A 57,671-nucleotide genomic window follows, 5' to 3' on the forward strand; every position below is an offset into this window, starting at 1 on the left:
GTGCAGAATGCACACACTAGCACGGGGAACGCCACAATGAAGTAACCCATGTCATGCGGAGCTAGAATGGTGTTCGCCTCACCATTGTACTAAAACCTTGAGCGGGGACAACCCCGCCTAACCACCAAGTATAGCGCACTTTCCTCTGCTTAAAAACACATGTGCTAGAATGTATCTAAAAATATGAGGGAGTTAGATGTATGCTTTGGCCTTTGATCTCAAAATTGAAAATCTGAAACAAGAGTATGGGACACCTTATAATAAGGCCTATGATGATGTGCGTCAGGAATTGGAGTCTTTGGGGTTTAAATGGACGCAGGGTAGCTTATATATTAGCCCTGAAGTGAATGCCTTAGCAGCGGTCTATAAGGCCATTGCCAAACTCTCTAGCATTGAGTGGTTTAAGAAAAGTGTGCGTGATATTCGAGCGTTCAAAGTGGAGGATTTTAGCGATTTTACCCCCATTGTAACACAACCCTAAACCCTCCATGTCGGCCTAGGTTTAAAGGGATTTCTGCCCTGTGTGATCTCTTGCTTAGGGGCAAAAGGGGCTTTGACCTCGGAGTGGTTCAGACAACTAGCTAAAGCATCGATACAATCATCTTGCTTGTAAGGTCTATCAGGATTGAAGCTAAGAAGCTCTTTTTTGAGTTGTTCTTGATTTTGGCAGGCATGGCTAAAAACTAGAAAGCCCGTGTTGTAGTAGGGGCGCATGGCTTTGATTTTCTCTACCTTGCTCACCTTACGGCTGGGGGTGTAGCAATAGACATAGTCGTTTAATGGGGGCTTGTTGTGCTCTTTGGCCTGTTGGTTGAATTTGACCAACTCTACCATGAGTAGGCGGTGTAACACGAGCCCCCCTGCCTCACTCTCAATATAGGTCTTGGCTTGGGGGTATTGCTGCTTGGCTTGTAGAATGTGATTAATCGTGTCTTCCTCACTCCAAATCCCACAGAAACAATCTAAGACACAATAGCGCGCACTCTGCTTGTAATTCTCTACTCCCACCACCACAATGGCACGATTATCCGCACTCTGTTTGAGGCTCAAAGCATTGTCTACAAAGAGGAAGGTATTGAGTGTGCCTAATTGGTGTAAATAGACATTGTGGTAGTGCTCTTCTTCAAAGTAGCCCCCACTTAAGGCGATGGGTTCTTGTTGGTATTGCGCGCTGAATTCGTCATTGCCCATTTGCAGGCGCAAAGCTTCTAATTGTTCTGCATTGTGGCGGGCTGCAAAGAGGGGTTCTTGGGCTTCTCTGGTGTAGCTAAAGTCTCCTATTGCATAGGTTTGGCTTTGTGTGTTGAGGGCTTGGAGTTTGAGCACCTTCCAAGCCTCAATGCTCTCCCTCTCAAACTCTTTCTCACTCAATAAAAAGCCACATAGGTCATTATCCCCCAGTCTCTGCATCAATAGGGTGATATTGCTCTGATTGTCCTGCAAGCGGCTTAGCACACTCTCCTTAAAATTGCTATGCACGGCTTTGATCGCACTCTTGCTAGACATTTCGCTCACTTTGATGGGATCATCAATGAGAATTTGGTGGGCATGAAAGCCTGTGAGCGCACTCTTAAGCGTGGTCACAAACAAGCCCCCTCCTTCTCTGAGCACAAACTCTTGGGCATTGTCCTGCAAGAACTCTAGAGGTTCAGGGAAGATTTGGGCATAGTATTTGGACTTCATCAAGTCTCTAACCTGGTTGGCAATTTTGCGACACAAATCATCAGAGTAGCTGATGTAAAAGAATTTTCTGCTCCTATCTAAGCCTAAAGCCCAGGCGATGAAACATCTAGCGATGATCTCGGTCTTGCCATAGCTGGGGGGCATGTTGATCATCAGGCGCGTGATTAAGTGTTCCTGCGCGCTGGGAAGAGTGTGCTCTAGCACCTTGCACAAATAGGCGATATGCCAGCTATCTAAAAAGGGGGCCAGGTTATAGCGTGCCCATTTGAGCTTGACAAAGGTATACAAGTCTTTCTTGGCCAAAGCTCTTAAGATAAGCTCTTGCGTAATGGCTTGCTTGTCCATCATTCTCTATTCATGGGGAAAGGGGCTGGTGTGCTGTTCACTGGGGGCTTTTTCTTGTAGGCGGGGTCTAGGCCCTCTAGGGTGCACACGCGCAAACGCCCCAGCGTGCCTGCCTCTTTTTTGCCTTTTTTAAAGACCTCTTTACTGGTGTGTTCACGCTGCAAAATGGCACAGAATTTGACTGCTTTCATACAGACCTTTCTTTAAGAAAATTAGGGCGCTTATCTTAACCAAAAGCCTAAGAGGAAAAAAGGGTTAAAAGCTTTTAGAAAGAAAATGTGGGGGAGGGTTTGATGAGGGTGTGGCACAGCCCATCCCCTAAAAGTTTAAAATTTTCAAGTTGCCATGCAAGCAAAAATGCAAACGAAATACCATGCGTTTACTTTGCCTAAACCTCCTATAATCCCTGCTACTAGTTTTGGGGGTTTGAGGGGGTGGGGTGTTTAATACTGCTGGTTTCATGTTGACTGAATTTTAAAAGTCAACCCTTCCAATTTGAGTCAAGCTCTCCCCTAAACTCTCTTCTAGTAGCGCGGTAATGTCCACATATTCTATTTTGGCTTGGGTGAGGGCAATTAGTGCATCCATATGGGAATTTTGGTAGCTCAAATATTCGAACAATCCAATTTTGCCCGCTTCGTAGGCGGCACGCCCTTTTTCCATTAGGAGTCTTTTATTGCTTATCGCCTGAGTTTGGACACGCATGAAGCGTTCTTTAGTTTTGAGTTGTTGTAGATAAGCTTTAGCGTTGATGCGGATATTGCGCTTGATGACTTCATTTTGGGAGCGCGCGCCATTTTCCAGTGCAAGGAATTTACGTTTGAGATGGATGTTCTTAGGCGTAACAGGTAAGGGAATGCGAAATTTCATGGAAATATTGGTAGCAGAGTTATAACTTTCAGCCCCCAAGCCAAATTCAAAATCATGGAAAATGTCACGATTGGCTAGGTTGGCGTTGACACGGTAATCCTTGGCACTTAAATCCAAAACTTCCACATAGAGTGAATGACTCAAAACACGCTCAAGCATGTGGGGACCCAGATGCACATAGTCAAACTTAAGCGCAGGGATTTTGACAACATTCAGGGGGTCTAAAAATTCGCTAAAAGGGGCATCTCCCTTTACTTGATCTGTAATCGCCAAAAGAGTATGGAGAATCCTTTCTTGGTTGATAATCACATTTTCAAGATTGATCTTGGCAAGTTTGGATTCCAAATAGGAATTTTTGAAATTAATATAGTCCTTTTCAGGCATGCTACCCGTGCTCACTTTGTGCTGCGCTGCGTTGAGTTCCTGCAAAAAGAGGTGTTCGCGCCGTGCATAAATTTTATGCTTCTCAATATTGAGAGTGTAATTCAGATAAAGGCGTTTAGCCCCAATAAAAGCCAAATTACGACTCAGCTCATAACTCTTGCGGTATTGCACATTCTTAATGGAAAGAGAGCGCGTGAGCAAGCGACTAACCCATGGAAGCTTGGGTCTGATCATTAAAATAGTGCGCGGTTGGGGTTCGTCAATTCCCTGATAATTACGCACTAGAGAAGTGACTTGGGAGATGAAGGGGAAATCCCACGCATTGTTAGACTTTTGTTCTTCTAACAAGCTCATGAAATTGGCTTTTTTGGCAATGAGCTCCAAAGAATTATGCTCGACGCGTTTAAAAAATTCGTCCAAAGAAAAAGTACGTGCTCCCAAAGGAACTAGTAGGATAGCGCATAAAAGGGCAATGTTCGCCCACATTCTACAGCTCTTTAATGTCTGCTATACCCAAAAATTCGTGATAAATGGCGTTGAGCAAACCTTGTCGGTTATGCCGCGTTTGCAAACAAGGATCAAGCACTAAAACCCGCTCAAAGAAGAGTTCTAAGGGTTCTTTTAGTGTGCATAGGGCATTGAGCTTGTCTAAAAAATCTTCAAACTCCAGGCGTGTTACTTGTAAATAAGCCTCATGCAAGGCATGTTCACTCGAGTCTTGAAATAGTGCGGGATTGACCTGAGAAGAGGTATTATCTGAGGTGATATTGGCAACGCGTTTAAAGATTGCCACCAATTCTTGGGAATACTCCTCTTGGAAGAAGGTATGCAAAGCCCGCACCTTATGGGCAATTTGGCAAATACCATAAGCATTGCTATGCGAGGTTTTAAGACCCTTGAGCACAGCTTTATAGAGGGTAGTATCAAAATTAGGGATTTGAGAGGCCAACACATGGGTGAAACGCTCTAGGATAAAATCCCTTAATAAGTCTACATTAAAGGTGGCATAAGGATGCGCGAGGGTCTGCAAATGGGTGTGCAGATTGAAATCCAGGTCATATTGCAGACAGATGCGCAAAATTCCATTGGCAGCACGGCGCAGTGCAAAGGGGTCTTTGGAGCCAGTGGGGATTTTCCCCACACTAAAGAGGGCAAGCAGGGTGTCTAGCTTGATTGCCAGCGCACCTAATGCACTTAGCAAACTAGAAGGTAGAGGAGTGTGCTCGCCTAGGGGGAGGTACTGCTCTTTAATCGCCATGCACACCTCGGGGTGTTTTTGGTGGTGTTTGGCGTAATAAAACCCCATCGTCGCCTGCAGTTCAGGAAACTCATAGACCACCTCACTACATAGATCTGCTTTGGCTAGAGCCAAGACTTCTTGCAATGTAGCGTGCATGTTGGAGTCGTACTGGGTAGCTAACCATGCCCCGATATGTTGCTCACGTCGCACCTTCTCCTTTAAGCTGCCCAATCCCTGCACAAAGGCGATTGTCTCTAGGTTCTGGGCGATATAATCCCATTCTAGGGGTTTATGGAGATCATTTTGGTAGAAAAATACAGCATCACTCAAGCGCGCGCGCAAGACCTTTTCATTTCCCGCCACAATCTGACTAAAGTCTCCATGTTCTAGGGGAACATTACTCACCACGATGAAGGCATTGTGCAGGGATTCGTCCTTAAAAACGGCAAAATAGCGCTGGTGGGCTTGCATAGATGTGGTGATGACTTCAGGGGGTAGGGTTAGGAATGTAGAGTCAAATTGCCCATAAAGTGCAGTGGGGTAAGAGGTGATCGCCACAATCTCTTCGAGTAAATGGGTATCTAGGGCAACGCGCACTCCATGAGCCTGTTCCAAGGCATGGATTTCTTGTAATATTTTTGTGCGTCGTGCGTTGGAGTCTAAAATCATTCCCCCTTCTTGTAAGACTTCAAAATAACGAGCAATGCTGGGGGTTGTGATATAGTCAAAACCCCGTGTAAAGTGCAATTTTGTGGCTGCATAGGCGCTGCAGCCATAAACCCGTGTACAAGCGGGCAGCTCTAGGGGCGTTGTTCCGAAAATGACACAGATATTGTGAATGGGGCGGATAAAGCGTTCTTGCACAGACCCCCATGCCATGCTCTTGCCAAAATCTAGGGCTTTTAAAAAATCCAGAACCATGCTGTCTAAAAGGGTGATTGTGGGGATGGGGGGTGTGGTAGTGGTGGCATAGAGCACCTCTTTTTGATTTTTAAGAGCTGTGGCTAAAGTGGGAGGAAGTCCTAATTTGGTGTAAAATTTTTCTCCAATAGGGTTGAGTACGCCCTCTTGTGTGCCAATGCCAAGGGGTGGGCCAAAGTGTTCACAGGTTTTAGAAGGGGTATGAGTGGGAAAGTGGGGTGTGTGTAGCACCAAGCGCGTGGGGGTGTAGTGCAGTTCAAACACTGCGCTTAGATCGTGCTTTTCTAAAATGCGATACCACTTGTCTAGCATGCGGGGCAGTTCCTGCAACAAGGGACCAGCAGGCATTTCTTCAGTTAGAATCTCTATGAGTAGGGCTTGGCTCAAACGCGCTCCTATGGGGTAGTGCTTAATGGAATTCTAGGATGACTTATAGTATCATAGCAGGCCTTAGATAAAAAATGCTTGATGAGGTTGGGTATGGAAAGAGCACGCGGCAAGTTGCAGCGGGCCTTAATGGCAGGTGTGTTGGGAGTGTTGGGTTTGCTCAATGCAGAGAAGGCCCATTTGGCTGAGTGTAATGATCCGCTCAAGTTCAACGATCAGCAAAAACAGATCATTGTCTATGCCTATCGTTATGGTTTCAAACAAGATTTGGGTTATGAATTGGCTGCTATTGCGTGGAAGGAATCTTGTGCAGGGATGTACCGGGTGAATTTTGGCGATCCAAGTGCGGGTATTTATCATGCCTATATTCCCAGCGTACTCAAGCTTTACAATGAGCGCGATACGCGTTTCATGCAAAATGTGTATGGAGATTTACTTATACGCGATAAGGCCTTCGCCTCTAAGGTGGCGTTAGACATGTTGGTGAGTTGGCGGCGTACCCATAATGGCGATCTCAAGAACATGATCAAATCCTACCATAAGGGTTTGCGTTGGCAGAAAAATGATTACCTTAACCAAACTGCTGATGAATATTATCAAGATATTTTGGCAAAAATCAGGACACTCAAGAGCGTGATGCCCACCCTACAGCAGAGTGTGGACAACAATCAAGCCCCCCAAGCGCACACCACTTACGCTCAGAGCGAGGTGCGCCCTGTGGAAGTTCGCCCTAAACCCAAGCCCAAGCCTAAAGCCGCCCCTAAAAAACGCCATAGCACCTCTAAAACCCAATCTAAGAAAACCACAGCGCACACCCAAAAACCTAAATCTCAACCCAAATCCAATACCCATACCACGCACAAGAAGCGTCAGGACGATAATTCGATCTTCTTGATGCAAGAAGCTCCGGTGTTCTGATGCAAAAGACCTTACTCATCATCACGGATGGCATCGGGCACAACCCCTCCTCGCATGCGAATGCTTTTTACCATGCCAAAAAACCCACTTACGATTGGATGTTCGCCCACCTTCCCCATACCTTACTCAAAACCCATGGCTTGAGTGTGGGCTTACCCGAAGGACAGATGGGTAATTCTGAGGTGGGGCACATGTGTATAGGTGCTGGGCGTGTGCTCGATCAGGATTTGGTCAGGATTTCTAAGGCATTTGAACAAGAACTCATCGAAGATAACCCCGCTTTCCAGAGTGTTGCAGAGCATACGAACATCGTGCATGTTTTGGGATTGATGAGCGATGGAGGGGTACATGCCCATATCGATCACCTCATGGGCATGGCTTTGCTCCTGGAGAGAATGGGCAAACAGGTGTGGTTACATTTAGTGAGCGATGGGCGTGATGTCTTGCCTCGAAGTGCGTTGGGCTACCTAGCCTTGGTAGAGGGTATCTGTGATGAACGCATTCAGATCGCCACCCTCTCGGGGCGTTTTTTTGCCATGGATCGCGATAAGCGTTTTGAACGCACTTTGAAAGCTTATGAGAGCATTGCCCATGGCAGAAATAAAAGCGATCTGAGTCCCAAAGCCTATATTGAGCACATGTATGCGCAGGGCATTAGTGATGAGTTTTTAGAACCCGCCAGTTTTGGAAGCTATGCAGGCATGTTTGATGGAGAGGGCTTGATTACGATCAATTTCCGCAGCGATCGCGCCCGTCAAATTGTACAAGTCTTAGGGGGAGATTTGAGTGTCTTTGAAGGATTGTCAGAGTGCGGGGCGGGTGCACCAGAATTGCTCATAGCCACCATGACCGCTTACAGCGCATCTTTCACCCACCCTGTGCTCTTCCCCAAAGAGGAGGTTCGCACCACTCTGGCTAAAGTGGTTTCTCAGGCTGGGCTTAGCCAAGCCCACATTGCTGAAACCGAGAAATACGCCCATGTGAGTTTTTTTATCAATGGAGGGCTAGAGGCCCCTTTTGAGCAGGAAGAGCGTATCCTTATTCCCAGCCCTAAAGTGAGCACTTATGACCTATGTCCACAGATGAGTGCTCACGAAGTGGGCGAGGCAGTGCGTGCATGTATGCGCAAGGGCACAGACCTCATCATCGTCAATTTCGCTAATGGGGATATGGTCGGGCATACAGGCAATTTCAAGGCAGCAGTGCAGGCCGTAGAGGTGGTGGATCAAGAATTAGGTTTGATTTTAGAATTAGCCCAGGAGTTGCGCTATGCCATGCTTCTTACCAGCGATCATGGTAATTGCGAGGAAATGCGCGACTCTAGCGATGGTATGCTCACCAACCACACCACGTATGAGGTCTACTGCTTCGTATTGGGAGAGGGTGTTACACATTTACAAAGCGGGGGGCTGAATAATGTGGCGGCCAGTGTGCTCAAACTATTAGGTTTGCGTGTCCCAGAGAGTATGGACGCGCCGTTGCTGTGAATTTCTGCACCCTGACTTCTGCGGGTCTTAGTTAAGTGGATGGTTGGCTGCAGGTGGCGGTTTGTGCCATAAACGCAGAAAACACGCGGGCCCTGATAATACCACGATCTCTATGGGGTGTGTCAAACTACTTCTAAAATCTCTTGCAAGTCTAGCGAATGCACGACAATCTTTGCATGCTGTTGGACGATCGCTTTAGCGTTGAAGGCAATGCTCACATCAGCCAAGCTAAACATGCATATATCATTAGCTCCATCGCCCACTACGATGGTGTGTTGCACTTCTAAAAGTTGCTGCAAGCTTTGAAGCATTTCAAACTTAGAATTCCCACGCATCATCGGTCCACTTACTAGGCCCTCCAAACGCTCCTCATGTACATGCAGGGTGTTGCTAAAATCTGCATCTAGGCCTAGTTCCTCCTTAAAAAAGCTTGTAGCTAACTTAAATCCTCCACTAAAACACACCACTTTATACCCACGCGCTTGCAAACCCTGCACAACCTCGTGCGCCCCTTGGTGTAAGGGTAAACTCTCGCACACCTTCTTAGCTACCTCAAAGTCCATACCCTTTAGTAGAGCTACCCGACTCACAAGACTTGTATAGAAATCGGCCTTACCCTCCATTGCCTGTGCTGTAGAAGAGCGCACCTCGTCCCCAACCCCATAAACATCGCCTAAAATCTCTAAAGTTTCGGCATTAACTAACGTTGAATCAAAATCAAAGACTGCTAATTTCACGTATTCTACTCCACTGAATGGCCGCCTGCATGCCAAGACTTGCAGGCAACTAAGTTACGGAAAACCAAGAGTAGCTTAACATGCCACGCTTAAAAGTCAAATTTAGTGTATTGTCATGCAGGTAAAATCGCATTGATGTTTTGAATACAATGAAAAAGTTTAGCAACAAGCACGGCTTAAGCCTTTTAAAGGGCTTAAAGGGTTTTTTAGGCATACTAGGGTCTCTTTCTTACACTCACCCCGATATTTTAAGGATATAGATGGAAAAGATTTTAGACATTGTAGAGCTGATTGCCTATGAAAAAGGCCTAAGTTTAGAACTGGTTAAGGAAGTTGTAAAGAATAGTATTCTCAAAGTTGCCAAAAGCACTTTAGATTCTCAGGCAAATTTTATCATCGATGATAGCAATAAAGATTTTACCTTATTGCACGTGGTAGAAGTGTGCGCCGATGACGACCCTAAATTGGAATCCGATCCTACTAATACTCTAGCTCTGAGTAAAGCACTACAAGATGACCCTTCCTTAAAACCCAATGATCTAGTGCATTATGAGATCAGCTTGAAAGACATGAAACGAGGTGCGGTAAACGCACTTTTTAGGGACTTAGAATTCAATATTCAAAGAAGTTTAGAGGACCAGTATTTTCAAAAGTATAAGGGCATGCTCAATAGTATTGTGCGGGGGGTGGTTTTAGATGTAGATAAGGATCAAAATACCTTTGTGGAGATCGAAGGCGTGCAGGCAGTATTGGCATTGCGCAACCGCATTAAGGGCGAGAGTTTCAAAGTGGGCGACACTCTACGCGCGATTTTAAAGAATGTGCGCTTTAGCAAACAGGGCTTGATTTTAGAACTCTCCAGGACTACTCCCAAATTCCTAGAAGCCCTCCTGCACCTAGAGGTGCCAGAGATCGCTGATAAAGAGATTGAAATTATGGGAATTGCGCGCATCCCAGGTGATCGCGCCAAGCTTGCCCTGCGCTCGCATAACGCCCACATAGACCCCATTGGCGCAACCGTAGGAGTCAAAGGGACGCGCATTAACGCCATTAGTAAAGAACTCTGTAATGAGAGCATTGATTGCGTGCATTACAATGAAGTGCCAGAGATTTACATTGCCAACGCGCTCTCACCGGCCAATATCATCAAGATCGAGTTGAGTCAAACCCCCTTAGAGGATAGGGTGCAAAAAAGTGCTATAGTAACCTTGCATGGTGATCAAAAGAGTAAGGCGATTGGCAAAAGTGGTGTGAATGTGCGTTTAGCGTGTATGCTCACTGGTTATGACATTGATTTTGATGTGTTGCAAGCTCCCCAACCCTCCGAACAGGTTACTCCAAGTAAAAGCGGGCTAAGTATGCTCGAATCCCTCTTTAAACCCACTCCCAAACAACCCTAAATGAGTAATGGCGCAAGCCCAAAACCCAATACTACTGCAAATACAATGACTGATAAACCGGGCAAAAAGAAAGAGTGATCAAAGATGTATTTGCCAATGCGCGTGCTACCCGTATCGTCCATTTGTACTGCCCCTAGTAAGGTGGGATAGGTGGGTAGCACAAAAAGTGCTGATACTGCCGCGAAAGAGGCAACCACAATATGAACATGCTCGGTGTGTTCGGGGGTGATCCCTAGAGCGACAATGACGCTAGGAATGAGGGCTTTGGTCGTAGCAGCTTGGGAATAAAGGAGCATGCTAGTAAAGAATAGACCCGCAGCTAGTAAAAAGGGATAGTGCGTCAGCCATGTAGAAGCGATGTCCTTAATGGGTTCAATATAACCTCGCACAAAGGTATCGCCCAGCCACGCTACGCCCAATACGCATACGCACGCACTCAAACCCGCTTTAAAGGTACTGGTTTGCACAAGATGGTTAGCGTTGAGCTTGCACATCATAACAATGAGCGCAGCGATGGTGAGCATAAAAGCAATGATCGCATCGTTGCGGGGCAAAACCACGGGCTTGATCCAACCCACATTTTTCGAGATAGCTGTGGCATAGAGCACCACCGCTACAATGCCCAAGATAAAAATCAATACAGAAAGTTTTGCGCTTTTGCCAATCTCTTTATGGGTGCGCGAGATAGTGGTTTGGGCGGAGATGATATCATTATTTAGTTGGTTAGGCAAAAAGGTGTTCACTAAAAATGCGGTGATCAAGCATGCTATGAGTGTGGTAGGAATGCAGATAGCTAATAAAATCGGGTAAGAGACTCCAAAGGGTTCTAAAAACGCGCTCATTGCAATCACGGCGGCAGAAACCGGGCTAGCAGTGATGCCCACTTGACTCGCCACCACAGCTAAAGAGAGAGGACGAGAGGGGCGGATATTTTGCCCCTTTGCCACTTCTACAATAACAGGCAAGACAGAAAAAGTAGTATGCCCCGTGCCCGCCAGTAAGGTTAGCGTATATGTTACCAAAGGGGCTAAGTAATTGATATGTTTGGGATTGCGTCGCAAGGCCTTTTCGGCAATACTCACCAAATAATCTAAGCCACCGGCTAGTTGCATGCTTGAAATCGCCCCAATTACAGACATGATGATCAAAATTACATCCCAAGGGATATTACCCGGGCGCATGCCTAAAAATAGGCTTAGCCCCGCCACCCCCAGCCCTCCAGCAAAGCCAATACCCATGCCTCCTAAGCGTACACCTAAATAAATCGCCCCCAAGAGCACGGCAATTTGCAAGCCCAATACCATCAAAACTCCTCACTAAGTTGGATTGACCAGCACCTCACGCCAGGTGTGGGGATGGGTGCGCATGAGCTTTACCAAGTGCTGGGCATGGGTGGCATTCGAGCTAAAAATTTGCAAATAAGGCCCCAGCGCATGCAAGCTAACGTCCACAATATTAGAACTGCCATCATTCATGTTCTTGATAAGCACCTGGTGGGCATGGAGGGGGGTGTTCTCTAAAAAATGTTGTTCCATGTGGCTAAGCTGAATGCCTAATTGCTGACTAAGCAGCGTACTATCCATGTGCTTTTGGGGGTAAAAAATCAAAGTGCCCATGTTATTGACAAAGCTTTTGGCATGGTTGAGATCGTAGAGTTGGTGGACATCTTGCAGGGCTAAGACCACCACCCCATTGGCCTTGCGGGCTTGGGTAATGAGAGTATTGATGTGATGATTGAGCATGGGGTTTTGCGCGTAGCTTTTAAACTCGTCCACAAAGAGCAAAAACCCCTGCTGGGTTTGCAGGGCGCGCTGAAAAATCTTGTAAAAAATATAGTAGGCTAAAAGCCCTAAATCCTTAGAGTTGAGGGTGATTGCGTCCATGTTAATGGTGGTCAAGGGGGTTTGAAACTCTAAACTATCCTCTAGGGAGTTAAACAAGGGGTGATTGAGGTAAGGTTCTAAGTTCAAGCTTAGTTTGGAGCTATAGAGGAGCGCATCTTTGAAATCTTGCAAACAAAAGGTTTGGGGAGGAAGGGCTGCATAGAGACTTTCTAAGGCTTTGTGAATCGCGTTGCTTGCCTCGATGTCCTGCGCGCTCACCTCAAGCATCGCTGCGTAAAAAGAGTATAAAAAGTCATGATTTTCTTGGGAGGATTCCAAAGAAAGGGGGTTGATTTTAAAATGCACTCCGCTATTGTAAGTGCCCCCTAAATAGTGTGTGCAAGAAAAGAGCCCATGGGCGCGATCTAGAGCTAAGATATTGAGATGATCGTATTTGAGCGCACTCATCATCAAAAAACCCATCAAGGTAGTTTTGCCCGCGCCCGTTGCTCCGATAATCATGGTATGTCCATTGACCTTGGCGATATTGTGTTGGGGCACTCCCTGGTGACGCACTTCTTGGTTATGAAAATTGAAAAGGTAGGGAGAATGATCCAAATTTTTAAATACGCTCAAGGGCATATCCCCCCAAGAATTGCTCTTAAACCCCCGGTTAGCTCGCTCAAAAACCACCAAACACGCCAGTGCTTGCGCGCTTTGGCAACGCAGGCGGGGATTGAGCTGGACACGCCCTGGGAAGAGTGAAAAGTAAGCGGGTTTGAGCCCTAGAGTTTCCACCACGCCCACTAAGTGCTCATTAGCTAATAGGCTTAATACCTCTTGGGTGTGCTGGTTGAGTTCCTCTAGGGTAGAGTTTCTCAGCAAAATGTTTAGCGCGCATTGTTGCAGACAGAGTCGCTTAGATTTGATGAGTTCATGGTAGCGTTCCAACTCGGTGCGCACCAATCGCGTCAAACTCAAGCGGATTTTTTCTTGGATAAAGGCGAGCGCTTCTTGGGTGCTAAGAGGTTTGATGGAAAAGATAATGTCAAGTTCTTTGGGCTGGTGGAGCAAAGAAGAGAGCGCAATGGAGGTGATGTTTTTCCCCTCATAGGCTTTGATGCCAAGAATGCGGTTATAGATGCGTGTATCATAGTGTTCTTGGAGAAAATAGTCCTTCTCAAAATGTACATTCGTCGCAATGTAGCTATCACTTAAAAAACCCATCTTGGGTTTTAAAGGGATAGAGATGCCATTGATTAATCCGGCGTAAAACTCTAAAACTTGGGTAGAATCGAGCAATGAAGGCTGAAAATCTTGAAGTGCATGGGTAATTTGAGCGATGGCATGGCGCAAAGAGGCGATTTTGTGTGCATAGGGGTCGCTTGGGGTGTTTGTAGCGGTGATTTCTAGCTTTTTCTTTTCAAAGAAACCCTTGAGGGGGTGCGTGGCGGTTTCTAAAATGAGGTAGTAAGTGTTTTCGTAAATAGATTTGCTCTCAAAGCGATGGATGAGGTGGCGGGCATGGGGGTTTTGCACGTGAGGGTTTTGTTTGAGCGCAACCTGGCGACGCTGGGTGTAGATACGCAAGACAATATTGCTAAGTTGACTCAAAGCGTTGTGCTTGCTTTCAAAATACCCTTCTAAGTCTTTGTCTGACATTGCGTTCAAACTCAAGCCTTCTATACGCACCATACCTACTAGTTGTTCTTGTTTAGTGAGTAAGAAATGCGTGTCGTAGAGACCTAGAATATTATTCTCTTCGACCATAGAGTAAACTTTTGGCAGGACACCAGTCAAGAAATCCCAAGCCTTATCGCGTAAAAAACTCCCTACCCTAAGCCACATCGTCGATCCATTGTGAAAATTATAATGAGCGGTGTATTAAGTCAGGATTAATTATAATAGGCGCTATGGATAAGTTCTCTAAAGACCCCTTGCAAGCGCAGCTCTTTCAAGAACTCTTGGCGCGCATGGAGCACCAACAAGCCCTATTCGAACAGGAAATGCAACACAAGATCGAGAACTTGGCGATCCAAAAATTAGACCTCAATAGCGTTTTTAGATTGGAGCGCAAACGCACCGCCATCGCTTACAAACTTGTGGCTTTGCTCAGTGTGATCAGCGTGGGCTTAACCATCGCGCTCATCGCGCTCTTGCCTCTCAAAGAAACACAGCCCTATTTTGTGGATTTTGCCAACCAAGATAAGCACTATGCCATTATCCAGCGCGCTGATGCAAGCATTTCCAGCAATGAAGCACTGGTGCGCTCACTCATAGGCACTTACATCCTCAATCGCGAGTCGATCAACCACATTGACGATCAACAACGCTATGAGGCAGTGCGCCTACAAAGTAGCCACAAGGTGTGGGAGATCTTTGAGAGTCTAGTCGCTTCTAAAAACAGCATTTACACCGACACCAACATGGCGCGCGACATTAAAATTATTGACATTGCCCTCCTCAAGCACGCCCAAGCGACCAATGTCGGGAGTGCACACATCAGCGCAAAACTCTTTCACAACGGACAGCTTGTCTACGAAAAGCGCTACCATGTGACTCTAAGCTACGCCTTTTTGCGACCTCCCAAATTTGATTACGCTCCCATGCCCCAAAACCCCACAGGTTTTCAGGTTACCCAGTACAGCGTCGCAGAAACGAGTAACCTTAAGTAACCCGCACGCAAAACCCCAACCTCTTTGAGGTCTTGGGGCCCTAATACCCTAGCGTTTTAAGCTATTGACTGTCTGGAGCATGTTATCGGCCGTTTGAATCGTCTTAGAATTGGCTTCATAAGCCCTTTGAGCGGTGATAAGATCAGTCATCTCTTCGACTAGACGCACATTACTCAGTTCCAAAAAGCCCTGCCGTAATTGCCCATAACCATCGCCATTAGGATTACCCACGATAGCTGGACCACTCGCAGAGGTAACAGCCAAGAGGTTATCGCCCAAAGCGTGCAAACCAGCGGGGTTGATAAAATTAGCTAAGGTGATTTGTCCAATGACATTAGAAGTGCTCGCATTGCCCTGCGTAACACTCACCGTGCCATCTACCCCGATACTAATTTGGGTGGTGTCTTGGGGAAATGTAATCTGGGGAATAAGCAAATACCCTTCCGTAGTAACCATATTGCCCTGATCGTCGATCTTAAAATTGCCTGCACGGGTGTAGGCAGTCGAACCATCGGGAAGCTGGATTTGAAAAAAGCCCTTGCCCGTAATGGCGATGTCTAAATTGTTTTCAGTTTCTTTAGGGCTGCCTTGGGAGAACATTTTGGTTACACTGGAAGTGCGCACCCCTAAGCCCACTTCGATTCCATTGGGCGATTTAGTGGTGTCTGAGGTAGAAGTGCCTGCGTACTGGAGGGCTTGGTAAAAGAGATCGTTGAAATCGGCTCTTTGTTTCTTGAAGCCAACGGTGTTGACATTAGCAATGTTGTTAGAGGTGGTATCGATGTGGGTTTGTTGCCCCAGCATTCCAGTTGTCGCACTATAAAGGGATCGCAACATAGTCAGCCTTTTTTGTTGAGTTGGTCTATTCTAGCCTAATTTCCCCCTTACAGCCTTAAAGATGATGCGTGTTTTGACATGCTCCCCATACCTAAGGCTAGGACTTTGGAGCGCAGTTGTAAGAATGCAGTAAAAAAACCCATCTCCGTAGAATTTTGTAGAAACAGCTAAAAGGAAGCAATGAGTTGGGTGTAGAGAGCGCTACGGTCTTGATAGCCACCCCCGCAGTATGTAATTTGGGGGTTACAATAGGCATTCAAGCCTGCTTGATATCCCTTGTTAGTATGAATTCCATAATAGGTTAAATCCATTAGGCCTTTTAAATTAGGGGTGAATTGGTAGCTCAAAGAAAGAGCCACACGGCCTTCATAAGAGACAGGTGCACTGCTCCACTGCCATGTCATGCGCCATGCCAACTTCTTTTTAAAATGCGTACCTCCATAGACAAGGGCTCCTGTTATGGCATTAGCTTTTAGGGCGGTGCCTGCATAACCTGCCCAAAGACTATTGCCATAAAACTCCACACCCGCTGGATTACCTGTGTTGCCTATCCACGCATTACTATTGCGGAAGTTTTTATAAAAAGTCCCCAAGATGTAGAACTGGTTAATATCAAAGCGTTGGCGGATTGTCAGGCTCTGTCCATTGGCTGTAGCAGGATTGTCATAGCGGTAAATGACACCTCCATGCTCGTTGTATACCATCCAAGGATAGTAGAAGGGTAAAAAGAGGGTGATTTGGGTATTAGAACGCCAGCCTTTGCCATTAAAATTGGGATCGCTATCCCAACCCATTCGCAGACCCGGGGCGTTGAACATCTTGGGAGAAAAATAAAAAAATCCCTCGATGACCAAGTGGTGTTGTTCATAGGTGAGTTGCATAGCATGGGTGCCATAAGCGATTTTATGTCCACTGGGTGTGTAGCCTCCTTGCGCATTCTTGTGGTAACCACCACTGTAAACGACCCTGGAAGCATACCAATCTCTTAAAAGAGCCCCTGTCGCATACGCACGACCCCAAGAACTAAACCACCAAAGGCGCACATGTTGTATTTGGCCATATACCTCAAATCCTTGGGTTTGTCCGCTTTTATAATAAGCTCGAGAAAGATAACGCCCAATCTTGATTCCAAACTGATCCTGATAATTGTACTCCAAATGCGCGTCGCTAAAAACATAAAAATGGCTAAAATTCCTAAGCTTACGATTTTTAACCCATACATCATCGCTTTGCACAACATCGGCTGCCCCACCTAAATACCCATCATAGTAGGCGAAGTTTTGGTAGACTACCGACCCTCCGTAGAATTTTCTTGTGCCATCGTAGAGTATACCTCCAACCATGCCCCCAACTCTACCCTTTAGACTGTGTTTACCCAGGTTTTTGGATAATAAATTAAACTTAAGGGCTAAATAACCCGCAATAGTCGCGTATTGCTGCATCGGATAAATGCCCTTATTCTTCTCTATGGCATGTTGGTTAAAGCCAAGGGTGGCAGCCTGATTAGCAAAGCCGCTTAACTTATAATCAGCGGCTTTTACACAGGGAGTGCATAGGATCAGAGCAATGCCTGAAATTACTCTTAAAAGAGTGCGTTCAGGTATCAACACTGCCCTACTAATCTTACCTATCAATCTTGCAAATCCTTTGAGCTGAAGGCTAGGGAACGGCTCCCCTCAGAAATCTGGTCCCATCAAAACCCACTCTGCAAGGGGTTTTACGGTCTCTATTCCAAAGAGTTGATGCCCTAACTCTTTGGGCTTTATAGCACAAGTTTGCCGCATGCGATCAACCACCCCCATAGCTTTAGACTTATGGGCTTTAGAGCGTGAGTGGCAAAATTCCACCTAAGACCTCTCCTGTATGCTGGTTTCACTTAGTCTTATCAAAATGCCTAAGTAGAATCAACCTATCTAGCGCATTTTGGGGCGAAAATAACCCTATAAAAATTCGAGAAACTTATTGGACTTCAAAGGACTTTTTTATATCAATGACATAGCGAAAAGAAGCGTTGGAGTGTGTCAGATTGTAGTAAACCTGATCAATATCCCTAGCGGTTACTAGCTCGATTTCAGGGTAAATATTGTGCAAAATGGAAAAATCTAACATTTCTTGGGTTTCTTTGATCCCCCCAATCAAGGAACCATAGACCTTTTTATTGCCATGTCTAATTAACTGGGCAACATTCACGCTGGGTAACACATCTCTGGGCGGGTTACCCACAATGGCTAACTCGCCTCCGTAGGCGAGCACCTCCAAATAGTCAGCGATGTTGTAGGGGGTGGGAATGGTGGAGAGGATTAAATCCAAACCTGCCCCTCTTGCTTCTTTGACAGAACTATAATAGTGTCTAGCTCCCATTGTCAAAGCCTGATCTCTCTTGGCTTCACTGCGCCCGATTACGCTCACTTCAGCACCCATCGCCAAGGCGTATTTTAAGGCCATGTGCCCTAGCCCGCCAAAACCGGCCACTCCCACCTTAGAGCCTGCCTGGATATTTGAGAATTTTAAAGGAGAGTAGGTGGTGATGCCCGCACAAAGCAGAGGGGCAATCTTTTCTAGGGGCGCGTCATTGGGGATACGAATCATGTAATCTTCATCTACCACGATGCAATCAGAATAGCCCCCCATGTGGGGTTCGTTGTTGTGGAAGTAATCGGGGCAATCGTAGGTAAAGACCACTTTTGGACAGAATTGTTCGCGCTCAAGTGCGCACGGCTCGCATGCACGACAGGAGTTGACAAAACAACCCACGCCTACTTGGTCGCCTACCTTGAATTTGCGCGCATGCGCGCCGACTTCTTTAACTACGCCCGCAATCTCATGCCCGGGAATCATCGGATAAGTGCCCTCATGCCATTCGCTATAGGCTGAATGCACATCGCTATGGCAAATCCCACAATAGTGGATGTCTATCAACACATCCTTTTCGCCTAAAGCATGGCGGGTGAAATGGTGTTCTTGAAATTTCCCCTCTTTAGAATGGATGGCAAAACCCCTAGCAGGAATGCGGGCCGACATAACAATCCCCTGCTAAAAATTAAAACGATAGCCCACATACAGGCTATATTGTCTGCGGTAAGTAAAAGTCAAAGGACCATTGTGGAAATAATAATCGTTGATGGTGGGAATTTTAACCCCAAAGTCAAACTCTTGGTGTTTGGCAATGGTGGTTCGCAAACCGGCATTGAATAGAAACTGGAAAATAGCAGGATCAATATCTCCCTTACTCTTCAAGAACCCTCCCGTAGTGTTACCCCAAGAGTTGCCCGCGATGGCCACCCCAAAGAAAAATCCAAAGGTAGCGGTGTCCCTGTTGATCACATCATACAAAGTATCAATACCCCCCCCATAGGTGAACATATCAGTGAGATTAGCAACAGTGCCCTGTCCGGGCACAAGCTCATTAGCCCCAAAAACCGCATGCCCATAGTCCATAAAGCCATAATAGCGCAACCCAAACCACTTTTTATGCCCCAAGAAATGTTTATAGCCTACACTAATTCCAAGCCCCTGCATGACAGCCGCATAAGTGTAGTGGCCGCTGGGGAATTTAGGGTAATTAAGTGGGTCACCAAGAGGGGGGTTCTTGATCATCTGTCCCACCTGCCCCACTTGATAGCTCGCTCCCACATACCACGCATTCCTCTCTGCACACAGGGGAAGGGAAAGCGCACCAAAAACAGCCACGCCCTTGATGAAGTTAGAAAATAGTTTATCCATGCGTCCTCTCTGTCCTAAATGTTGCTGTATTGTCCTATTCTAGCATATTTTTTTTAAATCTAGGTCTTGGGCGCTTGCAAAACCCGAGCGATGAGCTCTAGGGGGTGTAAGAACTGCGTGGGCGCGTCTATTTGGTGTAAAGCGTTGTTAAGCTGGACACGGCAAGCCGAACATTCCGCGCTCACTACTTGGGCGTGGGTGTTGGCGATGTCTTGAGCTTTGGGCAAACCTGCCTGCACGCTTAAAGCGTAGTGATCGCTCTGCATACTCACCCCCCCAAAACCACAGCAACGATCGCTCTCTTGCATTTCACTTAAGTGAAAATTTGCCCCTAAAAGCGCGCGCGGCTCTTTATAAACCCCCAAGACTTTTTTAGCATGGCAGGGGTCATGATAGGTCAAGCTAAGGGGATTTTTAGGATAGGTTTTGAGCACCTCTAAAAGCGCGCTATTATGGGTTAAAAAGCTAGAGGCAAATTGTAATTTGTCTGCCACCTTGCGCCATTTTTCTAACCACTCTTGGCGCGTTTTAGGATCGGGGATGCTCTCAAAGACATGTTGATAATCTTTTTTGAGCATGCTAATGCAGGTCGCCTCAGGAACTAAGATCGCCTCTGTGTGTGTGGCTACATCTATAAGTAAGTCCACATTTTTTTGGGCTAGATAAAGGGCGGTGTCTATATCCCCAGTGAAGAAGGCGGGCGCGCCACAACAAAATTGCTTGGGGATATGCGCGCTGATATTGAGCTTGTCTAAAATGGTGAGTAAACTCTTGCCTACGCTGGGGTAATTGTAATTACCCAAACAACCAATGAAAATCCCCACACTCTTAGCGGGCATGTTCTCTAAGGGGGCTTTGGGGGAAATTATGCCCTGATGAGTGCACAAAAAGCTTTGGCGCGCGAAGGGAAAAAACGCGCGTTTGGCTAAGATTTTGGGCGCGAGAGATTGAAAACGCCAATGGATTTTGTCTTTCACTTGTTTAAAAGCACAGGGTGCACTCACGGCACAGAGGGAAAAGACAAAATCCATGAGTTTGGGGTGTTTAAGCAGAAAAAAATAAAGCCTTTTATGCCACGCAATCCCATGTTTGTGCGCACTTAAAACGCGCACTTTTTCAATCATGCTATCTATGGGCAGATGAAAGGGGCAGACCTGCACACAGGTAGTGCAGAGAAAACAACTCTCAAAAATGTGTTTTAGGGGGGTATTGAGCTCTAAACTCTCCTGCTTGACTAAAGCGATGAGGTCTAAAAACCCGCGCGGGGAAGTGGTTTCATCTTTGTGGATACGATAAATAGTGCAACTGGGGACGCATTTGCCGCATTTGACGCAGGCCTGCGTGGTGCGCTCAATATCTGCATCTAACCATACCTCTAATTTAGAGGGTTTTACTGAATTTTTGATCCCCATGGTGTTTGTCCAAATACGCATCAAATACCATCGCGATGTTGCGCACCAACATCGCTCCCGTGGGGCTTGTCTTTAAGCCCTGTGCATCCACATGCACCAACCCCTCTTGCTCGTAGGGCTTTAGTGCCTCCAGGGCTTGCTTGAAATGGGTTTTGAAGTCAATATTAAAGGCGTGCTCAATGGTGCTAAAATCCAGTTCTAAATTGTTCATCAGGTGCATGATCACCTCTTTGCGCAAGCGATCCTCTGCACTTAAAACGATACCCCGCTCTACAGGTAAATGCCCGTCATCGAGCGCGTTCTCATACGCCTTTAAATCCTTAAAGTTTTGGGTGTAATAGTCTAGCCCCTCCCCAATGCTAGTAACCCCTACCCCAATGGTTTGGGAGAATTTTTTGGTGGTGTAGCCCTGAAAATTGCGTCTGAGTTGTTTGTTTTGCAAGGCTAGATAGAGCTCATTATCCCTTTTAGCAAAGTGATCCATGCCAATCATTTCGTAGTCGCGCTGGGTGAGAAAGGTGATCAAAAACTGCAAAATTTCTAGTTTCTGGCTGGGAGTGGGTAGGGTGGTAGGGTCTATTTTCATGGTGTGCTTGATCCAAGGTACATGGGCGTAATTAAACACAGCTAGGCGATCGGGTTCTAGGCGCAGAGCCTGCTCTAAGGTGCTTTGGAAACTGCCTACACTCTGAAAGGGTAAACCATAGATGAGATCGAAATTCAGTGAATTGATCCCAAACTCACGGGCTAGCTCCACCTTTTCACGCACAAGATCAAAGCTTTGCAAGCGATTGACTGCTTTTTGCACCACAGGCTCAAAATCTTGCACCCCAAAACTCAGACGGTTAAAGCCGTGCTTTTTAAGGACGCGCATTTGATCGCGATTAAAGTGGCGTGGATCGACTTCACAAGCCAATTCGGCATCGGGCGCAAAATTAGAGAAAGTCGCTCGAATGCTCTCAATAATGCGTTCCAGTTGCTCTGCGCTAAAAAAAGTGGGTGTGCCCCCGCCAAAATGCAATTGCACCACTTCTCTTTGTGTGTCCAAATATTGTTTTAATAACTCCAGCTCCTTTTGCAAATAGAGAATGTAGCGTTCTTTCTTACGCTCACTGCTGCTATAAATGACATTGCAGGCGCAAAAATAGCAAGGGCTCTTGCAAAAGGGGAGATGGAAATATAAGGAAAGAGGGGTTTGCTTTGGAGTGCGTGCGAGAGCTTGGAGCAAATCGCTCTCTTGGAAGTTGGCGTGAAATTCCACCGCTGTAGGATAGCTGGTGTATCTAGGACCGGGTTTAGAATGGTGGGCGAATTGCTGGAAGTCTAGAGGTTTCACGGCTAAAAAGGGATATTCTCCAAGTTTTCAAGTTTCAAATAATCCTCTTTCTTGGCTTCCAAAAACTCAGCCAAGTTAAAGAATAGATTAGGATACTGCTTTTTAAGGTCGCGCACAAAATCCAGCGAGGAAATCTTAGGCAAATTTCCATCACTCCCACGCATACCCTCTAATTTTTTCAAGGCAACCGCCATGGCATCCTTGAAATCTACAGGTGTAAGCGTGGCCATGTCGCGTTCCAACTCCACTACCATCTTTTCTTCATACGCCTGCTGGATCACCTGCACAATGTATTGCAGTAAGATTTCAGGCACGACTACAAAGCGTTGATCTTGTTCGTCCTGCACCAGCCAAGCCTCCTTGGTATTGAGCGTGCCCTCCTGAGATTCCAGGAGCATTTGGTTGGGGGCAATACGCTTAGCGCACACCTTGTTCTTCCCTGACTCTAAACTCTGGTAAATTTCTTGCATGTCGCTAGGACTCAATCTAGCTTGAGAAGCATCGTTCATATTTGCCACCTTTCCGTGCCATTTTAGCACAAAATCCCTAATAGCCATAACTTGCCTTAATTTGATCTAGGCGTGCATGGGTGTTGCTTAAAGCAAAATCCCCCAAGATCAGGGCTAATAAACTCGCACACACCACACTCCCTCGAATTGCAATGCAAGGATCATGCCTGCCCTTGAGTGTGATTTGGGTGCTTTGCTTTTGGGTGTTAATACTTTCTTGGGGCAGGGCAATGCTAGAAGTGGGCTTGAAATGCACCCACACCACTAAATCCGCTCCATTTCCAAAACCCCCCAACACTCCCCCGCAATGATTGCTCTTGAACCCATGAAAACCTAGTGCGTCATTATACATGCTACCTTGCATGCTAGCAGCTTGGGGATCGCCCATAAATACCCCCTTAACCCCATTAAGCCCCATCATTGCATAGGCAATACGCGCGTCTAAGCGATCGCTAAATTCGCCCAAGCCTAGTAGAGCGCGTCCGTGTGCGTGCACCAACACCACACCTCCCAAACTATCGCCTGCTTTCTTTGCTTGCAAGATCACCTCTTGTTGGGCTTCTTGGGCATGTTTGTCTAGGCTAAAAATGGGGCTGGTTTGGGCATGCTCAAAGTCTAATTTTTGGGCTTGCACTCCTCCCACACTAAACACTCCGCTAGCTATTTCTATACCCATCTCTTTCAAAAGCAATTTAGCAATCGCTCCTGCACCCACTTTGATCACGCTTTCTCGGGCCGAGCTACGCCCTCCGCCTCGATGATCTCTAATCCCATATTTAGCAAAAGTGGTAAAGTCGGCGTGTCCGGGACGAAAGGTTTCTTTTAAGGAGTCGTAATCTTTGGAGTGCACATTTTTATTACGCACCACCAGCCCGATGGGTGCGCCCGTGCTTGTCCCCTCAAAGACTCCGCTCACAATTTCGATCTTATCCTCTTCTTGGCGCGGAGTGGTGAAAGCATTCACGCTTTTGCGCTTATTGACTTCTGCCTGAATAAAATCTAAATCCATTTTTAACCCCGCAGGTACGCCCTCCAACACTCCACCAACCATAATTCCATGCGACTCCCCAAAGGTGCGTAAGATTAAACTCATGCACTACCCTCTAAACGCAAGCGTTGGTAGGCCATCTGGGCACAGAGTTGCTGGGCTTCTTTTTTGCTCTTAGCGCTACAAGTGCCATAGAGTTTATCTAAAATAAAAATTTGCATTTCAAATTGTTTGGCGTGATCGGGCCCGCTCTCACTTTTGAGAGTATAGGTAGGCACGACTTTAAAACGCGCTTGGGTGAGTTCTTGCAGCGCACTTTTATAATCCATGAAAGTGCTTTGCAAGGAGAGATCGGGGTAAATGCGGTCTAAAAAATGACTCATCAAGGTTTTAATGGATTCTAACCCACTCTCTAAATAGATAGCTCCCATCAATGCTTCAAAAGCGTTGGCTAAGATGGAGGGTTTGGTGTGCCCGTGGTTATTGGCTTCTGCTGGAGAGATGAGGATATAATCTTGCAGTTGCAAGAGAGAGGCGAGCTTGAAAAACGCCTTTTCGTTCACCAATGCAGCGCGCATTTTGGAGAGATCGCCCTCTTGGAGATCGCTAAAACGCGCAAAGAGAATCTCTGCCACCACCAAATCCAACACTGCATCGCCCAGAAACTCTAGCCTTTCGTTGTTAGGACGGGCTTTAGTGCTCTTGTGGGTAAGGGCTTGTTGTAGTAAAGCGGGGTTTTGGAAACGATAACCCAATAATTCTTGTAATCTCTCTAGCATGAAACTCCTTTTTGGTGTAATGCTTCTTGTTTGGCCAATGCGTCGCAGCGCTCATTATAGGCGTGCCCGGCATGCCCTCTAATCCAATGGGGGGTAATGCGGTGCGGGGCAGATAGTGTTAAAAACTCTTTCCAGAGATCGACATTTTTGACTTTGGCAAAATTCCTGGCTTGCCAGGTTTTTAGCCATTTAGAAATGCCATGACAGACATAGGTTGAGTCGCTATAAAGGGACACATAACAGGACTCCTTAAGGACTTTAAGAGCCTCGTTGAGTGCTTGCAATTCCATGCGGTTATTGGTAGTGTGGGGTGCACCTCCGGTGATGATCTTTTCATAATCTTGATAGCGCAGGATCGCACAATAACCTCCCGCCCCCGGGTTACCCAAAGACGATCCATCACAAAAAATTTCAATGTGTTTCATCATGCCTCCTAGTTGAGATTGAGTTGTTGGCTATAGTCTATGGCTTGCGTGCTCAAGTTAAGCACCACCTCCTTTACCCCAAGTGCCCCGCACACTACGCAGCGATGACTCTCAAAAGGAGAGAGATTTTTGCAGGCATGGCATTGATAACTAAAATTTAGATTAATGGGGTATTTGTCTTTAAAAGTGTGGAACACCTCCAATTGTAAGTGTGCGCATGTGCCCTCCACAAAACCCTTGGCCACAAAAATCTCACGCACCTGTGGGTGCAGTTGAGTGAGCAGGGGCTGGACTTCCTCTAATTCCAAATCCCAAAGCAAATCCACACATTCCATGCCCTTTTCTAGGCGAGGAATCTCTTGTAAAAAAAGAGCTCTATGGTAGGTTTTACAATGCCGCAATGCGAGTTTGTAGAGAGTTTTATGTTTATGTCCCAAGGTTAAAATCCGCACACTCCGATCTTCAAGGGCCAAATCCTCCTGCATCAAAATTTGCATCTGCAGGTAGTGGTAAGTATCTAGTAGACCTTCTGCTTCCAACTCATCCAAACATTCTAGCACCTCTAAGGCTTTTTGAGGGGCGCAGAGGATTTCATACACCCGCACCATTTCTTTAAGTGCATCCGTGTTGCGCGGCTCGAGCCGTAAAACCTCTAACAAAATGTCATGCGCCTTTTGCACATAACCCAGAGCAATATAGGTTTGGGCTAGATTTTTTAAAAGAACGACGCGATCCTTGGGATATTTGGAGAGCAAAGAAAGGTAAATGGTGATCGCCTGCTCGCCATTGCCATGGCTACTATAGTGCTTGGCTAGAAAAAGCCATGTCTTGATCCCCAACACTTCTGATATGCTTTCTTTTTCTTTGGCCAAGAGTTGTTGCACCTCAAAGGCTAGATCGACGGGTGCATAGGAGAGAGAAAGGGCATCGAGGGCTTTGAGGTTTTTTTTGTGTTTGAAAAGGGAGCGGAAATGATCAATTAAGATCACAGCTCCGATCACGGCGATCAAGATCGCTACGCTGAAGAGCGAATCTTTGTAGACATAAGCTAGTTGCTCCACGCGATTTACTGGCGCAAAAACTTAATTTTGGCCTTGACGCGCAATTTTTCATAGTATTCGGCTAAGATTTTGTCCTGTTGTTCCTCAATGAGTTTATTAGCGATGAAGTTACGCGCCTGATTAAAAGAGACATCTTCTTTGCCTAATTTCTCTTGAATATAGAAAGAAACGAAATTCCCTCCGCCCGCGTTCAAAATCGGGGTAAAAGTATGCTCTTGGGTGCTCAAGAACATCTGAGCGATTTGGGGGTTGAGGGTTTTAACATTGATTTTTTCCTCAACTTTGGTAACACCTGGAACCTCTACATCCTTATTTTCCAGTGCCTTAGTGAGGGCTTGGGTGTCTTGAGCCGTGTAGCGGAGCGTAACAATCTCGCTGGGCACGCTGAATTCACTCTTGTGCGAATTATAGTATTCACGCATTTTAGTCTCATTATTTGTGTTGACATTGAAGAGCAGAATATTGCGTAAAAGTTCGCGCGTCTCTAGCTGCTTTTTGAGCTGGGCCTTGTAAGTAACAGGATCAATTCCCTCGCTAGCCAAAGTGCGCATAAAATCTTCTACATCCATACCATTGTGCTTGGCAATGCCCTCGATCTCAGCATCGATCTTATCGTCCTCAATGTCGATCTTGAGTCGCTTGATCTCTTGAGCTTGAATGCGTTGCAAAATAAGCTGGTTAATCGCTTGTTGTCGGCTGATATGGTGCTCTTTTTGCTGGGTTTCAATTTGATAGAGGGTGATAGGAGCATTGTTGACCGTGATGGCAATGCCCCCCACAATGCCATCTTTACGATCTTCTACAAAATCTTCATCTTGAGGTGTATTTTGTTCAGAATTCTCTTGAGTGGTTTTGGAGGGTGTCTCCTTGGGAGATTCTTGGGGTGTTTTGAGGGATTGGCGGATTTGCCGATCTAAGCTCCTAGTACCTTTGGTGCTTGAACCCTCCCCAGTAACTGACTCCACCTTGGAGTCTGCTGCTCGCATACCCGCGCATGCCAAACCTACAACTACCATGCATGCCAAGAAACGAGGGAAATGTAATTGTTGCAACGCTTCCTTCTTCTTATAATGAACTTTGGTGTGAGTGTAATATAACAGCACTAAGAACAAGATTAAGAGTGATATGAAAGGATAGGGGGAGTTTGGACCCAAGAGTCATCTCCCACGCGCTAAGACTCCTAGCTTTGGTTATGAGGAGTATGTCAAAAAGATATGGCTAGAGGTGTGTGTTATAATGTGATTCTTTTTTTCAAATAAGGACATATATGCACACATCGAATATCTTTGAAAAACTCACCCACCAGCTTAAGGAAAGCCTCGATCAGGCCTTGAGTTTAGCCCTGCACGCCAAAAACCAAGAGATCGAACCCATCCACCTTTTTTGGGCACTTTTAAGCAATAGTCAGTCTTTACTCAGCCATGCCTTGATTAAAATGGGCGTAGAGAAAGCCCCCTTAGAGCTAGAGGCTAGAAGTGTAGTAGATAGCCTGCCTAAGAGCTCGAGCGTGAGCGCGCAGGGGATTAACCTCAGTAAGAACCTCTTAGATGCCCTGCATAGTGCTTTGGGCTGGAGCGTGAAAAATGCGGATCAATTCGTGGCGGTGGACAGTTTTATTATCGCTAACGCCGCGCTTTTTAGCCAGTATTTTAAACAATTCTTAGATACCCCAGAGCTTGTCAAGACCTTAGAGAGCATGCGCAAGGGGGTGAAAATCAACCAGCCTAGCGATGATGCTACTTTGGAGGCATTAGAAAAATACGGGATCAATCTGACCACCAAAGCCCTAGAAAACACGCTGGACCCAGTCATCGGGCGCGATGAAGAGATTTTGCGCATGATGCAAATTTTAATCCGCAAGACCAAGAATAACCCCATTTTGCTAGGCGAACCCGGGGTAGGCAAAACCGCTATTGTGGAAGGACTAGCCCAGCGCATCGCCAAAAAAGAAGTGCCCTTGTCTTTACAGCACAAGCAAGTTGTCATGCTGGATTTGAGCATGCTCATTGCTGGGGCAAAGTATCGGGGAGAATTTGAGGAACGCCTAACTAAGGTGGTAGAGGAGGTCAAAAAAGCGGGCAATGTGATTTTATTCATCGATGAAATCCATACCATCGTGGGGGCAGGGGCAAGTGAGGGGAGCATGGACGCGGCTAACATCTTAAAGCCCGCCTTAGCGCGTGGGGAGTTGCACACCATCGGGGCGACTACGCTCAAAGAGTATCGCAAATACTTTGAAAAAGATAGCGCGCTCACGCGCCGCTTCCAGCCCATCGCCCTAGAAGAGCCTAGCGTGAATGAAACCTTGCAGATTCTAAGAGGACTCAAAGAGAATTTAGAGGCACACCACAATGTGAGTATCACCGATAGCGCGCTAGTAGCCAGTGCTAAACTCTCGCACCGCTATATCACTAACCGCTTTCTGCCCGATAAGGCGATCGATTTGATCGATGAGGCGGCTGCCGAGTTGAAAATGCAGATCGAATCCGAACCCTATCCCCTCTCCCACACCAAAAGATTAGTGCAACAACTAGAGGTAGAAAAACAAGCCTTGCTTATGGAGGAGAACCCTAGCAATAAACAACGCCTAGAGGAAGTGCAAAAGGAACTTAGCAACGCCCTAGAGGAAAAACAACGCTTAGAGGCGCAATTTGAAAATGAAAGACGGGTATTTAAGGACATCGCGCAGGCTAAGAACAATATTGAGAACTTGAGACGCGAATCCGAGCTAGCCAAACGCCAGTCCGAATTTGAAAAAGCGGCTAAAATTGATCATGGCGAGATTCCTAAGTTAGAACAGGCAGTGCGTGATTTAGAGGCACAATGGGCGCGCATGCAAGAGCATGGGAGCTTGTTGCAACACGCAGTTACTAAAGATAGTATCGCGCGCATTGTGAGCAAATGGACGCATATCCCAGTCCAAAAGATGTTGCAAGAGGAAAAGGACAAGATTTTACACATCGAGCAGGAGCTAGCTAAGAGTGTGATCGGGCAATCTCAAGCCATTAGCGCGATTGCTAAGGCCATTAAGCGCAATAAGGCAGGCTTGAGTGATCCCAATAAACCCATTGGGAGCTTTTTATTCCTAGGACCTACAGGTGTGGGTAAAACCCAAAGTGCCAAGACCTTAGCGCAATTTCTCTTTGATAGTCAGAAGAATTTGATTAGGCTGGACATGAGCGAGTACATGGAAAAGCACGCAGTGAGTCGCTTGGTGGGCGCACCCCCGGGGTATGTGGGCTATGAGGAGGGCGGACAGCTCACTGAAGCGGTTAGGCGTAGCCCTTATAGCGTGCTCCTCTTTGATGAGATTGAAAAGGCGCACCCGGAGGTGTTTAACATGCTCTTGCAGGTGCTCGATGAGGGGCGGCTTACAGATAATAAGGGCGTGGTGGTGGATTTTAAAAATACTATCATTATTTTGACTAGCAATATCGCTAGCGATAAAATCCTAGAGTATGAAAACATCCATGCCAAGCACAAGGCCGAACAAGAGGTGTTGAAAGCCTATGACATTGAGAGCGATCAGATCATGGAGCTGAGTGAAGAGCACGATAAACAAGCTATGGTGCAAGAAGCCCTGAAAGCCTACTTTAAGCCCGAATTTTTAAACCGCTTAGATGACATTGTGATCTTCAACCCTTTGCACTTGGAATCGATCATGCAAATTGTAGATTTGATGTTTGCGGATATTCAGGAGAAACTCAGCGAGCGGGGGGTGCAAATAGAGTTGAGCCCGCAGGCTAGAGAATACATCGCCAAAAGTGGCTTTGATCCCATCTATGGCGCGCGTCCCCTCAAACGCACTTTATACGATGAGGTAGAAGATCGCCTAGCCACGCTTCTGTTAGAAACAGATAGTGTCCATTTAGCTGATCAACATCTTCTCTTTGATGTAGAAGATGGTAAAATTATCATCAAGGAAGCTTAATGCGAAGTCTATCGCCTGCGCTATACCCTAACACTAACACTCCCGGATTTCTATGGGAAGTATGTCAAACGGAGTGCAGACATTCGACTCCACCTTCCAATCAATGGAGGTCGTATTGTGTATTACCCACAGCGTGTAAGCAAAGTCACTGAAGGAGTGTTGCGTGAGTTCTTTTTCTTTAGGTAGGCAAATCATTGTTTTGTGGACATTTTCCGTCATTGCTATGGGGGTGACTTTGCTCCTGTTTGCGCAAAGTAATCGAGAATCTGTTCAACGCGTACACGAACTGGTGAACATCGATCTAAAGCACTTGCTTGGAGAACAACTTAAACTCGCTACAGATGCGCTGGCGCACAGCATTTCTAACGCCATTAAAGATGTTCCCACGGAGGAAGGAAAAAGACAAGTTATTGCGCATATCCTCGATGGCTTTCGCTTTGAAGAGGATAAATCGGGTTACTTCTTTGCCTATGAGGAATATGTCCCATTTTACAATCCCAATGCGAAGGATAAACTAGGCACAAGTCTTAGAGATATCCAAGATAGAAATGGCGTATTCTACATCCAAGAACTCTACAAGGCCGCGATGGCAGGTGGGAATTTTGTTTACTATGTCTTCCCCAAACCCCTTTTAGAGGGAGGTACCCAAGACACGGACAAGGTGTCCTATGCACAAAAAATTGAAGGCACATCTAATTTGTGGATTGGCACAGGTGTCTACATGGATAATGTGACTCGGCGCTCGCAAGCAATCATTGATGAAATTGCGGGGAGCATGCGTTATCACTTTTACCTCTATGCTGCCATTGTCGTAGCGTTCCTACTACTAGTGGTTATGCCCTTATACTATCTGTTTTATCGTAAAATCACCAGGAATATTAAAACACTCAGTGGGGCTCTCAGGGATTTCTTCGCATTTGTCAACTATCGGGCCAAAAAAGAACCTAAAGAAATTGTGTTGCACTCTAAGGATGAGCTAGGTGAGATGGCGCGTGCACTTACACACAATGTCAAGGAAGCAGTGGGGCACTTCCAAGCCGATCAGCATTTTTCCAAAGACGCGTTGGATGTATTGGGTAATGTGCATACGGGGAATTTCACGCAGATTATCCACGCCCACGCAGCTAATCCCGAGCTCGAACGCTTAGGTAACGACCTCAATACCTTTTTCCAATTCTTGAATGATATGTTCCGCCATATCTGCACCACCATCCAAACCTACTCTAAAAATGATTTCCAAGCCGGCATTGATACAAGCAGTCTACAGGGCGGTTTTTTGCAATTGGCCAATGATATCAACACATTGCAACGTAGTATTGTGGATTCACTTAAACATTCCCTAGAATTCGCCCACGCACTCTATCAAGAGACCAATACACTCAATGAAACCACGCATCGACTACAAGACGCTTCCAAACAGCAAGTGAGTTCGTTAGAGCAGACCGTGAGTGCGTTGGGACAGATTAGCGGGTCCATGCAAAGTGTGAATGCCAAGAGTCAGGAGGTGATCGAACGATCGGAGGGGATTAAAAACATGGTACTCATCATCAATGAAATCGCCGATCAGATCACGCTTCTCGCTTTAAATGCTGCCATTGAAGCCGCACGGGCAGGCGAACACGGACGGGGATTTGCCGTGGTGGCCGATGAAGTGCGCAAACTCGCCGAGCGCACGCAAAAATCTTTGGGAGAAATTGAACTCAACACCCATTCCCTAACTCAATCCATCAACGAGGCTGCCAGTGCCATAGAGGAACAGACAGCAAGTATTACACAAATCAACAACGCGATGGAAACACTTGAGCAGACCATGATTCATAATGCCGAAATTGCTACCACATCTCTAAGCATTAGCAAGAATGTTCAGCACATTGCGCAAAATATCCTCAATGAGGCCAATAGCAAAAAGTTTTAAGGAAGGTTTAGTGATGCAAAAGGACACTCCAGAGTCCAAATTAGCAGAAGAGCGCGCTAGCGAGGATCGCCAAACACTCCCGCCCAATGTGATTCGCATAGAATGCGCAGATGGGTGCGAGGATTACATAGAAATTGTTTTTGATAAACCTGTTGAGGAAATTAGAAAAGAAATAGAGGAGGAAGAACGACGCAAACAACGAAGTTTGTGGGGTCGAATCAAGCGTTTTTTTCAAAGAGGTGAACGATAAAAACTCGCAATTGAGAATCCCCCTCCTTAGGCATATATACCTATGCCCTCAAAGACTTAGACTTCAGATGTCCTACAATTTCTTCAGCCTTATCCGTCTTTTCCCAGCTAAAGCCCTCGCGTCCAAAATGTCCATAAGTAGCAGTTTGGCGATAAATAGGGCGCAACAAGTCCAGGCTCTGCATAATCCCCTTAGGCGTGAGTTTAAAGAGGGCGCGCACGCAAGCCTCGAGCTGTTCGGGACTATAAGTACTCGTGCCATGTGCGTTGACATAGACGGATACGGGCTCTACAACGCCAATCGCATAGGCAAGTTGCACAGTCGCCCGATGGCATACCTTGCTTGCTACCAAATTTTTAGCAATATAGCGCGCCATGTAAGCTGCGCTGCGATCCACCTTAGAAGGGTCTTTACCACTAAAAGCCCCCCCTCCATGCGGGCAACTCCCTCCGTAAGTATCCACAATAATCTTGCGCCCCGTTAAACCCGCATCACCCTGTGGTCCGCCGATCACAAATTTACCAGTAGGGTTGATGTGGTAGGTGATATTATCGTTGAGAAACTCTTTTGGAAGCACTTTGTAGACAATTTCCTCAATCACCGCTTCTCTGAGGTGCTTTTGATCGACTTCAGGGCTGTGCTGGGTCGATACCACAATGGTGTCCACTCCCACGGGCTTATGCCCTTCATAGCGGATTGTAACCTGCGCCTTGCCATCAGGGCGCAAAAAGGGCAAGATGGCGCTCTTTCTGGCATGGGCGAGCGCGCGCGTGATAGAATGGGCTAAATCGATGGCTAGGGGCATATAGGAGGGGGTTTCATCGCAGGCGTAGCCAAACATCAAACCCTGATCTCCAGCACCCACCTCGCCATCGGCACGATCCACGCCCTGATTAATGTCCGGGCTCTGCTCGCCAATCCCATTGAGCACGGCAGCACTGCGGTAATCAAAGCCATAGAGCGCGTCGGTATAACCAATGTCACGCACTACCCCGCGCGCAATCTCTTGCATGGGAGCATAAACGCGAGTTTTGAGCTCGCCCGTGATCACGCAAAACCCATTGGCCAATAAGGTTTCACATGCCACACGCGCATGGGGGTCGCGCTCGATGATATAGTCTAAAATCGCATCACTGATCTGATCGGCCATTTTATCCGGATGCCCTTCGGTTACAGATTCCGAAGTAAAAAGATAGCGATCCATTAGCTAATCTGTGCAGCCACCTCGGCTGCAAAGTCCTCTTGTTTTTTCTCAATGCCTTCGCCCACCTCAAAACGCACATAAGCACTGATATTTAAGCAATCCTGTAACTGCGCGCTCTTTTCCTCCAGTACCTGCGCGATGGTCTTTTTATCGTCCATCACAAAAAACTGCCCCAGCAAGGTCAAACGTTGATCCAAGAGAGTGTTGTCGGCAATGAAGCGTTCCATTTTACCCGGGATGATTTTATCAAAGATTTTTTCGGGTTTGCCCTGGTCTTTGAGTTCTTGCTTGAACGCCTCTTCTTGAGCTTGCAATAGAGCAGGAGTGAGCTGGGCACGACTGACATAGGTTGGGATGTGTTTTAGAGGTTTGCCAAGTCGCTTAAGCTCTTCATTTTCCTTTTCTAGCTCTGCCACCAAGGCTAATTGTTCCTGAGCGATAAACTCGGGGCTAAAGGAGTGGTAATCTAACACTACAGGTTTCATAGCCGCAGCATGCATAGCAATTTGGCGGGCTAATTCCCTTAGGCTTTCTGTGTGCTTAGGGTCTTGATAGGCGATCTTGACAATCGCGCCCACGCGGTGGTTGGCATGCAAATACGCATGGACGACTTCCTTAGCTTCCGTATTCACATGAGCCAAACGCCTCACGACAATATTCTCGCCAATTTTAGCGATTGCGCCGTGTAGATAACTCTCATAGCTCTGCCCCTCTACAGAGGCCTTGTAGAGCGATTCCACACTCTCTACTCCTTGACTTTTCGCCACCTCTAAACTCTTGCTTACTAAGGCTTTAAAGTGATCGTTCTTAGCCACAAAATCCGTTTCGCTATTGATTTCTAGCATGATTGCCTGATGCGTGTCCACGCTCAAGGCCACAACCCCCTCGCGTGCCACGCGATCGGCTTTTTTAACTGCCTTGCTTAAACCCTTTTGGCGTAGATGTTCGATAGCCTTGTCTAAATCTCCAGCGCATTCCACTAAAGCCTTTTTGCAATCCATCATGGGCGCGTCTGTAATCTCGCGCAATTGCTTCACCTGTGCCGCGCTAATTTGACTCATGTTCTTCTCCTTCTTGGTATACTTCTTCTAACACCTCTTCGCGTTCTTGTGCGCTGACATGTTCGACTTCTTCGCTCCCCTCATGAGGTCTGCCCACTAATTCGCGTCCCTCTGTGATCGCCTCTGCCATTTCTTTACAGAAAAGGCGAATAGAGCGAATCGCATCGTCATTACCGGGGATGGGGTAGTCGACTAAATCGGGGTCGCAATTGGTGTCTAGGGGAGCGACAATGGGGATACCTAAGCGGCGCGCTTCCGCCACAGCGATTTTTTCCTTGACCACATCTACCACAAACATCATATCGGGCATTTGTTTCATGTGGCGCACCCCACCTAGATACTTCTCTAATTTTTCCTTCTTGCGCAAGATCATGAGCTTCTCTTTCTTGGTGAGCAGATCGATCTGCCCGCTGCTCTCCATCTCTTCCATGATCTCTAGCTTGCGCACGGATTTTCTAATAGTGCTGAAGTTGGTGAGCATGCCTCCCAACCAGCGGTAATTGACATAGGGCACATTGACTTGCATCGCGTATTCTTTGAGCGCATCGCTGGCCTGCTTTTTCGTGCCCACGAACATAATGGTTTTACCCTCTGCGCTGGCATCGCGCACCACATTATAGGTATAGCGGAAGTAACGCAGGGTTTTTTGCAGGTCGATGATGTGGATGTTCTTGCGCACTCCAAAGATAAAGCGGGCAGTTTTGGGATTCCAACGCCTTGTCTGGTGCCCAAAATGCACCCCACATTCCAATAAATCTTTCATTGTGATCATACTTAACTCCTTAAAGTTTTGCCGCCACACCCCTATGGATCACTCTAAGGCGGGGCGTGTGTGAATTTGTCATCAGACAAGCAGGCATTCTAACGCATGGCTTATAAAGCCAAGTTTAACTTAAAGAGGTGGCTAAAGCAGTCCGAGTAATTTGGCCACTCCTATGAGTAGTAAGGACAACCCCCAAAGCCAAAAGAAACTATAAGCAATGTGCCTGCCCATAGAGAGTTTGGCAAGCCCTAGTCCTAACCAAAGTGCGGGGGAAAGAGGAGAGACAAAAGTACCCAAAGTCGCGCCCACAAGCATGACATAACCCACACTTTGGGTCTCTACGCCTATGGGAGCTACTAGGCTGGCGACAATGGGATAGAGAGTGAAGTAATAACTATTGGTGTCCAAGATTAGTTTGAAGGGCACGCCCAAAGCCCCGACTATCCAATGCAAATAAGGCAAGATTGAAGCGGGTAAATAGTCGGTTAAATGCTTGGCGATGGCTTGCAACATGCCCGACCCGCTCAAAATCCCAATATACATGCCTGCGCTCAATAAGATCAAGACCATAGAAATCGCCTCTGGAGCATATTGCTTGATCTTATCCATGCGCGCTTTGGGGTTGGGGTAATTGATGAGCAGGGCCACACAAAGCGCGATCAAAAAGCAGAGTTCTGGGGGTAAAATTTTGCACACAACGGCTAACAACGCCAACAACGCTACACATAAATTAGCTAGAAAGTGCTTTGTTGCGCCCAAGTCCATACTGGGGGCATCTTCTAAGTTTTGAAGAGGTGCATTTTTCAAACGCCTTTGTTCTCTCCAGCCCAAGATCACCGCTAAAAAAAGCACACAGACCAGTCCGATAGCTTGCAAGGGTAATAAAGAGAAATACAGCGCGCTAGTTTCCACTCCTAATACACTGGCCACGCGCCCCAAAGGTCCACCCCATGGCAAGAGATTAGCCAAGCCCGCACTCATCGCTACCAGCAATACCAAAAGGTAGGGATTGAGATTGAGGCGTTTGTAAATGGGCAAGAGTGGGGGGATCACCACTAAAAAGGTGCTCGCTCCCGAGCCATCCAAGTGCGCAAGTGTAGCAATCACACAAGTGCCCACACAAATGGCGATCGCATTCCCTTTAGAGAGTGCAATAACGCCCCTGATTAGAGGGTTAAACAGCCCGACATCATTGAGAATCCCAAAAAAGAGAATAGCAAAGAGAAACATGAGGGCGATGTTAAAGACCTTATTGACCCCCTGCCTGAAATACGCAACCAAAACTTGGGTGTGATCTTGTAAACTACGGATAATGGAGTGAGTTTGCAACATGCTTTGCAAAGCGGATTCAAAGGAGGCTTGGATTTGCAGAGTTTTTAGGCCGGCTTGGTAGGCTTGGGTGATTTGTGTGGCATTAACCACTGGGTTTTTAACTTTTGGCTTGAGCTTGAGAGCTTGGTAAGCTGCTTGTGCAAAACGCTCAGAGGCATCGCCAGGCAGGGGTGTAGGGGCAACTTGACTTAAGAAATTTTGAATATAAGAATCTTGTAGAAGGTAGGCGTAGTTACTGGGAACAACCTTGTTCCCAGTAAGTCCACTCACTCCCCAAAAACCAAGCAAACCCACCAAAGGCAGGAGAGTCAAGGCGACCATGGGAGACAAGCGCTCGCGTAGCAGCGTGTAGATCAAAGCAACAATAATCGCGCAGGCAAAGAAAATTAACACCTACAAGCCTCTTTAAAATGCCCCCCAAAGGGAGGGGCGAAAAGTGGAACAAAAACCTGGATTAGGGGTGCGCATGGGCGTGGGGATGACTCGCGTGGGGATGGGCGTGGGGGTTTTTGTCCATGTTATGGGGATTGCCCTGTGCGCCCACATAACTAATCTTGCCATGCGCGTCAATGTCATAAGCCTGACCAAAGCCTTTCACAAAACGCCCACGCATAAATTCCAGCTTAATCAAGTGGAAGTCTTGCATGTGGCGGATTGCTTCAAGTCCCCTACCCTTGCCATGTTTGGCTAGAAAGTTATCGTAAACCCTATCAAACTCTGCGCCCCTCTCTACAAAATGCACACGAGTCTTATAGCGTAGGCGTTTGCGCAAAATGGGGGATTTTGCGCTGGCTTCGTCCTCTAAAAACATCACTTCTACATTTTCAGGGTGCGCTTTAAGACTGCTAAAATGCTCGGCCACTTCGCTCACATAAATGTAAAACTGGGTGCAATCGCCCTCTTGAGAAGAGAGCAGTGCACTATAAGAGCACACCACTTCATTTTGGGGGTTAAGGCTGGCTACACAGACACTGCTAAACCCATCCCTAAAAGCTTCTAAATCCGCGCGGACATTCTCTAAATCCGTGGTTTGGGGTATGGATTTACATAGCTCAATAATGGCATGTTTGATGTCCTCCATTTTAGCCACCTTGGCAGGGTAGTCGATTTTTTGCACCTGTTCTTCTGCCTTGTCTTTGAGCTTGTAGGCAATTTCAATAAACTCTGTGGTGGCGTTTTTCAAACGCACATCTAGCGCATCTTTGATCTGACCAAATTTGGCAAGCAAGCCTTTCATTTCCTGCACATGGTTTTGATTCATGTGATCGAGGATAAACTTCAAATCCATGGTAAAACTCCTAGTTAGAATTTAAGGCTTTATATCGTAGCATAGGAACATTAATTTAGGATTTACAAACCGCGTGCTAACGCGATCGGTGTAAAGCTACAGCCTATTTATCTAGGAGTTGCGCTATGGTGTGTGTTGTGTTAAGTGGAGGGAGTGGAAAGAGGTTGTGGCCTCTGAGTCGCGGCATCTTTCCTAAACAATTTCTCAAATTCTATCAGGGGCGAAGTCTTTTTGGCTTGGCTTTACAACGCCTAATTCACCAAGAGGCGCGTTTTTTAGTGGTGTGTAACCAGGCGCATTACTTTCATACCTTGGAGGAAGTGAGTCAGGCACATTTGGAGTCGCGCACCCAGTTTCTGCTAGAAAGCGCACCTAAAAACACCATGAACGCTTTGATTCTAGCCAGCCTAACTTGTGCTCCTGAGGAAATTCTCTGTATTAGTCCCACAGACCACCTCATGGATCAAGAGGCTTTACAAAACGCTTTGAACCAAGCCCGCCCTCTAGCTCAGCAAGGTAAGATGGTGTTGCTGGGAGTTGCCACTTCACCCAATAGCCAGTATGGTTTGATCGCATGCACACTTGCAGGGCAAATCGTAGACTTTGTAGAAAAACCCAGCGCAGAACAGATCGCCCAACTCTGCGCACAAAAGGATAGAAAATTTTTCATCAATAGCGGAATCTTTGTCTTTCAGGCTAAAGCGTTTTTACAAGAATGCGCCCTCCATGTCCCTGATATGCTCCAAGCCTGCCAAAAAATCTACGCTTCTGCCAAACACCTCCCCAATTTGATCAAATGCAACCACATGGAATCATTGGTGGAGGGCAGTGTGGATGTCTGTTTATGGCAACGCTCTAAAAATCTGGCACTGATCCCCTTTGAAGGTGCATGGCGTGATGTGGGACATTTTTTAAGTCTCAAGCAAAGTTTAGATGCGGATTCTAAGGGCAATGTCTGCCATCAGGGAATGCTAGAGATTCACGAAGCCACGAACAATTATGTTTTTGGCCTTCAGAATAAATTAGTGTGCTTGTTGGGAATAGAGGAGTGTGTGGTGGTGGATAGCAAAGATGCTTTACTCATCGCCCAGCAAAGTCATTTAGACGCGCTTAAAAGTGTTGTGAGCAAGCTCGAGCAGAGTCATCCTGATGTGGTCAAAACGCATGTCCTAGAATACCGCCCGTGGGGAAGCTTTGAGGTGCTCTTAGAACACCCCACTTTCAAGGTCAAACTCTTAGAGATCACCCCACATAAACGCCTGAGTTTGCAACGCCACCAACACCGCAGCGAGCACTGGGTCGTGGTGGAGGGAGTGGCAAGCGTGGTGCTTGAAGAGCAAAACTTAGAAGTGCATGCCAATGAGAGCGTATTTATCAAACAGGGGCAATTGCACAGATTAGGCAATAGTACCGATCAACCCTTAAGAATTTTAGAAGTGCAATGTGGGCTGTGTGATGAAAATGACATTGAACGCCTGGAAGATGATTACAAACGCCCTTAAAGGAAAAAGATGAAAAAAGTTGCCTTAATCACTGGAATCACCGGTCAAGATGGAAGTTATCTAGCGCGCTACCTTTTAGATTTAGACTATGAGGTGCATGGGGTGAAACGCCGCAGTTCTTCCTTTAACACCAGTAGGATTGATGGAATTTACCAAGATGTGCACAGCCAACACGCCCGCTTTTTTCTGCACTATGGTGATCTGACCGATTCGAGCAATATGATCAGCCTGATTGCCAAGGTGCGCCCCACAGAAATTTATAATCTAGCCGCTCAAAGCCATGTACAGGTTTCCTTTGAGATGCCCGAATACACGACTAATGTAGATGCTCTAGGGACTTTGCGCATTTTAGAGGCCATGCGCCTGCTCAATTTGCATGACACACGCTTTTATCAAGCCAGCACTTCGGAGCTTTACGGAGAAGTGTTACAGACCCCCCAAAATGAAAACACGCCCTTTAATCCACGAAGCCCCTACGCGGTGGCTAAACTCTATGGTTACTACATCACCAAAAACTACCGCGAGGCGTATAATATGTTCGCGCTGAATGGTATTTTATTTAACCATGAAAGCCCGGTACGTGGGGAAACCTTTGTTACACGCAAGATCACGATGGCGATCGCGCGCATGCTCCATGGCTTGCAGGAGTGTTTGTATTTAGGTAACCTGGATGCCCAGCGCGACTATGGACATGCTAAGGATTATGTGGTGGCGATGCACTTAATGTTACAACATGATACTCCTACAGATTATGTAGTCGCTAGCGGACAGACCATGAGTATTCGTGAATTTTGTGTCCGTTGTTTTGCCCAAGTGGGGGTGGAAATCGCCTTTGAGGGGCAGGGATTGGAGGAAAAGGGTGTGGTGGTAGGGTTTAAGCCCAACACTCTCTTCAAAGAAACCATGCCCTTGAAATTGCAGCAGGTAGTGATCCAAGTAGACCCGCGCTATTTCAGACCCACAGAAGTGGATTTACTCTTGGGGGATCCGAGTAAAATTGAGCGTGAATTGGGCTGGAAGCGCCATTTTAGTGTGGACGATCTGATTACCGACATGTTGGTTAGCGATCTTGCCCTAGCCAAAAAGGAAGCGTCATTGCGCTAAGACACAAAGCGCCCAGGTTTTTTCCACCACCCTCGCCTATATGCCCAGTAGAAAATCCCCGCGCGCACATAGGTTTCTGCACAGATGATGACAAAGAGCCACTTAACATCCATAGCACTTTTGAGCAGAATGTACATCGGAATGATGCGTAAACTCCAAAGGCTGATGGTGTTGATGTAGAGCGAAACTTTCGCCATCCCTGCACCCCGAAATGCCCCATCGAGCACGAACAAGAAAATCAAGGGCACTTGGGATACCCCTACCGCAGCTAAATACCACGATGCTACCTCGATCACGATAGCATTCTGCGTGAATACAGAGGCAAAGGGTTTGGCAAAAATCACCATGAGAACACCCAAAATCCCCAAGAGGGAGCCCGCCACTTTGAGAGTAGCGCGGATATAGTCCTGGGCGATGTGGACTTGATTAGCCCCCAGATTCTGCCCTACTAACACCATGCATGCAATGGTAAAGCCTAGTCCAGGCATGAAGCTAAAAGTTTCCACCCGCAAGCCCACCTGCATGCCTGCTAAAATCGCATCGCCATAGCTGGCAACAAATTTGGAAACTAGAGTCATCGAAAACAGACTCAAGAGTCGCTCAAAGCCAGAGGGCCAGCCCACATGCCATGTGCGCTTGAAAAATTTCCAATCAAAAATCCAGCGGAACTTTAAGGGAGTGTTTTTGAATGCAATGACTCCAAATAAAATGGCCAATTCTAAGAAGGATACGATCACATTAGCCCAAGCGGCTCCCGCGATGTCCAAGCGCACAAACCCCCAATCTCCAAAGATGAGGGCTTGGTTGAGGAACAAACAGATAGCACTCATAAACGCTTTAATGAGTAGAGGGGTTAAGGTATCAGAGAGGCTGGCTAGTGCAGCCACCATTACATTTTTGAGAAAAATAGCGGGCATAGCAAAAATAAAGATTTCTAGGTAGGTATGGGCTAGAGCGTTGGCCTGTGTGCTCACACCCATCCAAGGCACAAAAAACCCAATTCCTATAAAGCCCAGCACGCAAGCGAACACACAGAGCACGCCCGCACCCATTAAAATGCTAGAATACCCTACCGAAACGCTTTCTAAATCCTTTGCGCCTACAAGACGACTGAGCATGGCATTGGTGCCAATAAAAAAGATTGAATTGAGAGAGTAAAAAAGGAGCAGGTACTGCAAACCCACCCCCATGGCTACAATGTGCGTGTCTGAGAGTTTGCCCATGAAGACAATGGAAATAGCCAGCACAAAGATTTCTAAAAAATTATTGCTAGCAGAGGGCAGAGCCAGTTTGAGAATTTTTTTGAATTTTTCCATAAGGGTTATGCTAGCACATATTCACCCAATAATAAGTTTGCATGGGGTATAGTAGCTCTTCACCTCAATTTAAAGCATGCAGATGGAAGAAGTAGAAACCTCGCTTGGACGCAAAAAAATTTACAATCCTCACTCCGCAGAACCCGCCCAAGAGCGGCGTATTTTTGGAGGTAACCCTACTGGGATGTTCGATCTCAACCAGATCAAATACCAGTGGGCACACAAATTATGGAAGACGATGTTGCACAATACGTGGTTTCCTGAGGAAGTGGGTATGCAGGGAGATAAAACCCATTATCTCAAACTTAGCACGCAGGAAAAGATCGGCTACGATCGTGCTCTAGCCCAGCTTATCTTCATGGATAGCTTGCAGACCAATAACTTGATTGACAATATCAACCCCTTTATCACCAGTCCTGAGATCAATCTCTGTTTGGTGCGCCAAGCCTATGAAGAAGCCTTGCATAGCCATAGTTATGCGGTGATGGTGGAGAGCATCAGTGCTAATAGCGATGAGATTTATGAGATGTGGCGCACTGATGAGGCGTTGAAAAATAAAAACGATTGTGTAGCGCAAGTTTACATGGACTTAGCCCACACGCAGACAGAGCGTAATTTGCTCAAGGCGTTGTTTGCTAATCAAATTTTGGAGGGCATTTACTTTTACAGCGGGTTTAGCTTTTTTTACGCGCTGGCTAGAAGTGGCAAAATGCTCGGGTCCGCTCAAATGATTCGCTTCATCCAGCGCGATGAGGTGACTCACCTAGCTCTCTTTCAAAACATGATCAATGCACTCAAAAAAGAGCGTAAGGACCTTTTTACGCCCGATCTCATCGAAGAGGTTAGGGAGATGTTCCACCAAGCTGTGGAATTGGAGAGTGCATGGGGGGCTGTCATCACCCAGAATGAAATTCTGGATTTAAATCCTGTCAATTTGCGTGCTTATATCCAATACTTGGCAGATACGCGTTTGCATGCAGTAGGTTTGCCCAAGCTCTACCACACCAAGCACCCGATCAGATGGGTTGATCAGTTTTCTAACTTTAACGATCAACGCTCTAATTTCTTTGAAGCACGGGTGAGTAATTACGCTAAGGGCGCTTTGAGTTTTGAAGGGTTTTAATGCACCGCATCCAAAATGCCCATATGTGTGATAGCATTGCCAAACGCTTCCCCTTAGAAGAGAAGATCAGAGAGGCGATGTGTGCCATCAAGCGTGAGGAATTTGTGCCCTCCAAGCAACTTGCCTATACTCTTGATGCCCTGCCCATGGGTGCCGATCAATTCATCAGCTCACCCCTAACCGTGGCTAAAATGACCCAGTTTCTCAAACCCTATCAAGTGGATAGTGTGCTTGAGATTGGCTGTGGGAGCGGATATCAAGCTATGGTGCTTTCCAAACTCTTTCGCCGTGTATTCACCATTGAGCGCATTGAAAAACTCTTGTTAGAAGCCAAAGAGCGCTTTAGAAGATTGGGAGTAACCAATATCCACACCAAACTGGGTGATGGGCAGCAGGGGTGGGCTGATTACGCCCCCTACGATCGTATTCTCTTTTCCGCATGTGCGACCAGTATTCCTAGCGCATTGGTCGATCAGCTGGAGGAGGGTGGAATCTTGGTAGCGCCCATGGGCACACAGGATCAAAAAATCACGCGCTTTATCAAACAAAAAGGGCGCTTAGAAGTGGAGAGTGTGTTGGATAGCTGTTTGTTTGTGCCCATTGTAGATGGGGTTGAACGGGGGGTTTAGGGGGTTTTATGCGCATTGCCAAAGGCTATATGCTCAATGCCGTGGCTCAGGTGTTCTTCTCTTTCTTCTTGGTGCTCTTTTTCATTGCCTCCATTGTGATGCTTATTAGTATCGCCACGGTAACTTTGGTTGTCAAGCTCAGTGCGCTAGATCTCTTGCAACTCTACCTCTATCTTTTACCCGGAGCGATTTTTTTTATCATTCCCATCACCTTTTTTGGGGCATGTGTAATCGGGCTAGCCCGTCTTTCCTATGACCACGAATTGCTTGTATTCTTTTCCCTAGGGCTCGCGCCCAAACAGCTTGTGAAAGCTTTTTTGCCTCTGTGTTTAGTGGTGAGTGTCATTTTGCTGGTATTTTCCCTAATTTTAGTTCCTGCCTCCAAAAGTGCATATTATTCCTTCTTGCGTGATAAGAAGGAGCGAGTTGATGTGAATATCCAGGCGGGAGAATTTGGGCAAAAACTGGGGGATTGGTTGGTTTATGTGGGCAAAAATCAAGATGGCGTATTTAGTGATCTAGTGCTCTTTTCGCACAGGAGTTTAGTTGCGGAGAGTTTTATTATTGCTAAAGAGGGGAGAATCCGCAACCAACAGGGGCTTTTTGAATTGGTATTAGACCATGGCAATGCCTATTTTGCCACTAAGGATCAGGTACGCAAAGTGCACTTTAAAGAACTTATTTTAAAAAACAGGCCTGTATTCTCTGTTCGTTCAAATTCGGCTTACTTGCATGGACATGATTATGTAGACTACTGGAAAAAAGCCTTTGGGACAAATCCAGATAAGAACCAGCAACGCCGTTTTACTCAGGCTGTGCTTGTGGCTCTCTTTCCCTTAGTGAGTTTATTTCTTATCCCCTTATTTGGGATCGCCAATCCGCGCTATGCCAAGAATCTCTCTTATGTTTATGTATTAGTAGCTGTTGGGCTGTATTTTTTAGGCATGCACATTGTGAGTCAAGACGCGCCCCTAGTAGGCACCATCGCCCTGCCACTTCTCTGGACTTTGGGCTCTTACATGCTCTATCGGCGCGTGGTGGTGCGTTTCTATTGATACAGCGCTTTAGGATGCGCATTGCCTATGATGGGAGCGCCTTTCATGGCTACGCCAAACAACCTCATCTGTCCAGTGTGCAAGAAACTTTGGAATGCGCTCTGCAGAGTTTGGGAATCAAGGATACTTTATTGTGTGCAGGTAGAACAGATAAAGGAGTGCATGCCCTAGCCCAAGTGGTCTCTTTTTGCACCCCTCTGAGTTTACAAACTTTGCAAAGATACCTCCCCTCTAAACTTGCTCCGCACATTGTATGCAGAGGGTTAGAACCCGTACCACTAAATTTCCATCCCCGCTTTGATGCACGCATGCGCACCTATGGTTATGTGCTCAGTAAAACACTCCATAATCCATTTTTAAGCCGTTACATCACTCATTGCAATCATGGGAATTTAATGCAAATGCAAGAGGCGCTAGATTGCTTTATGGGCACACATGACTTCAAATTCTTCAGTAAAAAAGGAAGTGAGCCTGCTAATACGCAACGCCATATCTGTCATGCTCAATGCATGCAACGCATCTTCTTAGGAGTGCCCTGCGTATTCATCAAAATATGTGCACCCAGTTTTTTGCGCGCCCAAGTGCGCTTGATAGTGGGAGCGGCCTTGGCATACTCCCTGGGGTATTTACGCTTAGAACAACTCCAAACCCAGATTGATGCACAGCAACGCCATCACCACACCCCCGCCCCACCTCAAGGACTCTACCTGATGCGTGTTGCCTACTAGAAGGACTCTCTAATGTTATTTAAAATATGCCTAAACCCTGTTTTGCTAGTCATGTTGCCCTTATCGGCGCGCTCCTTGCTAGAGGTTTCCACCACTTTGGTACCCTACAAAAAACAATCCATCACTCTCCTGTCTGAGAACGATGCCTATGTCAATCCCATCGATCGCTATTATACAGCTGGCAATCGCATCGGCTATATCAGTAAGGAGTATAATTTTTGGGGAGCAGCCTACCACCAATCGTGGATGGCGTGGAGTCGCTATATCAGCCTGTTCTACAAGTCATCCAAAATGACGCGATTTGCATTCTCAGTAACCCAGAGCATTTACACGCCCTCACTCAAAAACTACTCTCAAAGAAATGTTGTGCTTCACGATCATCTCTATGCAGGTTGGTTTAGAGGCAGTTTAGGGATATTCCAGCGCAGCGCACGCAACTTGGAGAGTATTTTTATCTCCTTAGGGATGGTAGGCCCTGATTCTCTGGCACAAAAAATTCAAGATTGGATTCATGGCCAACGGGGGGACACAAAGTTTTTGGGTTGGTCTCACCAAATTCGCAATGAATGGATTTTTGAGTTTTCTTACCAGTGGTTGCGCAAAGTTCCCTTGCTACAAACGCGCTTCTTCTCTATAGACATGATCCCAGGAGCTAGGCTTACCCTAGGCAACGCTCTTAGCTATGTCAGACTGGGCAGTACGCTACGCATGGGCTACAACCTCGACACGGACTTTGGTCCCAATAAGATTAACAGCAATCTCAGCGGAGGATTTCCCTACAATAACAGATTATCTTTCTACGCATTCGCGGGGGTGAGTGGGAGCTACCAACCTCTTAATATTTTCGTGCAAGGTAACAGCCCACAAACACGCGGTGTTACGCGCCTCTCCCCTATCATCTACGCCCTAGAAGGAGGAATCGCCCTACTCTACAAGGGCTTTAGACTGGCCTTTATCGCTACCAACCTCAGTAAGACTTTTCTCGAACAACCCCAAAGCCACAATATCGGCACGGCGGAAGTGAGCTTCGCCTTTTAATTCACATACCAAGTTTAAATGTCATTTTCTAGGATTAGCTTCCGTGACACGGATGGTTCTACCCATAAAGTCCGTGTTGTCTAAACTACTAATTGCTTTGAGCGCGCCTTCATCCTCCATCTCTACAAAGCCAAACCCTTTAGGCCTTTTGGTTTCCCGATCCGCAATGAGTTTCACAGAATTTACCACTCCAAATTGACTAAAGAGTTCTCCAACCTCTTGCTCTGTGGCGCTATAAACTAAGTTCCCGACATAAATGTTCTTCAAGTGCTCTCTCCGCAAAATTTCTATCTAGCTGACGCTAAAAGACCCAGGGATTATACCCTAATGTAGCTTAAATTATCCTCACTCGTTACGCAGCACCGCAAGCGCGTCTACACTAGCTGCTTTAAGAGCAGGATAGTAGGAAGAAAGTGCGACAATGAAGATCGCACCCACCAGAGTGCCAAGAAAATCTGCCATCGACAAATCTAAAGGCAATTTATCCATGCCATAGACATCAGCAGGAAGTGAGATAATAGGAAAATGTGTCAAAAATGCCATCGCCCCCCAAGCTAAAAGCACTCCTAGAATGATCCCACTCCCTCCAATCACACTGCCCAAGACAAAAAAACTTTGCTTAATTTCCTGTGTGCTAGCCCCAAGACTGAGTAACAGCGCAATCTCTTTACGACGATGCATCACTACCATGAGCAAGGAGCTGATAATATTTAAAGAGGCCATTAAAATAATCAACATCAAGACAATGAATAGGGCGCGTTTCTCTAAGGCCATTGCCGAGAAAAAGTTACCATTCTGTTGCCACCACCCCTCAACACCGATGCCATGATTGGGGATTTCTCTAAGCGCATCTTGAATTTTAGGCATTTCTTCCATTGCATCTTGTGCATACACATGAATACCATCATACACCCCAGAGGGCAGATTTCTGATCGCACTCAAGGCCTCTAAATTCGTGTAGAGGTAGCTATTGTCATAAGCCCTTAATCCTGATTCAAACATGCCATCTATATCAAAGCGTTTCATCGTGGGAGAGAGTACAAAACCCGTAGGTTCTAATTTTGTAAAAAACAGGTCTAATTTTTTGGCATTTCCCAACATCAAGGATTCTTTAAGAGTTTTGCCCACAATTAAATGGAAAGGTGTACTTTTAAAGTGCTGCAAAGTATTTGCATCAAACGCTTTTTTCAAAACACTATTGATTTGCAATTCTTTATCAATGTCCACCCCAAAGAGCAAGCCCCCATTTACCGTGCCATTGAAACGCGCCACGACCTGCATCTGCAAATAGGGGCTAAAGATCAGGTGGGGAAATTTGCGCTCTAAGGCTTCTAGGGTGCTCTGTTCAATCCCCGAATAACTCGTAGAATAAAGAGTTAAGGGATAATTCATTACAAAGAGCTTATTTTCAAATTCCTTGTTCATCCCATTCATGATCGCCATGGCTACAATGAGCACCATCACCCCCACCCCCACCCCCAAAAATGCCAAGAGGGCCGTGATACTGATGAAGGGCTGATTCCTATCAAAGCGCAGGTAGCGGCGCACTAAAAAGCGCACTAAAGAAGAAGTGGGTTGAATCATCGGGGCTTAGAAAAAATCCCTTTTTTAGGACCGCTCCTGCCATGGCAATGTTTATATTTCTTGCCACTCCCGCAATGACAAGGCTCATTTCTGGAAATACTTTTGGAGGGGTCCTTGACCTTACCCACAGCCGTGGAGTCCATGTTAGCTAGCTTGTCTGATTCCATTTCCCAATTGCTCAAAGCCAATTCAATCTCTGAGCTGTTGAAGTTCAATTCTTCCTGGGCCCCCTCTACATCACTGAAGAATCTTTGGGCATCCTCATGGGTGCTTGCACTCAGTTCGAGCTTGTGAAAAGTCTTAATGGCCTCTAATTTGATCGAGTCGATGAGTTCCAAAAAGAGATTATAGCTCTCTTTTTTATACTCGACTAGGGGGTCTTTCTGGTTATAACCCCTAAGCCCAATGCCTGTTTTGAGATTATCCATGGTGTAGAGGTGTTCGCGCCACGCATTGTCCAAGATTTGCAAGTAAATGATGCGCTCAATTTTATTGCGATCCTCGACCTGCTCCATCTTGGCTTGGTATTGTGTCTCCAAGGCATCGATAATGAACGCTTCCAGTCCCGCCATACTCTCCTCTTTGAGGTCTTTAAAGTCAATATGGGCGTTAAATTCTTCTTGCAAGACATGGGCAATGCTCTCCAAATCCTGTGTATCAAAATCTTGTGACTCAAAAGCCTGTTGGTTCTCTAAAATCTTCATCACCGCATATTGCCGATTTTCCTCAATACGCGCGCTGATATCGTAATCATCATCCAGCAATTCATTGCGAAATTTGTAAACGGTCTTGCGTTGCTCATTAGCCACATCATCGTATTCTAAAAGGTGTTTACGGCTTTCAAAATGCAGGGCCTCCACTTTTTTTTGGGCGTTCTCCACAGAACGAGTCACAAGTTTGGATTCGATGTATTCTCCATCTTTTAACCCTAGTTTTTCCATCACTCCTTTAATGCGATCGCTTCCAAAAATACGCAATAAGCTATCTTCAAGGCTCAAATAAAATTGACTCACTCCCGGGTCACCTTGCCGTCCAGAACGCCCTCGAAGCTGGTTGTCAATGCGCCTGCTCTCATGTCGCTCTGTGCCAATGATATAGAGTCCACCCAATTCCTTGATCTCATCGCTCAATTTAATGTCCACACCCCGCCCTGCCATATTAGTGGCAATGGTAACTGCGCCTTTGAGCCCTGCATCTTTGATAATCTCGGCTTCCTTGGTGTGCTGTTTAGCATTTAGCACGGTGTGAGGGATGCGTTCTTGTTGCAAGAGCGCATGCAAGACCTCGCTTTTTTGGATGCTCGCTGTGCCCACAAGCACAGGTTGCCCTTTTGCATGCAACTCCTTGATCTTGGCGATCACGGCCTCAAATTTCTCTTTTTCACTTTTGTAGATGAGATCATTAAGGTCTTTGCGATGGATAGGAATGTTGGTGGGAATGGAGATGACCTCTAAATTATAAATTTCTAAAAACTCTGTGGCCTCCGTCTGCGCCGTACCCGTCATGCCTGCTATTTTGTCATAGAGTCTAAAATAGTTTTGAAAAGTGATATCTGCAAGCGTTTGACTCTCCTCCTTAATGCGCACATGTTCTTTGGCTTCCAGGGCTTGGTGCAACCCTTCGCTAAAACGCCGTCCTTCACTCAAACGCCCTGTAAATTCGTCCACAATCACCACTTCCTCATTAGCCACCACATAATCCTTATCCCGCACGAATAGATAATGTGCTTTGAGGGCCTGATCTAAATGGTGTGAAAGAATGGCGTTGTCCAGACTATAAAGATTGTCTACCCCAAAGAGTTCTTCGGCCTTTTTAATGCCTTCTTCGGTGATGAGAATCACGCGATTCTTTTCATCAATCGTAAAATCCGTGTTGAGTTCTAGGTTTTGGGCGACCATGTTGGCGCGCTCGTAATTTTCCATGCGTTTATTCACGGGCCCTGAGATAATCAAGGGCGTGCGCGCCTCATCAATCAAAATCGAATCCACCTCATCAATGATGGCAAAGGCATGCTCTTTTTGCACCTTTTGCTCTAAGGAGTATTTCATGTTATCGCGCAGGTAATCAAAGCCAAATTCATTATTTGTCCCATAGACAATGTCATTAGCATAGATTTCCAGGCGTTCTTCATCAAAACTTCCCCCTACCACAACCCCCACACTATAGCCCAAGAAGTTGTAGAGGGGTTCCATCTCCTTAGCATCACGCTGGGCTAAGTAGTCATTGACTGTAACTACATGCACACTCTGTCCACTCATTGCATGCAAACTGACTGCCAAAGTCGCCACTAAGGTCTTGCCTTCACCTGTCTTCATCTCGGCAATCTTGCCTTCATGCAAGACCATGCCCCCGATGAGTTGTACATCAAAATGGCGCATGCCCAAAACCCGCTTAGAAGCCTCGCGCGTGATTGCAAAACTCTGGCATAGGACTTCATCTAAACTCTTCTCTTGGGCGCGTACCTGGACTTTCAAACTCTCAAAGCAGTTTCGTAATTCTACATCGCTAAGAACACTGCACTCCTTTTCCAGCGCATTAATGCGTGCTACGCGTTGCTGATACACTCTAATGGCGCGTTGATTCTTGGTGCCGATAATCTTACTGACGAGGGTTTTAATCATTGTGAGTATCCATGTCGTTTTAACATAAGCCTGGATTTTAACAAAATTTTATACAATCGTGCCTAAAAGAGAGTGCTATGCGTTGGATAGTGGTTTTGAGCCTGAGCTTTGTGGGTCTTTGGGGCGTTAATCTCAATTTCCAAAGTTTTAGCGCACATTTTGAGCAGGTTGTCCTAGGTGAGGGGCCTAGCCCAGTGTATACGGGTGAGATTTTCGCCAAGATGCCTGATTACGCCAAGTGGGTTTATTACAAGCCCCTGGCTAAGGAAATCTATATGCGCGATAAAAAAGTGGTGATTTACGAGCCCCAACTACTACAAGCCACTCTTACATCACTAGATACTTCCCTAGATTTCTTTAGCATTCTCAAAAAAGCTAAACTCCAAAAAGACGGCCGCTATAAAACCAAGATCAAGGGCACCACCTACTACCTCACGCTACAAAATAATTTACCCTATCTACTTGAATTCACAGACAAGCTTCACAATAAGGTTAAAGTTACCTTTAGCTCCGTGAAAACCAATATTCCCTTAGAAGACTCCATCTTCGTGTTCACACTGCCTAAAGGCGTTGATCTCATCAGACACTAGTAAATGTGTTTAAAGTCTTCAATGACATCTTGATACATTTCTAAAGTCTGTTGAATCGATTGATCCAAGGTGTAGTTTTGTGCACTCTGCACATAGGCTTTTTCTGCTTGGGCGCGCTCTTGAGGGTGCTCTAACCAGTAGTCGATTTTGCGCGCCAAATCTAGCGGATCATTAGCCTTAAATAACGATCGGTGATCAAGGGCAAATTGATTGGTTGCGCTGATCCTGCTATCAGAAATAATGGGCACTATCCCACAACCCATGGCCTCTAAACACGCGATCGCCTCGCCTTCCACATCTGCGCTATGCACATACAAATCACATTGATAGAGCAAATCCAACAATGCATTCGACTCTATAAACCCAAAGTCCACAGCATGCGCTAGTTTGCTTGCTTGTTTCTCTAAAGCCAACAAACAAGGCCCCTGTCCTTTGAGGTGGAGTTGGATATGGGCGCGATACTTGCTCAAATGCACTGCCTCAATGAGCACGCGCTGGTTTTTCTCGGGCGAGTAGCGGCCTACCATGACAATGTGGTAGAGATCATCTTGCTTAGTGTTGTGGGTGCGCGGGGTGTAGAGAGGATCAAAGCCATTGGAGATCACATATTTTTTACCTCCATAACCATGCCGATTTAACTCAGATTTGATGAGGGGGGAGGGGCAGTGGATATGGAAGAGATGCTGGTAGTAATTCTGCTTAAACCACCAAAAGATCGCGCGGTTAAGCCAGCCAAATTTTTCTAACCCAATATTGTAGGTGATGTGCTCAGGTTGTAGATGAAACGCCCCAATATAGGGGATTTTCATGATGCGCGCTATTTTGAGCGCCACTTTCTCTAACTTGAAAGGTAGAAAGAGATGCACGATATCCGCGCCTTCAAAGGCGCGTTGTAACACCTCTGGATGGGGTTTTCCAAAGAGGATATGCTGTTTATGGGCCATCTTGCTCACCAAGGGTATGTGGCGTTCTGGCACGGCATAAAAACCCTCCCCCTGCACAAAAGGAGCAACCACGCGCACCTCATGCCCGTGCGCACACAAAGCTTTGTAAAAGCGGTAGGCAGTCATTGAAGTGCCATTACTTTTATTTTCAAAACTATCCACCACTAATACAATAACCACTACTCGTCCTTAAAGTTAAACTTGAAAGGGCGTTTGTCAAAGACCAAAATTTCAAAATCTCCTTCAAAAACCTTGATCTCCATAAACTCTCCCTCCACGCGCACAGATACTTTTTTAGAACTGGTATGACTAATGGAAGCGTTGAAGTAGATTTCCTGTTTGACTTCAATGGGAGCGAGAAAATTGAGTCTGATAGAGCTAATCAAGCTATTTTTTTTGTTAAGGGCGCATAGGGCGGCAAAGCTGGCTGCGCTCACAACAAAGCCCGCATGTACGAGGTCTTCTTCGCAGAGCATGAATTCTTTGGGGACTAAGCACACCGTCGCTTTTCCCGATCCAAAGGAAATCAAATCCGCGCATAGAGTCTGCTCTAATTTAGAGCAGACCAGCAAGCCTTCCTCAAGAGGGGTATCGGCCATCATCATCCTTTTGTCAAGATAAAATAACCCCGCATAGGGGCATGGTAGCCCTCCACACTCTTAGACCCACTCGGGTCCAAAAAATGCTCCAAACTTAATCCCTCGATCCAAATAGTTTTGCGTTGTTCCTGTGTGGTAGTGGTGCGCTGGGTTAGGAGAGTGCAGCTACTAAAACCCGCTTTAAAAGCCCAGTTTTGTAAGGCGCGTGGACTGGGGATAAAATAGACATTATTCATTTTAGCGTAGGTGCGTGGACACAAAGCGACTTCTAGGGGGCTATCGTAAATCAAGGAATCTAGAATCAATACCCCCTGTTTGTTCAGCCCCATGTGCAAGGCCTTGAGCGCGCTATGGGGGTCTTTGCGGTGATACAACACGCCTAGACAAAAAATTACATCAAAACGCTTGGGGTAAGTGCGCAGGTCCTCCACTCCCAAACTTTCATAGAGAATAGGAAGTTTTAACAAGGCGTTGAGGTAAGTAAATTGTGCCTTGTAAAGTGTGCTCGGGTCAAATCCGCTCAAACTCGCACAATTTTCTTTGGCCATGCAAAAGAGGTGGTAGCCATTATTGCAACCCACATCGGCGACATGTTTACCCTTTAAATCTAAGCAATCCTTGAGAATATCCCATTTGAAATCACTCCGCCATTCGCTCTCAATCTTAAAAGCCCGATCATGTTGCTCCAAAATAAAGGGTCCCTTACGCCATGGACGCAGTGCCCATGCCTCTTGGTAGAGCGTGTCTAAATTCAGGTTGTCCTCTATGTAAATGCGTAATCCTTGATCTAAGCAATAACTAGCCAAATAAACTTCCTTGTGGGGAGGCACTCCTCAGTAATGTTTCTATCTGCACATCTCCCAAGACAAATCCTAGGCTAAAACGGGCGTGTAGCAAGGTTTGCAAATGGAGAGAATCGTGGTAAAGTTGGTGGGCTATGTTGAGAGGAGTGGGGCTGAAGACTGCCACAGAGTGCCAAGGGGCGATGTTGCGGGTGTGTGTGAGGATGGCGGGCATTTCCTCAGAGTTAATGTGGTCCACCAACACTTTGAAGCCATGGGGACAGAGCTCCAACGCGTCATTAGTGTAAGAGGCACGCATGAAGGGCAGGACGCCAAGATGTTCTAATTGAGGAGACAAATTGAGGGCATGGCAAGCGCATAGGGTGCGCCCCAGTTGTGGAGCGTAAAAACTGGGTAATTTAAGGTCAAAACGCGCGCCCTGGTAGAGAATACTTGTAGAGAAAAGTTGTTGGAGTAAGATTTGACAGGGCATGGCCTCTTCTAGCTCCAATTCTTTGGAAAAAAAGTCCTTAAACACTCTGGAAGTCGTCACAATATAGGACACTCCCCTAAGGCTCAAGTTGAGGAGCTCCACACTCTCTCCCTCAAAAAACACTATACTCGGATCGCTCAAGATTCGACTTAGAATTGCAAATTCCACGCGGGACATACAGAGTAAACACACATCTAGCAAATGGTAACGCAACAATCTCTCTAGGGCTTTTGTTACTTGGGGTACAAAAATCCATGCAATTTCTAAATCGCCAAGGGGCATCTCCTGATCGTAGAGCACGCCATAAGCCCCGCACTCTAGGGCTTGGGTAATGTCTGGAGCGTGCAGGGCAATAAAAAGCCCCCCCTTGGCATCTTTGGGGTTCGTGCTAACATGGCTAAAGGCATGTATGCAGGGCGCATTCTTAAGCACTCCCCTAGTGATCTCCACCACCTCAGCCACATGCACTAGCTAATAACACTTCCATTTTTCATAGAAGTGAGGGGTGCGATGAGGCTTAGATTTTCTCCATCTCCTGCGCTCAACACCATACCCTCACTCAATACGCCCAACATTTTACGCGGCTCTAAATTTACCAGCGCGCATATCTGTTGCCCTTCTAGGGTTTTGGGATCATAATGTTTGGCAATCCCTGAGAGAATGACTCGCACTCGATCGCCAAAATCCACGCGCAATAACAAGAGTTTGTCACTCTCTTGGAGTTTTTCCACACCCACGACCTGTCCTACTCGAATCTCGAGCTTTTGGAAATCTTTTAAGGAAACCATCTGGGATACAGAGGTCTTTGGGGTAGCGGACTTGGGAGGCTCTAAGCGGGGGAAGAGGGGCGGGGCTTTTTGAATCACAAAAGAGCCTAAAAAGGGGTTCTCTTGCAGGTGTGCAAATGCGCCCGCCTCTAATTTTAAGCCCAAAATATCGGCTAACTTGCATGCACTCTGGGGGATTACTGGGTAGAGGTAATAAGCGGCTTTGGCTAGGAGAGTGGCAATCAAGCCCAATAAAGCCATGATTTGCTCTAAGTTAGTCATTTTCCAAGGCTCCTCGCGAGCAATGAGCGCATTAGCCCCCTCGAAGACCTTCCATAAATCCTCTAGGTATTTATGGGGCTGCATTGCCTGCATGCTGGTGTCCAAGGATTCAAATAGCGCATTGAGAATGGCATAATCTTGAGCGTAGTGGTGCAACACCTGCGTACTCTCAATGCGCCCCTCAAAGTAACGCCACGCCATCCCACTCAAGCGTTGCACCAAATTTCCTAGCGTGTTGCTCAAATCCGCATTCGATCGGCGCAATAGCGCTTCAATGCTAAAATCTCCATCTTGACCTAAGGGCACTTCGCGTAGGAGAAAATAACGCAAAGTGTCCTTGCCATATTGCTCTGCTATATCTTGGGCACTGATCACATTCCCGATGCTCTTGCTCATTTTCACCCCCTCGATGGTCCACCATCCGTGCACACATAGATGCTTGAAAAGGGGCAGTTTCAAGCTCATCAAAAAGGCGGGCCAATAGATCGCATGGAAGCGCAGAATATCCTTCCCCACAACATGGATGGCATGGTTAAAATGCCCCATTTTCTCTCCATTAGGATAACCCAGCGCACTCACATAATTGAGCAAAGCATCCAGCCACACATAGATGACATGCCTAGGGTCTTGGCATGTTGGAGGGAGTTTGATTCCCCACTCAAAACTGGTGCGTGTGATGGACAGATCATGTAAACCCTGTTCAATGAAGCGCAGCACTTCGGGCGCGCGGGAGGTGGGTAAAATAGCTTGGGGGTTTTGAGCGTAAAAATCTAAAAGGGATTGTTGGTATTTACTCAGCTTGAAAAAATAGCTCTCTTCCTCTAAAACACTGGTTTCGCGTTGGCAATCTGGGCAACGCGCGTGGCTGGCCACAAAACTCTCGCAACTCACACAATAAGAGCCCCTATAAGTCCCCTTATAAATGTCACCCTGTTCTAACATGGTCTCAAAAGCGCGTTGCACCACAGCTACATGTGCGCTATCCGTGGTGCGGATAAAGTGGTTATAAGGAATATTAAAAAAATCCCATTGTTCTCTAAAGTGCGCGCTAATTTTAGAAGCGTATTCAAAGGGGCTTAGGTCATGCTTTTGTGCGCTTAGAGCGATTTTTTGCCCATGCTCATCGGTGCCTGTTAAAAAAAACACCTCGTGCCCCTGCAAAGTGTGGTATTTTGTCAGCATATCGGCGATAAAAGTAGTGTAGGCATGCCCCAAATGCGGAACATCATTGACATAATAAATGGGGGTAGAGACCAATTTTTGCATGCAATCCCTTTTAAGTCTAAAAACATATAATAGCACAAAAGGATGTCTATGTTAGCCAAGATGTTTTTGAAATCTATGCTCAAGCGCTTTAAAAACGGGGATTACCGCGTGATTTTTTGGGATAAAGAGGTTTATCTCAATGGCACAAAAACCCCTAAATTCACGATTAAGTTCAACCGCCCTCTCAGGATGAGCGATATCAAAAAAGACATGTCCTTGACCATCGCAGAAGCCTACATGGACCGCGTCATCGATATTGAAGGGTCTATGGATGAAGTGGCGCGCGTGCTCTATCTGCATACCAATTACGAACATCTGCACAAACATGACAACGCAATGCCCGTCCAACAGCCCCACAAAGAGAGTTCTAACATTCAAAGTCACTACGATTTAGGCAATGATTTCTATAAACTTTGGCTAGATGAGACACTGAGCTACTCTTGCGCCTATTTTAAAACCCCAGAAGACACTTTGCACCAAGCCCAACTACAAAAACTCGACCATACACTCAAAAAACTTGATCTCAAACAGGGTGAAAAACTTTTAGACATTGGCTGTGGGTGGGGTTATCTCTCTATCCGTGCGGCCCAAGAGTACCATGTCGAGGTAGTGGGCATCACCATTTCAGAGGAACAATTTAAAAAGGCCACCCAGCGGGTAAAAAGCATGGGTTTAGAGGATCGGGTTACCATCAAGCTGTTAAATTACCAAGACCTAGATGGCATGCATGAACGCTTTGATAAGGTAGTGAGTGTGGGAATGTTTGAACATGTTGGCAAGGCAAATCTACCTTTTTATTTTAAAAAAGTGAAAGAGGTCTTAAAGGTAGGGGGGACATTTTTATTACACTCCATTCTGTGTTGCTTTGAGGGTACGACCAATGCGTGGATTGATAAATATATCTTTCCAGGGGGATACCTACCCTCCTTAAGGGAGGTGATCTCCATCACGGCAGAGAGTGATTTTCACCTGGTCCTGGCCGAAAGTTTACGCCTGCATTATGCTAAAACTCTGGACATTTGGTATCAAAATTTCCTCACACATGAGGAGGAAATAACAGACATGTATGACGCGCGTTTTGTACGCATGTGGGGACTATATTTAAATAGCTGTGCCTCTGCTTTCCGTGTGGGAAGTGTAGACCTCTACCAGCTCTTGTTGACTCATAGTGTGGACAACACCATTCCCTTGACCCATGAACATATCTACCAAACAACGCCCTAATGGCAGGAGGTTCTCAAGGAGTTTGCTTGTGGGTGTATCAGTAGCACAACTTTTCCCAAGTTGTAGAGGTGGGTGTATCCATTAGAGAGATGCCCTGCTTGGCTAGATCCTCTCTGATGCGATCGGCGAGCACAAAATCTTTGAGCTTCTTAGCCTGCAAGCGCAAATCGATTTGGGTTTGGATATGAGTTTTGAGCGCATCATCTACACCCAGCTGGAAGTAGAGTGTGGGGTCTTTACCTCCTAGACCCAAGAGCATTTCTACAAAGGCGAGGTCAGCTAGAATGTTCTGCGCCCTTTGTTTTTTCGCATTTTTATTGAGGGTGTCTAGCTGTTCGTT

Annotated in this window: 51 protein-coding genes (1 of these 51 running past the window's edge); 17 read left to right on the forward strand and 34 right to left on the reverse strand. The window is 46.4% G+C overall.

All coding sequences use genetic code 11. The features are described from left to right. Positions 1-196 precede the first annotated feature (196 nt). Positions 197-481 carry an endoribonuclease VapD gene (gene vapD, locus C6H04_RS06210; RefSeq protein ID WP_104696282.1) on the forward strand — a complete coding sequence of 95 codons (285 nt, stop codon included), beginning with the start codon at positions 197-199 and terminating at the stop codon, positions 479-481. On the opposite strand, the gene C6H04_RS06215 is transcribed toward vapD, so the two are convergent. From C6H04_RS06215 to glyS, 4 genes are all read right to left on the reverse strand, one after another. Continuing rightward, positions 478-2,028: a hypothetical protein gene (locus C6H04_RS06215; protein ID WP_104732639.1), complete on the reverse strand. Its 1,551-nt coding sequence runs from the start codon at positions 2,026-2,028 to the stop codon at positions 478-480. The genes vapD and C6H04_RS06215 overlap by 4 nt on opposite strands. Then, a complete protein-coding gene (locus C6H04_RS06220) occupies positions 2,028-2,219 on the reverse strand; it encodes a hypothetical protein (RefSeq protein WP_104732640.1) in 192 nt (63 codons plus the stop codon). The genes C6H04_RS06215 and C6H04_RS06220 overlap by 1 nt, the downstream gene beginning before the upstream one ends. A gap of 283 nt (positions 2,220-2,502) precedes the next feature. Further along, entirely contained in the window at positions 2,503-3,768 is a 1,266-nt protein-coding gene (locus tag C6H04_RS06225) for a TolC family protein (protein ID WP_104732641.1), read from the reverse strand. A 1-nt stretch (position 3,769) separates the two neighbouring features. Further along, the gene (gene glyS / locus C6H04_RS06230; protein ID WP_199767095.1) at positions 3,770-5,830 is read right to left on the reverse strand and encodes a glycine--tRNA ligase subunit beta; all 2,061 of its coding nucleotides are present in this window, start codon (positions 5,828-5,830) and stop codon (positions 3,770-3,772) included. A 93-nt stretch (positions 5,831-5,923) separates the two neighbouring features. On the opposite strand from glyS, the gene C6H04_RS06235 reads away from it, so the two are divergent. Both C6H04_RS06235 and gpmI read left to right on the forward strand, forming a co-directional pair. Next, complete coding sequence (locus tag C6H04_RS06235; RefSeq protein ID WP_104732643.1) at positions 5,924-6,748, forward strand: hypothetical protein; 825 nt, start codon at positions 5,924-5,926, stop codon at positions 6,746-6,748. After that, positions 6,745-8,235 carry a 2,3-bisphosphoglycerate-independent phosphoglycerate mutase gene (gene gpmI / locus C6H04_RS06240; protein ID WP_199766015.1) on the forward strand — a complete coding sequence of 497 codons (1,491 nt, stop codon included), beginning with the start codon at positions 6,745-6,747 and terminating at the stop codon, positions 8,233-8,235. Before C6H04_RS06235 ends, gpmI begins: the two co-directional genes overlap by 4 nt. A gap of 122 nt (positions 8,236-8,357) precedes the next feature. On the opposite strand, the gene serB is transcribed toward gpmI, so the two are convergent. After that, the gene (gene serB / locus C6H04_RS06245) at positions 8,358-8,972 is read right to left on the reverse strand and encodes a phosphoserine phosphatase SerB (RefSeq protein WP_104732645.1); all 615 of its coding nucleotides are present in this window, start codon (positions 8,970-8,972) and stop codon (positions 8,358-8,360) included. Between the two features lie 260 nt (positions 8,973-9,232). On the opposite strand from serB, the gene nusA reads away from it, so the two are divergent. Further along, the gene (nusA, locus tag C6H04_RS06250) at positions 9,233-10,372 is read left to right on the forward strand and encodes a transcription termination factor NusA (RefSeq protein ID WP_104695778.1); all 1,140 of its coding nucleotides are present in this window, start codon (positions 9,233-9,235) and stop codon (positions 10,370-10,372) included. Here the strand turns inward: nusA and C6H04_RS06255 are convergent. Beyond that, entirely contained in the window at positions 10,369-11,676 is a 1,308-nt protein-coding gene (locus C6H04_RS06255; protein WP_104695777.1) for an anaerobic C4-dicarboxylate transporter, read from the reverse strand. The genes nusA and C6H04_RS06255 overlap by 4 nt on opposite strands. Before the next feature lie 12 nt (positions 11,677-11,688). Beyond that, positions 11,689-14,043 (reverse strand): VirB4 family type IV secretion/conjugal transfer ATPase, encoded by a 2,355-nt coding sequence (locus C6H04_RS06260; RefSeq protein ID WP_104732646.1) that lies wholly within the window; start codon positions 14,041-14,043, stop codon positions 11,689-11,691. Positions 14,044-14,108: 65 nt separating this feature from the next. On the opposite strand from C6H04_RS06260, the gene C6H04_RS06265 reads away from it, so the two are divergent. After that, positions 14,109-14,870 carry a VirB8 family type IV secretion system protein gene (locus C6H04_RS06265; protein ID WP_104732647.1) on the forward strand — a complete coding sequence of 254 codons (762 nt, stop codon included), beginning with the start codon at positions 14,109-14,111 and terminating at the stop codon, positions 14,868-14,870. A gap of 48 nt (positions 14,871-14,918) precedes the next feature. Here C6H04_RS06265 and flgG read toward each other — a convergent pair whose 3' ends face one another. The 12 genes from flgG to C6H04_RS06325 form a co-directional block, all read right to left on the reverse strand. Next, the gene (gene flgG / locus C6H04_RS06270) at positions 14,919-15,707 is read right to left on the reverse strand and encodes a flagellar basal-body rod protein FlgG (protein ID WP_104695370.1); all 789 of its coding nucleotides are present in this window, start codon (positions 15,705-15,707) and stop codon (positions 14,919-14,921) included. A 167-nt stretch (positions 15,708-15,874) separates the two neighbouring features. Continuing rightward, positions 15,875-17,284, reverse strand: a complete 1,410-nt coding sequence (locus tag C6H04_RS06275; protein ID WP_104732674.1) for an outer membrane family protein — start codon at positions 17,282-17,284, stop codon at positions 15,875-15,877. A 382-nt stretch (positions 17,285-17,666) separates the two neighbouring features. Then, on the reverse strand, positions 17,667-18,728 hold the full coding sequence (locus C6H04_RS06280) for an NAD(P)-dependent alcohol dehydrogenase (protein ID WP_104695369.1): 1,062 nt from the start codon (positions 18,726-18,728) through the stop codon (positions 17,667-17,669). A 12-nt stretch (positions 18,729-18,740) separates the two neighbouring features. Next, positions 18,741-19,430, reverse strand: coding sequence for an outer membrane protein (locus tag C6H04_RS06285; protein ID WP_104695368.1), 690 nt, complete (start codon positions 19,428-19,430; stop codon positions 18,741-18,743). A 59-nt stretch (positions 19,431-19,489) separates the two neighbouring features. Next, a complete protein-coding gene (locus C6H04_RS06290; RefSeq protein ID WP_104732648.1) occupies positions 19,490-20,842 on the reverse strand; it encodes a (Fe-S)-binding protein in 1,353 nt (450 codons plus the stop codon). Further along, on the reverse strand, positions 20,811-22,178 hold the full coding sequence (hemN, locus tag C6H04_RS06295; RefSeq protein ID WP_104695366.1) for an oxygen-independent coproporphyrinogen III oxidase: 1,368 nt from the start codon (positions 22,176-22,178) through the stop codon (positions 20,811-20,813). Before hemN ends, C6H04_RS06290 begins: the two co-directional genes overlap by 32 nt. A 2-nt stretch (positions 22,179-22,180) precedes the next feature. Beyond that, on the reverse strand, positions 22,181-22,687 hold the full coding sequence (locus C6H04_RS06300) for a DUF2603 domain-containing protein (RefSeq protein WP_233709682.1): 507 nt from the start codon (positions 22,685-22,687) through the stop codon (positions 22,181-22,183). A 37-nt stretch (positions 22,688-22,724) separates the two neighbouring features. Then, positions 22,725-23,780 carry a chorismate synthase gene (gene aroC, locus C6H04_RS06305; RefSeq protein WP_104732649.1) on the reverse strand — a complete coding sequence of 352 codons (1,056 nt, stop codon included), beginning with the start codon at positions 23,778-23,780 and terminating at the stop codon, positions 22,725-22,727. Then, entirely contained in the window at positions 23,777-24,454 is a 678-nt protein-coding gene (gene rnc / locus C6H04_RS06310; protein ID WP_104732650.1) for a ribonuclease III, read from the reverse strand. The genes aroC and rnc overlap by 4 nt, the downstream gene beginning before the upstream one ends. Then, positions 24,448-24,879, reverse strand: a complete 432-nt coding sequence (gene rnhA / locus C6H04_RS06315) for a ribonuclease HI (RefSeq protein WP_104695362.1) — start codon at positions 24,877-24,879, stop codon at positions 24,448-24,450. Before rnhA ends, rnc begins: the two co-directional genes overlap by 7 nt. Positions 24,880-24,887: 8 nt before the next feature. Beyond that, on the reverse strand, positions 24,888-25,940 hold the full coding sequence (locus tag C6H04_RS06320) for a tetratricopeptide repeat protein (protein WP_104695361.1): 1,053 nt from the start codon (positions 25,938-25,940) through the stop codon (positions 24,888-24,890). A gap of 5 nt (positions 25,941-25,945) precedes the next feature. After that, complete coding sequence (locus C6H04_RS06325; protein WP_233709681.1) at positions 25,946-26,992, reverse strand: peptidylprolyl isomerase; 1,047 nt, start codon at positions 26,990-26,992, stop codon at positions 25,946-25,948. A gap of 215 nt (positions 26,993-27,207) precedes the next feature. Between C6H04_RS06325 and C6H04_RS06330 the strand changes: the two genes are divergently transcribed. The 3 genes from C6H04_RS06330 to C6H04_RS06340 all read left to right on the forward strand — a co-directional run bounded on the left by C6H04_RS06330 (position 27,208) and on the right by C6H04_RS06340 (position 32,036). After that, positions 27,208-29,871, forward strand: a complete 2,664-nt coding sequence (locus tag C6H04_RS06330) for an ATP-dependent Clp protease ATP-binding subunit (protein WP_104732651.1) — start codon at positions 27,208-27,210, stop codon at positions 29,869-29,871. Between the two features lie 163 nt (positions 29,872-30,034). Next, entirely contained in the window at positions 30,035-31,786 is a 1,752-nt protein-coding gene (locus tag C6H04_RS06335; RefSeq protein WP_104732652.1) for a methyl-accepting chemotaxis protein, read from the forward strand. A gap of 13 nt (positions 31,787-31,799) precedes the next feature. Then, the gene (locus C6H04_RS06340) at positions 31,800-32,036 is read left to right on the forward strand and encodes a hypothetical protein (RefSeq protein WP_158653026.1); all 237 of its coding nucleotides are present in this window, start codon (positions 31,800-31,802) and stop codon (positions 32,034-32,036) included. Positions 32,037-32,076: 40 nt separating this feature from the next. Here C6H04_RS06340 and metK read toward each other — a convergent pair whose 3' ends face one another. The 5 genes from metK to C6H04_RS06365 form a co-directional block, all read right to left on the reverse strand. Continuing rightward, positions 32,077-33,240, reverse strand: a complete 1,164-nt coding sequence (metK, locus tag C6H04_RS06345; RefSeq protein WP_104695357.1) for a methionine adenosyltransferase — start codon at positions 33,238-33,240, stop codon at positions 32,077-32,079. Continuing rightward, positions 33,240-34,301: a translation elongation factor Ts gene (gene tsf / locus C6H04_RS06350; RefSeq protein WP_104732653.1), complete on the reverse strand. Its 1,062-nt coding sequence runs from the start codon at positions 34,299-34,301 to the stop codon at positions 33,240-33,242. Before tsf ends, metK begins: the two co-directional genes overlap by 1 nt. Beyond that, entirely contained in the window at positions 34,288-35,073 is a 786-nt protein-coding gene (rpsB, locus tag C6H04_RS06355) for a 30S ribosomal protein S2 (protein WP_199766087.1), read from the reverse strand. The genes tsf and rpsB overlap by 14 nt, the downstream gene beginning before the upstream one ends. 132 nt (positions 35,074-35,205) lie before the next feature. Further along, positions 35,206-36,789, reverse strand: a complete 1,584-nt coding sequence (locus C6H04_RS06360; RefSeq protein ID WP_233711874.1) for a CitMHS family transporter — start codon at positions 36,787-36,789, stop codon at positions 35,206-35,208. Positions 36,790-36,850: 61 nt separating this feature from the next. Then, positions 36,851-37,684, reverse strand: a complete 834-nt coding sequence (locus C6H04_RS06365; RefSeq protein ID WP_104695355.1) for a HugZ family heme oxygenase — start codon at positions 37,682-37,684, stop codon at positions 36,851-36,853. 125 nt (positions 37,685-37,809) lie between these two features. Here C6H04_RS06365 and C6H04_RS06370 point away from each other — a divergent pair, with 125 nt between their 5' ends. Together C6H04_RS06370 and gmd are read left to right on the forward strand one after the other, a co-directional pair. Then, complete coding sequence (locus C6H04_RS06370) at positions 37,810-39,186, forward strand: sugar phosphate nucleotidyltransferase (RefSeq protein WP_104732654.1); 1,377 nt, start codon at positions 37,810-37,812, stop codon at positions 39,184-39,186. Between the two features lie 9 nt (positions 39,187-39,195). After that, positions 39,196-40,290 carry a GDP-mannose 4,6-dehydratase gene (gmd, locus tag C6H04_RS06375; RefSeq protein WP_104695353.1) on the forward strand — a complete coding sequence of 365 codons (1,095 nt, stop codon included), beginning with the start codon at positions 39,196-39,198 and terminating at the stop codon, positions 40,288-40,290. Here the strand turns inward: gmd and C6H04_RS06380 are convergent. Further along, positions 40,287-41,606, reverse strand: a complete 1,320-nt coding sequence (locus C6H04_RS06380; protein WP_104732655.1) for an MATE family efflux transporter — start codon at positions 41,604-41,606, stop codon at positions 40,287-40,289. The two genes, gmd and C6H04_RS06380, sit on opposite strands and share 4 nt — an antisense overlap. Before the next feature lie 82 nt (positions 41,607-41,688). Between C6H04_RS06380 and C6H04_RS06385 the strand changes: the two genes are divergently transcribed. The 5 genes from C6H04_RS06385 to C6H04_RS06405 are packed head-to-tail and all read left to right on the forward strand — an operon-like array spanning position 41,689 to position 46,179. After that, positions 41,689-42,729: a ribonucleotide-diphosphate reductase subunit beta gene (locus tag C6H04_RS06385; RefSeq protein ID WP_104695351.1), complete on the forward strand. Its 1,041-nt coding sequence runs from the start codon at positions 41,689-41,691 to the stop codon at positions 42,727-42,729. Further along, on the forward strand, positions 42,729-43,358 hold the full coding sequence (locus tag C6H04_RS06390) for a protein-L-isoaspartate(D-aspartate) O-methyltransferase (protein WP_104695350.1): 630 nt from the start codon (positions 42,729-42,731) through the stop codon (positions 43,356-43,358). The genes C6H04_RS06385 and C6H04_RS06390 overlap by 1 nt, the downstream gene beginning before the upstream one ends. Before the next feature lie 14 nt (positions 43,359-43,372). After that, a complete protein-coding gene (locus C6H04_RS06395; RefSeq protein WP_104695381.1) occupies positions 43,373-44,413 on the forward strand; it encodes an LptF/LptG family permease in 1,041 nt (346 codons plus the stop codon). Between the two features lie 14 nt (positions 44,414-44,427). Beyond that, positions 44,428-45,141 (forward strand): tRNA pseudouridine(38-40) synthase TruA, encoded by a 714-nt coding sequence (gene truA, locus C6H04_RS06400; protein ID WP_233709679.1) that lies wholly within the window; start codon positions 44,428-44,430, stop codon positions 45,139-45,141. A 12-nt stretch (positions 45,142-45,153) separates the two neighbouring features. After that, complete coding sequence (locus C6H04_RS06405) at positions 45,154-46,179, forward strand: lipid A deacylase LpxR family protein (protein WP_104732656.1); 1,026 nt, start codon at positions 45,154-45,156, stop codon at positions 46,177-46,179. A gap of 21 nt (positions 46,180-46,200) precedes the next feature. Here the strand turns inward: C6H04_RS06405 and rbp are convergent, their stop codons facing one another. The 3 genes from rbp to secA all read right to left on the reverse strand — a co-directional run bounded on the left by rbp (position 46,201) and on the right by secA (position 50,384). Then, on the reverse strand, positions 46,201-46,446 hold the full coding sequence (gene rbp / locus C6H04_RS06410; RefSeq protein WP_104695348.1) for an RNA-binding regulator: 246 nt from the start codon (positions 46,444-46,446) through the stop codon (positions 46,201-46,203). A 78-nt stretch (positions 46,447-46,524) separates the two neighbouring features. Further along, complete coding sequence (locus C6H04_RS06415) at positions 46,525-47,763, reverse strand: FtsX-like permease family protein (protein ID WP_104732657.1); 1,239 nt, start codon at positions 47,761-47,763, stop codon at positions 46,525-46,527. Continuing rightward, on the reverse strand, positions 47,760-50,384 hold the full coding sequence (gene secA, locus C6H04_RS06420; RefSeq protein WP_104732658.1) for a preprotein translocase subunit SecA: 2,625 nt from the start codon (positions 50,382-50,384) through the stop codon (positions 47,760-47,762). Before secA ends, C6H04_RS06415 begins: the two co-directional genes overlap by 4 nt. Positions 50,385-50,461: 77 nt before the next feature. On the opposite strand from secA, the gene lolA reads away from it, so the two are divergent. Beyond that, positions 50,462-50,974, forward strand: a complete 513-nt coding sequence (gene lolA, locus C6H04_RS06425) for a LolA-like outer membrane lipoprotein chaperone (RefSeq protein WP_104695345.1) — start codon at positions 50,462-50,464, stop codon at positions 50,972-50,974. On the opposite strand, the gene C6H04_RS06430 is transcribed toward lolA, so the two are convergent. Genes C6H04_RS06430 through metG form a run of 5 tightly spaced genes read right to left on the reverse strand, consistent with a single transcriptional unit; the run spans position 50,971 to position 56,107 of the window. After that, positions 50,971-52,098 (reverse strand): glycosyltransferase, encoded by a 1,128-nt coding sequence (locus tag C6H04_RS06430; protein WP_104732659.1) that lies wholly within the window; start codon positions 52,096-52,098, stop codon positions 50,971-50,973. The genes lolA and C6H04_RS06430 overlap by 4 nt on opposite strands. Then, positions 52,098-52,517 carry a hotdog domain-containing protein gene (locus C6H04_RS06435; RefSeq protein ID WP_104695343.1) on the reverse strand — a complete coding sequence of 140 codons (420 nt, stop codon included), beginning with the start codon at positions 52,515-52,517 and terminating at the stop codon, positions 52,098-52,100. Before C6H04_RS06435 ends, C6H04_RS06430 begins: the two co-directional genes overlap by 1 nt. A gap of 2 nt (positions 52,518-52,519) precedes the next feature. Further along, positions 52,520-53,290 (reverse strand): tRNA 5-methoxyuridine(34)/uridine 5-oxyacetic acid(34) synthase CmoB, encoded by a 771-nt coding sequence (gene cmoB / locus C6H04_RS06440; protein ID WP_438940247.1) that lies wholly within the window; start codon positions 53,288-53,290, stop codon positions 52,520-52,522. 25 nt (positions 53,291-53,315) lie between these two features. Further along, the gene (locus C6H04_RS06445; protein WP_158653550.1) at positions 53,316-54,254 is read right to left on the reverse strand and encodes a hypothetical protein; all 939 of its coding nucleotides are present in this window, start codon (positions 54,252-54,254) and stop codon (positions 53,316-53,318) included. 5 nt (positions 54,255-54,259) lie between these two features. Next, entirely contained in the window at positions 54,260-56,107 is a 1,848-nt protein-coding gene (metG, locus tag C6H04_RS06450) for a methionine--tRNA ligase (RefSeq protein ID WP_104732661.1), read from the reverse strand. Between the two features lie 48 nt (positions 56,108-56,155). Here metG and C6H04_RS06455 point away from each other — a divergent pair, with 48 nt between their 5' ends. Beyond that, the gene (locus C6H04_RS06455; protein WP_104732662.1) at positions 56,156-57,331 is read left to right on the forward strand and encodes a class I SAM-dependent methyltransferase; all 1,176 of its coding nucleotides are present in this window, start codon (positions 56,156-56,158) and stop codon (positions 57,329-57,331) included. A 37-nt stretch (positions 57,332-57,368) separates the two neighbouring features. Here C6H04_RS06455 and cysS read toward each other — a convergent pair whose 3' ends face one another. Then, positions 57,369-57,671 carry the 3' portion of a cysteine--tRNA ligase gene (cysS, locus tag C6H04_RS06460; RefSeq protein WP_104732663.1) on the reverse strand. The gene runs 1,131 nt beyond the window's last position, so 303 of the gene's 1,434 nt are visible here — the last part of the coding sequence; the start codon falls outside the window, past its right edge; it ends in the stop codon at positions 57,369-57,371.

Origin of the sequence: Helicobacter salomonis (assembly GCF_900197775.1) — a bacterium.
In the GTDB taxonomy this organism is placed as follows: domain Bacteria; phylum Campylobacterota; class Campylobacteria; order Campylobacterales; family Helicobacteraceae; genus Helicobacter; species Helicobacter salomonis.

Excerpts from the sequence above, each read along its gene's own strand:
- vapD (WP_104696282.1), top strand. The coding sequence starts at position 197 with ATGTATGCTTTGGCCTTTGATCTCAAAATTGAAAATCTGAAACAAGAG.
- C6H04_RS06215 (WP_104732639.1), bottom strand. The coding sequence starts at position 2,028 with ATGGACAAGCAAGCCATTACGCAAGAGCTTATCTTAAGAGCTTTGGCC.
- C6H04_RS06220 (WP_104732640.1), bottom strand. The coding sequence starts at position 2,219 with ATGAAAGCAGTCAAATTCTGTGCCATTTTGCAGCGTGAACACACCAGT.
- C6H04_RS06225 (WP_104732641.1), bottom strand. The coding sequence starts at position 3,768 with ATGTGGGCGAACATTGCCCTTTTATGCGCTATCCTACTAGTTCCTTTG.
- C6H04_RS06235 (WP_104732643.1), top strand. The coding sequence starts at position 5,924 with ATGGAAAGAGCACGCGGCAAGTTGCAGCGGGCCTTAATGGCAGGTGTG.
- nusA (WP_104695778.1), top strand. The coding sequence starts at position 9,233 with ATGGAAAAGATTTTAGACATTGTAGAGCTGATTGCCTATGAAAAAGGC.
- C6H04_RS06255 (WP_104695777.1), bottom strand. The coding sequence starts at position 11,676 with ATGGTATTGGGCTTGCAAATTGCCGTGCTCTTGGGGGCGATTTATTTA.
- C6H04_RS06260 (WP_104732646.1), bottom strand. The coding sequence starts at position 14,043 with ATGTGGCTTAGGGTAGGGAGTTTTTTACGCGATAAGGCTTGGGATTTC.
- C6H04_RS06265 (WP_104732647.1), top strand. The coding sequence starts at position 14,109 with ATGGATAAGTTCTCTAAAGACCCCTTGCAAGCGCAGCTCTTTCAAGAA.
- flgG (WP_104695370.1), bottom strand. The coding sequence starts at position 15,707 with ATGTTGCGATCCCTTTATAGTGCGACAACTGGAATGCTGGGGCAACAA.
- C6H04_RS06280 (WP_104695369.1), bottom strand. The coding sequence starts at position 18,728 with ATGTCGGCCCGCATTCCTGCTAGGGGTTTTGCCATCCATTCTAAAGAG.
- C6H04_RS06285 (WP_104695368.1), bottom strand. The coding sequence starts at position 19,430 with ATGGATAAACTATTTTCTAACTTCATCAAGGGCGTGGCTGTTTTTGGT.
- C6H04_RS06290 (WP_104732648.1), bottom strand. The coding sequence starts at position 20,842 with ATGGGGATCAAAAATTCAGTAAAACCCTCTAAATTAGAGGTATGGTTA.
- C6H04_RS06300 (WP_233709682.1), bottom strand. The coding sequence starts at position 22,687 with ATGAACGATGCTTCTCAAGCTAGATTGAGTCCTAGCGACATGCAAGAA.
- aroC (WP_104732649.1), bottom strand. The coding sequence starts at position 23,780 with ATGAGTTTAATCTTACGCACCTTTGGGGAGTCGCATGGAATTATGGTT.
- rnc (WP_104732650.1), bottom strand. The coding sequence starts at position 24,454 with ATGCTAGAGAGATTACAAGAATTATTGGGTTATCGTTTCCAAAACCCC.
- rnhA (WP_104695362.1), bottom strand. The coding sequence starts at position 24,879 with ATGAAACACATTGAAATTTTTTGTGATGGATCGTCTTTGGGTAACCCG.
- C6H04_RS06330 (WP_104732651.1), top strand. The coding sequence starts at position 27,208 with ATGCACACATCGAATATCTTTGAAAAACTCACCCACCAGCTTAAGGAA.
- C6H04_RS06340 (WP_158653026.1), top strand. The coding sequence starts at position 31,800 with ATGCAAAAGGACACTCCAGAGTCCAAATTAGCAGAAGAGCGCGCTAGC.
- metK (WP_104695357.1), bottom strand. The coding sequence starts at position 33,240 with ATGGATCGCTATCTTTTTACTTCGGAATCTGTAACCGAAGGGCATCCG.
- tsf (WP_104732653.1), bottom strand. The coding sequence starts at position 34,301 with ATGAGTCAAATTAGCGCGGCACAGGTGAAGCAATTGCGCGAGATTACA.
- rpsB (WP_199766087.1), bottom strand. The coding sequence starts at position 35,073 with ATGATCACAATGAAAGATTTATTGGAATGTGGGGTGCATTTTGGGCAC.
- C6H04_RS06365 (WP_104695355.1), bottom strand. The coding sequence starts at position 37,684 with ATGGATTTGAAGTTTATCCTCGATCACATGAATCAAAACCATGTGCAG.
- C6H04_RS06370 (WP_104732654.1), top strand. The coding sequence starts at position 37,810 with ATGGTGTGTGTTGTGTTAAGTGGAGGGAGTGGAAAGAGGTTGTGGCCT.
- gmd (WP_104695353.1), top strand. The coding sequence starts at position 39,196 with ATGAAAAAAGTTGCCTTAATCACTGGAATCACCGGTCAAGATGGAAGT.
- C6H04_RS06380 (WP_104732655.1), bottom strand. The coding sequence starts at position 41,606 with ATGGAAAAATTCAAAAAAATTCTCAAACTGGCTCTGCCCTCTGCTAGC.
- C6H04_RS06385 (WP_104695351.1), top strand. The coding sequence starts at position 41,689 with ATGGAAGAAGTAGAAACCTCGCTTGGACGCAAAAAAATTTACAATCCT.
- C6H04_RS06390 (WP_104695350.1), top strand. The coding sequence starts at position 42,729 with ATGCACCGCATCCAAAATGCCCATATGTGTGATAGCATTGCCAAACGC.
- truA (WP_233709679.1), top strand. The coding sequence starts at position 44,428 with ATGCGCATTGCCTATGATGGGAGCGCCTTTCATGGCTACGCCAAACAA.
- C6H04_RS06405 (WP_104732656.1), top strand. The coding sequence starts at position 45,154 with ATGTTATTTAAAATATGCCTAAACCCTGTTTTGCTAGTCATGTTGCCC.
- C6H04_RS06415 (WP_104732657.1), bottom strand. The coding sequence starts at position 47,763 with ATGATTCAACCCACTTCTTCTTTAGTGCGCTTTTTAGTGCGCCGCTAC.
- secA (WP_104732658.1), bottom strand. The coding sequence starts at position 50,384 with ATGATTAAAACCCTCGTCAGTAAGATTATCGGCACCAAGAATCAACGC.
- lolA (WP_104695345.1), top strand. The coding sequence starts at position 50,462 with ATGCGTTGGATAGTGGTTTTGAGCCTGAGCTTTGTGGGTCTTTGGGGC.
- C6H04_RS06435 (WP_104695343.1), bottom strand. The coding sequence starts at position 52,517 with ATGGCCGATACCCCTCTTGAGGAAGGCTTGCTGGTCTGCTCTAAATTA.
- metG (WP_104732661.1), bottom strand. The coding sequence starts at position 56,107 with ATGCAAAAATTGGTCTCTACCCCCATTTATTATGTCAATGATGTTCCG.
- C6H04_RS06455 (WP_104732662.1), top strand. The coding sequence starts at position 56,156 with ATGTTAGCCAAGATGTTTTTGAAATCTATGCTCAAGCGCTTTAAAAAC.